Annotated in this window: 50 protein-coding genes (2 of these 50 cut by a window edge); 17 read left to right on the top strand and 33 right to left on the bottom strand. The window is 71.3% G+C overall.

Annotation, left to right across the window (positions count from 1 at the left end):
- The 5 genes in view from Microterr_RS02920 to Microterr_RS02900 are tightly spaced (each overlapping or abutting the next) and all read left to right on the top strand, a layout consistent with a single transcriptional unit that may run on beyond the window.
- On the top strand, nt 1-1,090 hold the end of the coding sequence (locus tag Microterr_RS02920) for a glycoside hydrolase family 2 protein (protein ID WP_263796233.1). It extends 1,424 nt beyond the left edge of the window; the window shows 1,090 of its 2,514 coding nt (coding positions 1,425-2,514); the start codon falls outside the window, past its left edge; it ends in the stop codon at nt 1,088-1,090.
- On the top strand, nt 1,087-2,043 hold the full coding sequence (locus Microterr_RS02915; protein ID WP_404810169.1) for a glycoside hydrolase family 113: 957 nt from the start codon (nt 1,087-1,089) through the stop codon (nt 2,041-2,043). Before Microterr_RS02920 ends, Microterr_RS02915 begins: the two co-directional genes overlap by 4 nt.
- Nucleotides 2,040-2,960, top strand: coding sequence for an N-acetylglucosamine kinase (locus tag Microterr_RS02910; protein WP_263796234.1), 921 nt, complete (start codon nt 2,040-2,042; stop codon nt 2,958-2,960). The genes Microterr_RS02915 and Microterr_RS02910 overlap by 4 nt, the downstream gene beginning before the upstream one ends.
- Complete coding sequence (locus Microterr_RS02905) at nt 2,957-4,951, top strand: beta-galactosidase (RefSeq protein ID WP_263796235.1); 1,995 nt, start codon at nt 2,957-2,959, stop codon at nt 4,949-4,951. The genes Microterr_RS02910 and Microterr_RS02905 overlap by 4 nt, the downstream gene beginning before the upstream one ends.
- Nucleotides 4,948-6,747, top strand: a complete 1,800-nt coding sequence (locus Microterr_RS02900) for an ABC transporter ATP-binding protein (protein ID WP_263796236.1) — start codon at nt 4,948-4,950, stop codon at nt 6,745-6,747. Before Microterr_RS02905 ends, Microterr_RS02900 begins: the two co-directional genes overlap by 4 nt.
- Nucleotides 6,748-6,802: 55 nt before the next feature.
- Here Microterr_RS02900 and Microterr_RS02895 read toward each other — a convergent pair whose 3' ends face one another.
- The 13 genes from Microterr_RS02895 to Microterr_RS02835 all read right to left on the bottom strand — a co-directional run bounded on the left by Microterr_RS02895 (nt 6,803) and on the right by Microterr_RS02835 (nt 24,076).
- Nucleotides 6,803-8,620 (bottom strand): ABC transporter ATP-binding protein, encoded by a 1,818-nt coding sequence (locus Microterr_RS02895; protein WP_263796237.1) that lies wholly within the window; start codon nt 8,618-8,620, stop codon nt 6,803-6,805.
- On the bottom strand, nt 8,617-10,440 hold the full coding sequence (locus Microterr_RS02890; protein WP_263796238.1) for an ABC transporter ATP-binding protein: 1,824 nt from the start codon (nt 10,438-10,440) through the stop codon (nt 8,617-8,619). Before Microterr_RS02890 ends, Microterr_RS02895 begins: the two co-directional genes overlap by 4 nt.
- Nucleotides 10,441-10,736: 296 nt before the next feature.
- Nucleotides 10,737-11,228, bottom strand: a complete 492-nt coding sequence (locus Microterr_RS02885; RefSeq protein WP_263796239.1) for a methylated-DNA--[protein]-cysteine S-methyltransferase — start codon at nt 11,226-11,228, stop codon at nt 10,737-10,739.
- On the bottom strand, nt 11,225-12,760 hold the full coding sequence (locus Microterr_RS02880; RefSeq protein WP_263796240.1) for an AlkA N-terminal domain-containing protein: 1,536 nt from the start codon (nt 12,758-12,760) through the stop codon (nt 11,225-11,227). The genes Microterr_RS02885 and Microterr_RS02880 overlap by 4 nt, the downstream gene beginning before the upstream one ends.
- Nucleotides 12,761-12,876: 116 nt before the next feature.
- Complete coding sequence (locus Microterr_RS02875) at nt 12,877-14,925, bottom strand: hypothetical protein (RefSeq protein WP_263796241.1); 2,049 nt, start codon at nt 14,923-14,925, stop codon at nt 12,877-12,879.
- 23 nt (nt 14,926-14,948) lie between these two features.
- Nucleotides 14,949-16,022 carry a glycoside hydrolase family 130 protein gene (locus Microterr_RS02870; RefSeq protein ID WP_263796242.1) on the bottom strand — a complete coding sequence of 358 codons (1,074 nt, stop codon included), beginning with the start codon at nt 16,020-16,022 and terminating at the stop codon, nt 14,949-14,951.
- Between the two features lie 2 nt (nt 16,023-16,024).
- Nucleotides 16,025-16,864: a carbohydrate ABC transporter permease gene (locus Microterr_RS02865; protein WP_263796243.1), complete on the bottom strand. Its 840-nt coding sequence runs from the start codon at nt 16,862-16,864 to the stop codon at nt 16,025-16,027.
- The gene (locus Microterr_RS02860) at nt 16,861-17,844 is read right to left on the bottom strand and encodes a carbohydrate ABC transporter permease (RefSeq protein ID WP_263796244.1); all 984 of its coding nucleotides are present in this window, start codon (nt 17,842-17,844) and stop codon (nt 16,861-16,863) included. Before Microterr_RS02860 ends, Microterr_RS02865 begins: the two co-directional genes overlap by 4 nt.
- A gap of 1 nt (nt 17,845) precedes the next feature.
- On the bottom strand, nt 17,846-19,132 hold the full coding sequence (locus Microterr_RS02855) for an extracellular solute-binding protein (protein WP_263796245.1): 1,287 nt from the start codon (nt 19,130-19,132) through the stop codon (nt 17,846-17,848).
- Nucleotides 19,133-19,145: 13 nt separating this feature from the next.
- A complete protein-coding gene (locus Microterr_RS02850) occupies nt 19,146-20,195 on the bottom strand; it encodes a LacI family DNA-binding transcriptional regulator (RefSeq protein ID WP_263796246.1) in 1,050 nt (349 codons plus the stop codon).
- A 169-nt stretch (nt 20,196-20,364) separates the two neighbouring features.
- Nucleotides 20,365-21,972: a bifunctional phosphoribosylaminoimidazolecarboxamide formyltransferase/IMP cyclohydrolase gene (gene purH / locus Microterr_RS02845; RefSeq protein WP_263796247.1), complete on the bottom strand. Its 1,608-nt coding sequence runs from the start codon at nt 21,970-21,972 to the stop codon at nt 20,365-20,367.
- Nucleotides 21,973-22,002: 30 nt separating this feature from the next.
- Complete coding sequence (gene purN, locus Microterr_RS02840; RefSeq protein ID WP_263796248.1) at nt 22,003-22,596, bottom strand: phosphoribosylglycinamide formyltransferase; 594 nt, start codon at nt 22,594-22,596, stop codon at nt 22,003-22,005.
- Between the two features lie 4 nt (nt 22,597-22,600).
- A complete protein-coding gene (locus tag Microterr_RS02835; protein ID WP_263796249.1) occupies nt 22,601-24,076 on the bottom strand; it encodes a cell division protein PerM in 1,476 nt (491 codons plus the stop codon).
- 92 nt (nt 24,077-24,168) lie between these two features.
- Here Microterr_RS02835 and Microterr_RS02830 point away from each other — a divergent pair, with 92 nt between their 5' ends.
- The gene (locus tag Microterr_RS02830) at nt 24,169-25,620 is read left to right on the top strand and encodes an NCS2 family permease (protein ID WP_263796250.1); all 1,452 of its coding nucleotides are present in this window, start codon (nt 24,169-24,171) and stop codon (nt 25,618-25,620) included.
- A 3-nt stretch (nt 25,621-25,623) separates the two neighbouring features.
- On the opposite strand, the gene Microterr_RS02825 is transcribed toward Microterr_RS02830, so the two are convergent.
- The 11 genes from Microterr_RS02825 to Microterr_RS02775 are packed head-to-tail and all read right to left on the bottom strand — an operon-like array spanning nt 25,624 to nt 37,067.
- Nucleotides 25,624-26,064: a nitroreductase family deazaflavin-dependent oxidoreductase gene (locus Microterr_RS02825; RefSeq protein WP_263796251.1), complete on the bottom strand. Its 441-nt coding sequence runs from the start codon at nt 26,062-26,064 to the stop codon at nt 25,624-25,626.
- A 20-nt stretch (nt 26,065-26,084) separates the two neighbouring features.
- Complete coding sequence (locus Microterr_RS02820; protein WP_263796252.1) at nt 26,085-27,656, bottom strand: cellulase family glycosylhydrolase; 1,572 nt, start codon at nt 27,654-27,656, stop codon at nt 26,085-26,087.
- 41 nt (nt 27,657-27,697) lie between these two features.
- Nucleotides 27,698-29,182: an aldehyde dehydrogenase family protein gene (locus tag Microterr_RS02815; RefSeq protein ID WP_263796253.1), complete on the bottom strand. Its 1,485-nt coding sequence runs from the start codon at nt 29,180-29,182 to the stop codon at nt 27,698-27,700.
- A gap of 50 nt (nt 29,183-29,232) precedes the next feature.
- Entirely contained in the window at nt 29,233-30,234 is a 1,002-nt protein-coding gene (locus tag Microterr_RS02810) for an ABC transporter permease (RefSeq protein ID WP_263796254.1), read from the bottom strand.
- On the bottom strand, nt 30,234-31,763 hold the full coding sequence (locus Microterr_RS02805; protein WP_263796255.1) for a sugar ABC transporter ATP-binding protein: 1,530 nt from the start codon (nt 31,761-31,763) through the stop codon (nt 30,234-30,236). The genes Microterr_RS02810 and Microterr_RS02805 overlap by 1 nt, the downstream gene beginning before the upstream one ends.
- Entirely contained in the window at nt 31,760-32,779 is a 1,020-nt protein-coding gene (locus Microterr_RS02800; RefSeq protein ID WP_263796256.1) for an ABC transporter permease, read from the bottom strand. Before Microterr_RS02800 ends, Microterr_RS02805 begins: the two co-directional genes overlap by 4 nt.
- On the bottom strand, nt 32,779-33,879 hold the full coding sequence (locus tag Microterr_RS02795; RefSeq protein WP_263796257.1) for a sugar ABC transporter substrate-binding protein: 1,101 nt from the start codon (nt 33,877-33,879) through the stop codon (nt 32,779-32,781). Before Microterr_RS02795 ends, Microterr_RS02800 begins: the two co-directional genes overlap by 1 nt.
- Nucleotides 33,880-33,929: 50 nt before the next feature.
- Nucleotides 33,930-34,691, bottom strand: a complete 762-nt coding sequence (locus Microterr_RS02790; protein ID WP_263796258.1) for an SDR family oxidoreductase — start codon at nt 34,689-34,691, stop codon at nt 33,930-33,932.
- Complete coding sequence (kduI, locus tag Microterr_RS02785; protein ID WP_263796259.1) at nt 34,688-35,506, bottom strand: 5-dehydro-4-deoxy-D-glucuronate isomerase; 819 nt, start codon at nt 35,504-35,506, stop codon at nt 34,688-34,690. The genes Microterr_RS02790 and kduI overlap by 4 nt, the downstream gene beginning before the upstream one ends.
- Nucleotides 35,503-36,138 (bottom strand): bifunctional 4-hydroxy-2-oxoglutarate aldolase/2-dehydro-3-deoxy-phosphogluconate aldolase, encoded by a 636-nt coding sequence (locus tag Microterr_RS02780; protein ID WP_263796260.1) that lies wholly within the window; start codon nt 36,136-36,138, stop codon nt 35,503-35,505. Before Microterr_RS02780 ends, kduI begins: the two co-directional genes overlap by 4 nt.
- Complete coding sequence (locus Microterr_RS02775; protein ID WP_263796261.1) at nt 36,135-37,067, bottom strand: sugar kinase; 933 nt, start codon at nt 37,065-37,067, stop codon at nt 36,135-36,137. The genes Microterr_RS02780 and Microterr_RS02775 overlap by 4 nt, the downstream gene beginning before the upstream one ends.
- A gap of 90 nt (nt 37,068-37,157) precedes the next feature.
- Here Microterr_RS02775 and Microterr_RS02770 point away from each other — a divergent pair, with 90 nt between their 5' ends.
- Both Microterr_RS02770 and Microterr_RS02765 read left to right on the top strand, forming a co-directional pair.
- Nucleotides 37,158-37,970 carry an IclR family transcriptional regulator gene (locus Microterr_RS02770; protein ID WP_263796262.1) on the top strand — a complete coding sequence of 271 codons (813 nt, stop codon included), beginning with the start codon at nt 37,158-37,160 and terminating at the stop codon, nt 37,968-37,970.
- Nucleotides 37,971-37,980: 10 nt separating this feature from the next.
- Nucleotides 37,981-38,205 carry a tautomerase family protein gene (locus Microterr_RS02765; RefSeq protein ID WP_263796264.1) on the top strand — a complete coding sequence of 75 codons (225 nt, stop codon included), beginning with the start codon at nt 37,981-37,983 and terminating at the stop codon, nt 38,203-38,205.
- A 63-nt stretch (nt 38,206-38,268) separates the two neighbouring features.
- Here the strand turns inward: Microterr_RS02765 and sucD are convergent, their stop codons facing one another.
- On the bottom strand, nt 38,269-39,171 hold the full coding sequence (gene sucD, locus Microterr_RS02760) for a succinate--CoA ligase subunit alpha (RefSeq protein WP_263796265.1): 903 nt from the start codon (nt 39,169-39,171) through the stop codon (nt 38,269-38,271).
- Nucleotides 39,172-39,196: 25 nt separating this feature from the next.
- Entirely contained in the window at nt 39,197-40,360 is a 1,164-nt protein-coding gene (gene sucC, locus Microterr_RS02755; protein ID WP_263796266.1) for an ADP-forming succinate--CoA ligase subunit beta, read from the bottom strand.
- A 326-nt stretch (nt 40,361-40,686) separates the two neighbouring features.
- Here sucC and Microterr_RS02750 point away from each other — a divergent pair, with 326 nt between their 5' ends.
- On the top strand, nt 40,687-41,373 hold the full coding sequence (locus tag Microterr_RS02750) for a TetR/AcrR family transcriptional regulator (protein WP_263796267.1): 687 nt from the start codon (nt 40,687-40,689) through the stop codon (nt 41,371-41,373).
- An 8-nt stretch (nt 41,374-41,381) separates the two neighbouring features.
- Here the strand turns inward: Microterr_RS02750 and Microterr_RS02745 are convergent, their stop codons facing one another.
- Nucleotides 41,382-42,602 (bottom strand): serine hydrolase domain-containing protein, encoded by a 1,221-nt coding sequence (locus Microterr_RS02745; RefSeq protein WP_263796268.1) that lies wholly within the window; start codon nt 42,600-42,602, stop codon nt 41,382-41,384.
- A gap of 52 nt (nt 42,603-42,654) precedes the next feature.
- Here Microterr_RS02745 and Microterr_RS02740 point away from each other — a divergent pair, with 52 nt between their 5' ends.
- The 3 genes from Microterr_RS02740 to Microterr_RS02730 are packed head-to-tail and all read left to right on the top strand — an operon-like array spanning nt 42,655 to nt 44,980.
- A complete protein-coding gene (locus tag Microterr_RS02740; protein ID WP_263796269.1) occupies nt 42,655-43,761 on the top strand; it encodes an alcohol dehydrogenase catalytic domain-containing protein in 1,107 nt (368 codons plus the stop codon).
- A 17-nt stretch (nt 43,762-43,778) separates the two neighbouring features.
- Entirely contained in the window at nt 43,779-44,528 is a 750-nt protein-coding gene (locus Microterr_RS02735; RefSeq protein WP_263796270.1) for an SDR family oxidoreductase, read from the top strand.
- A complete protein-coding gene (locus Microterr_RS02730) occupies nt 44,525-44,980 on the top strand; it encodes a MaoC family dehydratase (protein WP_263796271.1) in 456 nt (151 codons plus the stop codon). The genes Microterr_RS02735 and Microterr_RS02730 overlap by 4 nt, the downstream gene beginning before the upstream one ends.
- A gap of 12 nt (nt 44,981-44,992) precedes the next feature.
- Here the strand turns inward: Microterr_RS02730 and Microterr_RS02725 are convergent, their stop codons facing one another.
- Both Microterr_RS02725 and Microterr_RS02720 read right to left on the bottom strand, forming a co-directional pair.
- A complete protein-coding gene (locus tag Microterr_RS02725) occupies nt 44,993-46,216 on the bottom strand; it encodes an acetyl-CoA C-acetyltransferase (protein WP_263796272.1) in 1,224 nt (407 codons plus the stop codon).
- Nucleotides 46,217-46,251: 35 nt separating this feature from the next.
- Nucleotides 46,252-47,520, bottom strand: coding sequence for an acyl-CoA dehydrogenase family protein (locus Microterr_RS02720; protein ID WP_263796273.1), 1,269 nt, complete (start codon nt 47,518-47,520; stop codon nt 46,252-46,254).
- Nucleotides 47,521-47,623: 103 nt separating this feature from the next.
- Between Microterr_RS02720 and Microterr_RS02715 the strand changes: the two genes are divergently transcribed.
- From Microterr_RS02715 to Microterr_RS02695, 5 genes are all read left to right on the top strand, one after another.
- On the top strand, nt 47,624-48,271 hold the full coding sequence (locus tag Microterr_RS02715) for a QsdR family transcriptional regulator (protein ID WP_263796274.1): 648 nt from the start codon (nt 47,624-47,626) through the stop codon (nt 48,269-48,271).
- Nucleotides 48,271-48,681, top strand: a complete 411-nt coding sequence (locus Microterr_RS02710) for an acyl-CoA thioesterase (RefSeq protein ID WP_263796275.1) — start codon at nt 48,271-48,273, stop codon at nt 48,679-48,681. Before Microterr_RS02715 ends, Microterr_RS02710 begins: the two co-directional genes overlap by 1 nt.
- Before the next feature lie 172 nt (nt 48,682-48,853).
- Nucleotides 48,854-49,891 (top strand): phosphotransferase family protein, encoded by a 1,038-nt coding sequence (locus Microterr_RS02705; protein ID WP_263796276.1) that lies wholly within the window; start codon nt 48,854-48,856, stop codon nt 49,889-49,891.
- Nucleotides 49,891-51,093 (top strand): acyl-CoA dehydrogenase family protein, encoded by a 1,203-nt coding sequence (locus Microterr_RS02700; RefSeq protein ID WP_263796278.1) that lies wholly within the window; start codon nt 49,891-49,893, stop codon nt 51,091-51,093. Before Microterr_RS02705 ends, Microterr_RS02700 begins: the two co-directional genes overlap by 1 nt.
- 35 nt (nt 51,094-51,128) lie before the next feature.
- Entirely contained in the window at nt 51,129-52,709 is a 1,581-nt protein-coding gene (locus tag Microterr_RS02695) for an AMP-binding protein (RefSeq protein ID WP_263796279.1), read from the top strand.
- Between the two features lie 158 nt (nt 52,710-52,867).
- Here the strand turns inward: Microterr_RS02695 and Microterr_RS02690 are convergent, their stop codons facing one another.
- The 4 genes in view from Microterr_RS02690 to Microterr_RS02675 are tightly spaced (at most 2 nt apart) and all read right to left on the bottom strand, a layout consistent with a single transcriptional unit that may run on beyond the window.
- The gene (locus tag Microterr_RS02690) at nt 52,868-54,151 is read right to left on the bottom strand and encodes an ABC transporter substrate-binding protein (RefSeq protein ID WP_263796280.1); all 1,284 of its coding nucleotides are present in this window, start codon (nt 54,149-54,151) and stop codon (nt 52,868-52,870) included.
- A gap of 2 nt (nt 54,152-54,153) precedes the next feature.
- A complete protein-coding gene (locus Microterr_RS02685) occupies nt 54,154-55,239 on the bottom strand; it encodes a branched-chain amino acid ABC transporter permease (RefSeq protein ID WP_263796281.1) in 1,086 nt (361 codons plus the stop codon).
- Complete coding sequence (locus tag Microterr_RS02680) at nt 55,236-56,114, bottom strand: branched-chain amino acid ABC transporter permease (RefSeq protein WP_263796282.1); 879 nt, start codon at nt 56,112-56,114, stop codon at nt 55,236-55,238. Before Microterr_RS02680 ends, Microterr_RS02685 begins: the two co-directional genes overlap by 4 nt.
- Nucleotides 56,114-56,499: the 3' portion of an ABC transporter ATP-binding protein gene (locus Microterr_RS02675; RefSeq protein WP_263796283.1), read on the bottom strand. The gene runs 385 nt beyond the window's last position; 386 of the gene's 771 nt are visible here — the last part of the coding sequence; the start codon falls outside the window, past its right edge — the gene reads right to left on this strand; the stop codon is at nt 56,114-56,116. The genes Microterr_RS02680 and Microterr_RS02675 overlap by 1 nt, the downstream gene beginning before the upstream one ends.

The following is a 56,499-nucleotide window of genomic DNA, read 5'->3' as shown; positions in this document are numbered from 1 at the left end:
GAGCCCGTTCAGCAGCGGCATGGGCTGGGATCCGGCGCCGACGGCTGATTCGCCCAGCGGCACGCAGACCGGACCCCACCCGCTCGACCCCGGGTCGGGCACCGTGCACCTGTGGCGTCAGTGGAACGATCGCGACTGGACGACGTACCGCGAGCACACCCCTCGCTTCGTGGCGGAGTTCGGGTGGCAGGGGCCGCCGTCGTGGACCACGCTCACCGGATCGCTCGACGACGCACCCCTCACGCCCGAGTCCCCGGGGATGATCGTGCACCAGAAGGCCATGGAGGGGAACGTCAAGCTCACGAACGGGCTGCTTCCGCACTTCCGCGTGCCCGACGACATGGAGACCTGGCACTGGGCGATGCAGCTCAACCAGGCGCTCGCGGTCGGCGCGGCGCTCGATCATTTCCGCTCGTGGGCACCGCACACGATGGGGGCGATCGTCTGGCAGCTCAACGACTGCTGGCCCGTCACCTCGTGGGCCGCGATCGACGGCGGCGAGCGGCCCAAGCCGCTCTTCCATGCCCTGCGGAACTCGTTCGCCGCGCGCGTGGTCACGATCCAACCGCGTGACGGCGCCCTCGCGGTCGTGCTCGGCAACGACACCGATGAGGAGTGGACGGGCCCCGTGCAGGTGCGCAGGCTCTCGTTCGCCGGAGAGGCGCTCGCAGGGATCACCGTCCAGGCGACGGTGCCGGCCCGCGGCTCGCTCGTGGTGCCGATCGATCGCGGCGTGGCCACGAGCACAGGCGACGAGTCCCAGCTCCTCGTCGCGGAGGCACCGGGCGCGCGCGGCCTGTGGTTCTTCGCGGAGCCCCGGGATTCCGCGCTCCCCGCGCAGGACCTCGTGCTCGAGGCACGACGCGTCGACGGGGGCACCGAGGTGACCGTGACGGCGCGCTCGCTCGCCCGCGACGTCACCCTGCTGGTCGACAAGGTGCACCCGTCGGCACACGCGGAGGACGGGCTGATCACTCTGCTCCCCGGAGAGAGCGCCCGCATCCTGGTCCGCCACGACGGGGAGCTGGACGCCCGCGCGCTCGCCGATCCGCGGGTGCTGCGGAGCGCGAACCAGCTGGTGCGCGCGTGAGCGTGCTCGAGGGGCCGGTCTGCGGAATGACCTGGGGCTGGACCGGCGTGCGCGGCACGTGGGCCGTCCCCGAGGCCGCAGCATCCATGCAGGCGATGGCCGAGCACGCGGTCACCTGGACCGCGATCTCGTACGCCGCCCTGCAGGCCACCCCCTTCTCCACCGAGATCGGCTACGACAGTGAGCCGACGGTCACCGACGACGAGATCGTGTGGGCGATCCGCGAGGCGCGCGCCCTCGGCATGAAGGTGTGCCTGAAGCCCGTGGTCAACGTCGCCGACGGCACTTGGCGAGCGCACATCGGCTTCTTCGACTGGGATGTGCCGGGCGAGCCGAGCTGGACGGAGTGGTTCGCGTCGTATCGCGCGTTCCTCCTCCACGCGGCCCGGATCGCCGAGGCCGAGCAGTGCGAGATGCTCTGCATCGGGTGCGAGATGGTGCGCGCCGACGGTCAGGAGCAGCACTGGCGCGCGCTCATCCGCGACATCAGGGAGATCTACTCGGGCCTGATCACCTACAACTGCGACAAGTACCAGGAGGACCGCGTCACGTGGTGGGATGCGGTCGACGTCGTGTCCTCCAGCGGCTACTACCCGATCGACGCCTGGGAGGAGAACCTCGACCGCATCGAGCGGGTGGTGACGGCATCCGGTCGCCCGTTCGTCTTCCTCGAGGCGGGGTGCCCGTCGCGCGTCGGATCGCCCGCGCGCCCGAACGACTGGACGCTCGCCGGCGCACCGTCCGGCGAGGCGCAGCTCGCCTACTACCGGGCGATGTTCGATGCGTGCGCGCGACGCCCGTGGGTGGAAGGCTTCTTCCTGTGGGATTGGCCGCCGCGCCTGTACGACGAGATCGACGCCTTCTCGAACGACGACTACTGCCCCTATGGAAAACCCGCGGGCCGGTACCTGCGTGAGACGTACGCCGCCATGAGCCGGAAGGAACGCGCGTGAGCCCCAGGAGCGTCCTCGCCATCGATGCAGGACAGACGGCCATCAAGGTCCGACTCGACACCCCCGGTCATCGCGACGACCTCCTCTTCCGGGGGATCGACACGCACGAGCCGCTCCTCCCCCAGCTCGCCGACGTCGTGCGCGAGGCCGTCGAGCGCACGCACGGCTCTCCCACGCTCCTGACCGCAGGCATCTCGGGGCTGACCGAGCGCGATTCGGACGCGGGCGCACTCCTGTCGCTCCTGAGCGGCACCGGCATCCGCGGCGCACGGCTCGCGCACGACTCGACCACGTCGTTCCTCGGGGCGCTCGGCAGCCGCAGCGGCGCCGTCGTCGCCGCCGGAACCGGCGTCGTCACCCTCGCCGTCGGACTCCACTCGGTGGCACGCGTCGACGGGTGGGGCTACATCATGGGCGACGCCGGAAGCGGCTACTGGATCGGCCGCGCGGCACTCGACGCGAGCATGCGGGCGTACGACGGACGCGGCCCCGCCACGGGCCTCGTCGACGTCGTGCGAGAGCGCTGGCCTGACCTCGCCCAGGCCTACATCGCCCTCCAGTCGGACGACGACCGCGTGCGGATCGTCGCGGCCTTCGCCGCCGATGTCGCCGCGCTCGCGAGCGACGGCGACGAGGTCGCCCTGCGGATCACCGCGGAGGCGGCGCACGAGCTCGCGACGAGCGTCAGCACGGCGATCGGCCGCGTGCGCGACCGCGACGAGACGTTCGCGGTGTGCGCCGTCGGCGGAGTGTTCGGCTCCGCACTCCTGCGCGACGCGTTCGCGGAGGAGCTGAGCGGTCCCGGCATCGAGCTCGTCACGCCCCTGGGCACGGCGATCGACGGCGCCGTCGCCCTGGCCGAGCTCGCACCCACCCACCCCCTGACCGCCGACGTCCGGCACGCGGGCACCGTATGACGGCTCGGCGCCTGCTCTTCGGCGGCGACTACAACCCCGAGCAATGGGACGAGGACACCTGGCGGGAGGACATCCGCCTCATGCAGGAGGCCCGCGTCACCACGGTCACCCTCGGCGTCTTCGCGTGGGGGTTCCTGGAGGTCGACGACGACGTCTGGGAGTGGGACTGGTTCGACCACGTCATCGGGATGCTGTCGCACGCCGGCATCGGCATCGCCCTGGCGACCCCCACCGCTGCTCCCCCCACCTGGCTGCACCGGCGGCATCCTGAGATCATCCCCGTGGATCGCCAGGGCGTCCGGTTCCACCAGGGTGGCCGGCTCGGCTGGTGCGCGAGCCATCCGGTCTGGCACGGATACTCGACGCGGGTGGCCCGCAGGCTCGGCGAGCGCTACGGCCGTCACCCCGCGGTGGAGATGTGGCACGTGGGCAACGAGTTCGGCGGAGGCAATCGGCACTGCTACTGCGAGGAGTCCAGCACCGCGTTCCGCGCGTGGCTGCGGGCCCGGTACGGCACGATCGACGCGCTCAACCGCGCATGGGGCACGGCCGTCTGGGGGCTCCGCTACCGCGACTTCGACGATGTCATCGCGCCGCTCGCGAGCGAGTCGGGGCAGAGTCCCTCGCTTCTGCTCGCCTTCGACCGGTTCAGCTCCGATGCGCTCCTCGCGCAGTACCGCCGGGAGCGCGGCACCCTGCGCGACGCCGGCGTCCGCACGCCGATCACCACGAACCTGATGCTCACCGTCGGCGGGAGCGTCGCGGACTACGTCGACTGGGTGCCCGAGCTCGACGTCGTCGCGATCGACCACTACACACAGGCCGCCGACCCGCACAGGGAGCGCGAGCTCGCCTTCGTCGCGTCGCGCGCACGCGGGCTCGACCGCTCGAAGCCCTGGCTGCTGATGGAGCACGCGCCGAGCGCGGTCAACTGGCAGTCGCGCAACCGTCCGAAGGAACCGGGCGAGATGACGCGTCACAGCATCCAGCACATCGCGCACGGCTCGGACGGCGCGCTGTTCTTCCAGTGGCGCGCGTCGCCATCGGGCGTCGAGCAGTACCATTCCGGCCTCGTGCCGCACGCCGGGACCCGCACGCGGCAGTGGGGCGAGGTCGTCGCACTCGGCGGCATCCTCGAGCGGATCTCCGAGACGGCGGGGAGCCTCGTCACGCCGTCGGCGGTGGCGGTCGTCGCCGACATCCCGGCCAAATGGGCATGGGAGGAGGGCCAGAAGCCGCTCAACGGGTATCCGCTGGAGCGCGCGGGCAGGCGCTGGCATGAGGCCCTCGCCGCCCGAGGCCTGGTGCCGGACGTCGTCTCCCCCACCGCCGATCTCTCCGGGTACCGCCTGCTCGTCGTGCCGGGGATGTACGCCGTCGACGACGATGCGGCCGACCGGATCGCGGGCGCCGCCGCCGCCGGCGCGACGATCGTCGTGGGGCATCTGTCCGGCATCGTCGATGCGGAGAACCGCGTGCGCACGGGCGGCTACCCCGGCGCGTTCCGCACGCTGCTCGGCGTGTTCGGCGAGGAGCTGCACCCGCTGCTCGACGGCGAGCGCATGGCTCTGGCGTCCGGCGCGGTCGCCGCCGACTGGGCCGAGCGCCTGCGCGCCGTCGACGCGGACGTGATCGACACCTACCGCGGCGGGCCGCTCGACGGACTGCCCGCGGTGACCAGGCGCCGGGTCGGCGCCGGGTCGGCGTGGTACATCTCCGCAGACCTCGACGCAGGACTCGGCGACCTGGTCGACGCCGTCGTGGCCGACGCCGGCGTGCGCGCCGACGTGCCGGTCGTGCCCGGGGTGGAGGCGGTGCGCCGCGAGCGCGACGGAGCGACCTGGCTGTTCCTCGTCAACCACGGCGGCACCGACGCGACCGTCGATGCCACGGGCGTCGAACTCGTCCACGGCCAGGAGGTGCGCACCTCCCTCACGGTCGCGGCAGGGGGCGTCGCGGTGATCCGCGAGACGGCGGCGGCAGCGCGATGACCGGCCCCCGGACCGGCCGCATCCTGCTCGTCGACTCCGAGGCGCTCCTCACGAGCAGCGTCCGCCGCGCGCAGCCGCTGCGCTCGCTGCTGCGGATGCTGCGCCCGCATCGCGTCGGCATGGTCCTGGCGGTCGGCGCGTTCGTGGTGAAGGACAGCGCGGTGTGGGTGATGCCGCCGGTCACGGCCGCGATCATCGACCTCGTCGTCGCGGGCGGACCCGTCTCGCAGCTGGGATGGTGGGCACTCGTGGCGGTCGCGGTGCTCGCCCTCAACTATCCGTTCAACATGATCGTGGTGCATCTGACGAGCACGGCGAACCGCGCGCTCGCGTACACGGTCCGTGCCGGGCTGGCCGCGCGGCTGCAGCGACTGTCGCTCGGCTTCCACAACCGGCAGAGCGCCTCCGTGGTGCAGACCAAGATCGTCCGCGACGTCGAGAACCTGGAGCTCATGCTGGCCCAGGTCTTCCCGACGGTCGTCTCGGCGTTGTCGACCCTCGTCGGGGCGCTGCTGGTGACGGCGTTCACGGTGCCGCTGTTCGTCGGGGTGTTCGCCGTGGCGATCCCCGTCGCAGCCTCCCTCATCGTCTACATCCGGCGTCGCGCATCGACGCGCAACGAGGTGTTCCGGCTGGAGGTCGAGCGCCTGTCGGCGGGCGTGAGCGAGATGGCGGCGCTGATGCCGATCACCCGTGGCCACGGGCTCGAGGATGTCGCGACCGCACGGGTCGCCGAGCGTGCCGATTCCGTGCGCCGCGCGGGCAGAGACCTCGACGTGCTCAACGGACGGTTCGGCGCGCTGTCGTGGATCTCGTACCAGGTGCTCGGGCTCCTCTGCCTCGTCGGAGCCGCCACCCTGTCGATCACGGGGCTCGTCCCGATCACGCCGGGCGAGGTCGTGCTGCTCAGCACGTACTTCGGCATGCTGACCAACGCGATCGTGATGCTGATGAATGCGGCGCCGATCTTCACGCGCGGGATGGACGCGATGCGGTCGATCGCTGAGGTCGCGGAGGAGCTCGACATCGAGGACAGCCGCGGCAAGGACGAGGTGACGAGGCTCCGGGGCGACGTGAGCCTCGACGGCGTCGTCGTGACGTACGCCGACGATGAGCACCCCGCCCTCGACGGCATCGACCTCGAGATCACGGCAGGGCAGACCGTCGCGTTCGTCGGACCGTCCGGCTCGGGCAAGTCGACGATCCTGAACGCCGTGCTGGGATTCGTCCGACCGGCATCAGGCGTCGTGCGCGTCGACGGGCGCGACCTCGCCGGACTCGATCTGCGGTCGCTGCGCAGATTCGTCTCGATCGTCCCGCAGGAGACCGTGCTGCTGGCTGGATCGGTGCGCGAGAACGTCGCGTACGGCACCACCGACGTCACCGATGTCGACGTCTTCGCGGCCCTCGCCGAGGCGAACGCCCTCGACATCGTCTCGGGTTCGCCTGACGGCCTGGACACCCTGGTCGGGGAGCGCGGGTCGCGGCTCTCCGGCGGACAGCGCCAGCGCCTCGCGATCGCGCGCGCTCTCATCCGCGATCCCCGCATCCTGGTGCTGGACGAGGCCACCAGCGCCCTGGACGCCGAGTCGGAGGCGCGGATCACCGAGGCGCTCGACCGTGCTCGCCGCGGACGCACGACGCTGATCGTCGCGCATCGCCTGTCCACGGTGCGCGGGGCGGATCTCATCGTCGTGGTCGAGCGTGGGCGTGTCGTGCAGACCGGCACGCACGCCGAGCTGATGGCCGCGGGCGGGCTCTACGCGCGTCTCGCGTCTGCCCAGCTCGGAGCGTGACGCCCGCGTGAGACACCCCGCCGACGCGAGACGCGTCGGCGGGGTGTCTCAGGGGTCAGACCAGCGACGCGCGCCAGGCGGCGTGCAGCTGGGCGAACTTGCCCGTACCCGCGATGAGGGCCTCCGGGGTGTCGTCCTCGATGATGCGGCCGTGCTCCATCACCAGCACGCGGTCGGCGATCGCGACCGTCGAGAGGCGGTGCGCGATGATGATCGCCGTGCGGTCGGCCAGCAGCGTCTGCAGGGCGTCCTGGATCTGCCGCTCGCTCGGGATGTCGAGGGAGGCGGTGGCCTCGTCGAGGATCAGCACGGCGGGGTCGGCGAGGAACGCCCGCGCGAAGGAGATCAGCTGGCGCTGACCTGCCGACACCCGGCCGCCGCGCTTGTTCACGTCGGTGCCATAGCCGTCGGGCAGCGCCTCGATGAACTCGTGCGCTCCGACCGCGCGCGCAGCGGCGATGATCTCGTCGAGCGTCGCGTCCGGCTTGCCGAAGGCGATGTTGTCGGCGACCGTGCCGCTGAACAGGTAGGCCTCCTGCGTCACCATCACGATCGCGCGGCGCAGGTCCTTCGGGTGCAGCGAGCGCAGGTCGACGTCGTCGAGGGTGACGCGGCCCTTCGTGGGGTCGTAGAAGCGCGAGACCAGCTTCGCCAGCGTCGACTTCCCGGCGCCCGTGGTGCCGACCAGTGCGATCGTCTGGCCGGCGGGGATGTCGAGCGAGAAGTCCGGCAGGATGATCCGGTCGTCCGAGTACCCGAAGCGCACGTCCTCGAACCTGACGTGACCGCGCGCGGTCCACAGGTCGACCGGCTTCGCGGGGTCGGGAACCGTCAGCTCCTCCTCCAGCACGCCCGACACCTTCTCGAGCGCCGCCGTCGCGGACTGGTACGAGTTCAGGAAGAACGCGACCTCCTGCAGCGGCGAGAAGAAGTTGCGCACGTAGATCACGGCGGCGAGGAGCGTTCCGATGAGCAGCGCTCCGTCCACGACCCGGATCGCGCCCCACAGGAGGACCAGCGAGACGGCCACGGCGGAGATCGCGATGAGCCCCGGTTCGAACGTGCCGAAGAGCCGGATCGTCCGCATGTTGACGTCGCGATAGTCGCTGGCCACACCGCCGAACTCGTCATCGTTGCGGACTTCCTTGCGGAACGCCTTGACCGCGCGGATGCCCGTCATCGTCTCGACGAACTTCACGATGACCTTGGCGCTGATGACCCGCGACTCCCGGTAGGCGACCTGCGAGCGGACGTAGAACCAGCGCATGAGCAGCGCCAGCGGGATGCCCATGAACACGACGATCAGGCCGGACTGCCAGTCGATGAGGAATAGGGCGACGAGCGTGAACGCGCCGTACAGGATGCCGGAGACGAGCTCGTTCAGGCCCCCGTCGAGCAGCTCGCGGATCGTGTCGAGATCGCTCGTCTGGCGCGAGATGATCCGGCCGGACGTGTAGGACTCATGGAACTCGAGGCTCAGCCGCTGCGTGTGCAGGAAGATGCGCTTGCGCAGGTCGAGCATCACCATCTGCGTCAGGCGCGCGGCGACCACGACGTACCAGCCGATGAGCGCCGCGCCGGCGATCCCGGTGATCAGGTAGACGGCCACCACCAGGATGGTCGGCATCCAGTTCATGTCGTCGATGACGGCGGGAAGCGCGGTGTTGAGCCCGTAGGCGATCAGCGCGGGGCCCGCCACCCGGAAGGCCGTCGAGACGACGATGACCACGGCGGCGAGCACCAGCTGGGAGCGCACGGGCGTGATGAGCGAGCCGAGCAGGCGCAGCGAGCGCTTGCGGATGGCCTTGCTCTCGAGGCGCGTGTAGTCGGAGCGGTCTTCTCCGCTGGTTCCGGTGACGGTGGTGGTGCTCACAGGTTCACCTCCCTCTCCCGCAGGCGGGCTTCTTCGACCTCGAGGCTCGAGATCACGTGTCGGTAGTGGTCGCTCTCGTGCAGCAGGTCGGAGTGGCGTCCGACCGCCGTGATGCGGCCCGCTTCGAGCAGCGCCACGCGGTCGGCGAGCATCACGGTCGACGGGCGGTGCGCGACGACGAGGGCCGTCGTCTCGTGCAGCACCTCGCGCAGCGCGTCCTCGACGAGGGCCTCGGTGTCCACGTCGAGCGCGGACAGGGGGTCATCGAGCACCAGCACGGCGGGCCTCGCCGCCACGGCGCGGGCGAGCGCGAGACGCTGGCGCTGGCCGCCGGAGAGGCTGAGCCCCTCCTCGCCGATCACGGTGTCGACGCCGTCGGGCAGCTCGTCCACGAAGGCGGCCTGCGCCACCTGGAGCGCCTCACGGAGGACGGCCTCCGCCTCGGCGCTTCCCGGCTCGAGGTCCTCGCGGCCGAGCAGGACGTTGTCGCGCACCGTCTGGGAGAACAGCGTGGCATCCTCGAACGCCATGCCGACGTGCCTGCGCAGTTCGGACAGCTCCAGATCGCGGATGTCGATGCCGTCCACCGTGACGCGCCCCTCGGTCACGTCGTAGAGGCGTGCGGGGAGCGTGGTGAGCGTGGTCTTGCCCGATCCGGTGAGACCGACGAGCGCCATGGTCTCGCCCGGGCGCAGCACGAGGTCGATGCCGTCGAGCAGATCGCGCTCCTTGGCTGCGGCGTCCGGGTAGCGGAAGTGCACGCCTTCGAAGGCGAGCTCGCCACGGGGCCGGACGATGGTCTCGGGGCTGTCGGGATCGACGATCGTGTTCTCCTCGTCGAACACCTCGAAGATGCGGTCCGTCGCGGTGCGGGCGTCGAGCATGAACGAGAACAGGAAGCCGATCGACTCCATCGGCCAGCGCAGGACCGTGGCCATCGCGAAGAAGGCGATCAGCTCCGCGGTCTGCAGCTGCCCGAGCTGGACGAGGTAGATGCCGGCGCCGAGGCACAGCGCGAACGCGATGTCGGGGAGCAGCACGAGCCAGAACCAGATCAGGCCGACCGCGCCGGCCTTGCGCAGCTCCGTCTGCCGGAGCGTCTCCGCCTGACGGGTGAACTTCTGGAGCGCGTGCTTGCCGCGACCGAACGCCTTGAGGACGCGGATGCCGTGCACGCTCTCCTCGACGGAGGTGGCGAGGTCTCCGGCCTGGTCCTGGCTCTGGCGCGCGAGCGTGCCGTACGTCTTCTCGAAGCGGTAGCCGGCGTACCAGAGCGGAGCGGAGGTCGCCAGGAAGATCGCGCCGAGCAGCCAGTGCCACTGGAAGAGCAGGGCGGAGCCGACGACGATCGTGATCACGTTGACGACGAGCAGCACGATGCCGAAGGCCATCCAGCGGCGCAGCATGCTGATGTCCTGCATCATCCGGCTGAGCAGCTGTCCGGACTGCCACTTGTCGTGGAACGAGACCGGCAGCCTCTGCAGGCGCGCATAGAAGGTCGTGCGCAGGTCGTACTCGACCTTGGTGGCCGGTCCGAGGACGAACCAGCGGCGCAGGTACACCATGAGCGCCTCGCCGAGGCCCAGGGCCAGCACGAGGGCAGAGCCCCAGATGATCTGGCGGATGTCGCCGGAGGCGATCGGGCCCGCGACGATGCCCTCGAGGATCAGCGGGATCGTGAGGGCGAGCAGGCTCGCGAACAGGGCGCTGACCGCGCCGAGGATGAGGCGCGGCAGCACAGGGCGCGCGAACGGCAGCAGCCGCCCCAGCGCGCGGAGGGTCGAGAGGTCGGACCGTGGATGTTCTGCGGTGGAGGTCATGATCCTTGGGGGTGTGTCGAGGCGACGGAGAGCGTGGGGGCGCGCGAACGCGTAGGGGCCTCACGAGAGGGGAACGTGCGAGGCGGCGTGGATATGCCGCGGCGGAGGAGTGCTCCGCGGGTCAGTTCCCTCGGCTCGGCAGGCCGGGTCCGAAAGCGGGGAGGACGGCAGCCTGTTCGGCGATGACGTTGGCCTTGTACATGGCGTCCTCCTCGGATCGGTGAATGGGGTGCCGCCGCGCGGCGGCAGCCCTCCAGAATATGCCTGAGTGTTTGCTGAGTGCAAATGCCCCGTGATCAGACGGCGGCGCGCTCCCGGGCGAGCAGGCTCTGCTTGACCTCGACGCCCCACGCGAACCCGCCGAGCGAGCCGTCGCCGCGCAGGACGCGGTGGCACGGCACGAACAGGGCGGGCGCGTTGCGGGCGCAGATGGATGCTGCGGCCCGCACGGCCCGCGGCTGCCCGAGGGCTGCGGCGAACTCGGAGTAGGTCAGCGGTCGACCGGGTCCGATGCGCCGCAGCGCGGCCCACCCGGCCTGCTGCATCGGCGTCCCGGGCTGCGCGACGGCGACGGCGTCGATGGCGCCGAGGTCTCCGGCGTAGTAGGCGAGGGCGGCGGCGGCAGCATCCGTCTCCCCTTCGCGGACGTCGTCCGGCCGGGTGCGGATGCGGGCCAGGATCGCGTCGGGGTCGGCGGTCCAGCCGGACGCGAGCACGCGTCCCGCGTCGTCGGCGAGGATCGTGAACGGGCCGTCGGGGGTGCCGATGGTCTGGATGGTGGCGGTCATGTCGTGGTCTCCCTCGAATCGGGTGCGAGCGGTCGGTCGGCGGCGCGGCTCGGCCGCACAGGCGCCGCGCGCCACAGGTGGGCGGTGAGGTAGGAGCGCCACGGGGCGGTGCGGGCGGCCCACGCGTCGAACGACCGGGGCTCGGCGGGGATGCCGGCAGCAGCCGCGCCGGCTCGCACGGCGACATCGCCGGGGAGCGTGACGTCGGGGTCGCCGAGCACGCGCATGCGGACGTAGTCGGCGGTCCAGGGGCCGATGCCGGGCATCTGCAGCAGAGCGGCGCGCTGCTCGACGCCGTCGTCGCCGCTGGTGAGGGTCAGCGAGCCGTCGGCGAGCGCGGCGGCGGCGCCGGTGATGGCGCGGATGCGCGCGGCGGGTCCGCGCAGCACCTCGTGCCCGCGTTCGGCGATGGCGGACATGGTCGGGAACAGCCGGGTGTCTCCCCCGAACCCGTCGACCTCGTCGCCGAGGGCGTCGGCCAGCCGCGTGAGCGCCGTGCGCGCGGCGACGACCGTGATCTGCTGCCCGACCATCCCGCGGATGAGCATCTCGTGCGGGTCGGCCGCGCCCGGGACGCGGATGCCGGGCACCACGGCGACGAGCGGAGCGAGCTCGGGCTGCCGCGTCAGCGCCTCGTCGACGGCGATCGGGTCGGCATCCAGGTCGAAGAGCCGGCGGGAACGCGCCACGAGCGAGGGAAGGTCGCCGAGGTGGGTCAGGCGCGCGCGCATGCGCACGCGGCCGGTCACGTCGAGGCGCAGCTCGAACCACGCGGGGCCGCCCGCCAGGCGCAGCGCCCGGGAGAACGAGGTGGGAGTCGCCGTCTCGACGCCGGGCAGGGCTCGGGCGGCCATCCAGGCGAAGAGCCCGTCCGCGTCCAGCGGACCGCGGTGGGGCAGCACGAGGTCGATGAGCCCGGAGGGGGCGCCGACGCCGGCTCCCCCGCTCCCGGCCGCTGCCGACGGGCGTCGTGCGCGCAGCGCGAGCGGCGTCATCCCGAACACCTCGCGGACGGTGTCGTTGAACTGCCGGATGCTGGCGAAGCCGGCCGAGAAGGCGACGTCGGCAGCGGGCAGGTCGGTGCCCACGAGCAGCATCCTGGCGGTGTGCGCGCGCTGCGCCCGGCTGAGGGCGAGCGGTCCTGCACCGAGCTCAGCGGTGAGCAGGCGGGTGAGGTGGCGAGGCGAGTACCCCAGGTGCGCAGCGAGCCCCGGTACGCCCTCGCGCTCGACCACCCCGTCGGCGATCAGCCGCATCGCGCGTCCTGCGGTGTCGCCGCGCATATTCCACTCGGGCGATCCGGGCGCCGCCTCGGGCAGGCAGCGCTTGCACGCGCGGTAGCCCGCCTCGTGCGCCGCTGCCGATGTCGCGTAGAACGTGACGTTGGCCGGCTTGGGCGTGCGCGCGGGGCAGCTCGGGCGGCAGTAGATGCCCGTCGAGCGCACCGCGGTGACGAACTGCCCGTCGAAGCGGGAATCGCGCGAGTCGATCGCGCGGTAGCGCTCGTCGAAGGTCATCGCGGTGGTGCTCATGACCTCAAGCCTGGCACGCGCGACGGCGTGCGGCTCGCGGAAATCGGACACGACCGTGAGCCTCGCCGACACGTGTGTCACCCCGCCGCGCCCTCGTGGGCGCGGCGGGGAGTGGCTCAGCCGGTCGCGATCGCGAATCCTCCGGCCGGAAGCACGATGGTGCCCGCTCCGCGGCGCGGCATTTCGCGGACGAGCGTGCCTTCGACGTCGTAGATGCGGATCGTCGTCGACCGGTCTCCACCCACCCGGACGGAGGTGGGCTTCGCCGATGCGGAGTGCACGAGCTCTGTGCGCGTCTCCCCGCCGAGGACCAGGCGCGAGACCTTCGGGCGGATCAGCAGCGCGTCGAGTTCGAGCGAACCGCGCGTCACGGTCACCGCGACCGTGCGACGGTTCGCCGGGACGAGCCGGTCGAGCTCATGGGGCAGGAGGACCCCCGGGACCGGTGAGATGCCCTGCGGCGGCGCGTCCTCGGCGAGTCGGCCGATCCACCCCCGGTCGGCCGTCCACGTCGATCTGCTCGCCGTTCCGGGCGCCGACCAGACGACCGGCTCGACCGTGCGCGCCGTGCGGGCGCGGCCGATGTCGAACACCGCCCTGTCGCCGGCCTCCAGCAGCAGGCCGCCGCCCGACCACAGCGATTCGCCCGTCCAGGGGGTCGGAGCAGTCACCGTGCCCCTGGTGCGCACCGCGGACTCCGCTTCGACCACCCGGAGCCCGTCGCGGTCGACGACCTCGGTGCTCGCGAGCGTGCGTGCGGCGACAGCCGGGCGCGCGTCGAGCGCGAGCATCGTGAGCAGCGCGTGGATCGTGCTCTCGGCACCGCTGTTCGGGTTGACGTCGCCGTTCGGCTGGAGGCCGTCGAAGGCGATCCCGGTCGCGGGGTCGTACATCGCGGCACCGGCGTGGTTGGCCCCGAAGAACCAGGCAGCCTGCATGGCCGCGAGCTGCGCGAACCCTCTCGAGCCGGTCGCGTCTGCCACCGCCAGCAGCGACTGCACCCGCGCGTCCGCGCCGTAGGCGATCTGCACGCGGTCGGCGGGCGTCGGGAACCAGCCGTTGTCGGGGCCGCCCGCGGTGAGCAGAGTCGGCGTGAAGACGGCCGCATCGCGCACGGCGGGCTCCGCCAGCGACGGATCGTCGAGCACGACGGATGCCTCGGCGAGCGCCGCCGGCATCTGGGAGCCCCAGGCGTGCCACATGCTCCGCGACTCCGCCCACGGCAGCACCGCACCGTAGGGCCAGGAGCCGGGACCGCCGGCGCTCATCGCCGCGATGCCCTCGGCGAGCTGCCGGAGGGCGGCCGTGGCGTCGGCATCGGTCGGAACGGCGCGCACGCGCGCCGCGAGTCCGAGCACTGCCTCGGCCGAGGCATCCGCTCCGTTCACGATGAGCCATGCCGGAACGCGCATGCCGTCGGATTCGGCCCATTCGCCGTAGCGGACGAGCACCTGACGCTCCACGGCGTCGATCGCGAGAGCGAGCCGGTCCTCGAGGAAGGCGGCGAAGGCGGGGTCGTCGTCCTCGAAGGCCGCGTAGCCCTCGCCGAGCGCCCAGATCGTGCGGGCCAGCCAGTAGCTGGGGCCCGAGTCCGACGGATCCGGCAGCTCGGCCGGCACGGCCGAGGGAGTCAGCGTTCCGTCCGGCTGCATCCAGAGGACGACATTGCCGGCGTTGTCACCCTCGGTCGTCTGCAGGTAGGTAATCGACCGCAGCATCTCGTACGCCGAGGCGCGGCTCGAATCCGCCCCCGTCTGGTGCCAGTGCCGCAGATAGACCACGGCGGCGCGTGCGATGTCGTCGGCGTTGTACGCGCCCTGGTTCCAGTAGCCGGTCTCCTCGTTGAACCCTCCCCCGCCCACGCGCTCGAACGTGCCGCCCGGTCGGGCGTCGGCGTACGTCCACGGCATCACGAGAGTCGGCTCGTCGGCCAGGCGATACGTCGTGTGCCCTGCGACATCCTCGGCGGGCGTCGCCTCGTCGAGCAGGAAGTCGAGGTGCGCCAGGTTGGTGAGCGGGTCCGGCGTCGGAGCCTGCACCTGCGTGGCGGCCGGGATCCCCGTGGACGCCTGAGCTGACGCGGGTGCGACCAGCGTCAGGACGAGCGTCGCGGCGGCGCCGAGTGCGGCGGCGGCGCGAACGCCCCGCCGTGCGGAAAGGTTCATCGTCGGTTCTCCGATCGTGCGGTTCAGGTGTCAGGCGGGTCTGTGCGTTCGAGCAGGGCGACGCCGATCTTCGAGTCGGCCATCCCGTAGAAGACGAAGAGCCGGCCTTCGACCTCCTCGATCGCGGTGGGGAAGACGACGTTCGGCACGATGCCGCTGCGCTCGTCGTCGGTTTCCGGTGCCAGCAGGGGCTCGGCGGTGCGTGCGACGACGCGGGAAGGGTCGTCGGCGTCGAGGATGAGGACCCCGGCGGCGTAGTTGACGCGCTGCTGCGGGGCGAACGCATCTTCGAGCACCCCGGTGACCCCGTGATGCATCACGAGCCACCCCTCCGGCACCCGCCGCGGCGGCGGACCGCCGCCGATCTTGAGCTCTTCGAACGCGAACTCCGGGCCGGCGACGAAACGGTGCTGGCCCCAGAGGGTCAGGGCGCCGAGGTCGGACTCGACCGCGTCGAGCGGCACGTAGCTGATCCAGATCGACTGACGCTGGTCGGTGACTCCGGCGGGCACGCGGATGCCCTGCCCTGCCTTGGTCTCGTCGAGGTCCCACATCGGCCGATGCAGCACCGCGAGCGACCGGGTGCCGTCCGGAGCTGTCACCGGCTCGGGGAAGAACGACGTGTCCTTGTTGTGGAAGAGGTTGAGGTCCATGTCGAGGGCGTCGTCGTACCGGAACAGCGCCGGCCCCAGACGCTGCCACTCGCGCAGGTCGGTCGACACCGCGACGGCGGTGCGCGGCCCGAGCGGACCGTAGGCGACGTAGGTCATGACGTGCAGCCCGAGCACGTCGATCCACGTCGTGCGCGGGTCTTCGACGCCGGCATTGCCGACACCGCGCTCCCAGCCGCGGTCGGGCTCGAGCACGACGCCCACGCGTTCGACGCCCACCGGGACGCCGTCGTCGACGAGCACCTTGGCGAGACCGACGCGCGACACGTTGCCGCCGGCGACGAGGCGCGGGAGCAGGTACAGCTCGCCGTCCGGTCCGCGGCCCGAACCAGGGTTGAGCACGCCTTCGGCTTCGTTCGGGTCCTCGGGGTCGGGCGTCATGATGACGCCCATGCGGGTGAGGCGGTAGGGGATGGAGTCGACCATGATCAGCCCTTCACCCCGGATCCGAGGTCGTTCGACTTGAAGTAGCGCTGGAACACGACGAACAGGGTGACCGCGGGGACCGCCAGCACGACAGCGCCCGCCATCATCGCTCCGAACGGGTTCGCCGTGGAGGCGGCCACGTTGGAGATGAAGTTCGCGAGGGAGACAGCCAGGGGCTGCATCGAGGCCTCCTTGGTGATGAGGAACGGCCAGAGGAACTCGTTCCACGGACCGATGAACGTGAGCAGCACCGCGGTCAGCAGCGCCGGTCGCACAAGCGGCAGCGCGACGCTCCACAGCAGCCGGAACTCCCCCGCGCCGTCGATGCGGGCGGCCGAGAAGAGGTCCTTGGGCAGCTGTAGGAAGTACTGCCGGAAGATCAGCACCGCGGTGGAGCTGATCAGGAAGGGCAGGATCATCCCCAGGTAGTTGTCCGAGAGGCCGAAGTCCCGCGCGATCATCACGTAGAGCGGGATCATCAGCATCTGGAACGGCACGATCTGGACGAGCAGGAGGATCGCGAACGTCGTTCCGCGGCCGCGCCATTCCAGCACCGCGAGCGCGTATCCGGCGAGGACGCCGAAGACGACCGTGCCCAGGAGCACACCGCCGGTGAAGATGCCGGAGTTCACGAGCCCCTGAACGAGATTGATCCGCTCATTGATGGCGACGTAGTTCTCGACCGTGATGTTGGCGGGGTTCGGGAACGCGCCCGCGAGCGTCGTGTCGACATCAGTCTGCAGCGAGCCGACGACCATGTAGTAGAAGGGGAAGAGGAAGGCGAGGGCACCGAGGCTCAGCACGACATAGAGCGCGGCGCTGCTTCCGAGTGCGCGCTTCATGACTCATCCCTTCCGACCAGGCGACGCTGGATCCAGGCGAGCAGGAGCACCCCGATGATGAGGATCACTCCGATGGCCGCAGCCACCCCGGGGTTCTGCTGCTCGATCCCCCGCTGGTACATCAGCAGCACGGGCGAGGTGGACGCGCCGTTGGGACCGCCGCCTCCGGTGAGCAGATACGGCTCGGTGAAGAGGTTCGCGCCGGTGATCGTCGACAGCAGCAGGACGAGGAACGTCGCGGTGCGCACACCTGGCACGGTCACGGAGAAGAACTGACGCACGCGCCCGCCGCCGTCCATCGCCGCCGACTCGTAGAGCTCCTTCGGCACGTTCTGAAGTGCGGCCAGGTAGAGCAGGATGTAGAAGCCCAGGCCCTTCCAGGTGACGAAGAAGGCGATCGTCGGCATCGCGAGCAGGGGGTTGACGAGCCAGGACGGATCCGGAGCGAGCGGCCCGAGCACGGTGTTGACCAGCCCGTCCCGTGAGAAGAGGAAGAGCCAGACGGCGACCACGGCGACGGATGCTGTGACGAACGGCACGTAGTAGCTCACCCGGAAGAACGTGCGGGCATGCACCACCCGGTCGAGCGCCGTCGCCAGGACGATCGACAGGACCACCGTCAGCGGCACGTTGATGATGAGGAAGACCGCCACGTTGCGGAACGACTGCCAGACGTCGGAGTCCGTGAGCACGTCGACGTAGTTGTCGAACCCGACGAACGGGCGGTCCACGACCGCTCCCGGGGCCGCGAAGAAGTAGTCGTGGAACGAGATCCACACCGCGAACACGACGGGATACGCGAACACCACGAGCACGAACACGATGTAGGGCGCTGCGAGCAGGAGCCCGAGCGGGTGCCTGCCGAGGAGACGGCGCCGCTTCCTCGCCGGGGGCGCCTCGCCTGCGGGGGGAGCGGGCGTGGGGGCCGGACCGGGGTCGCCCCCGGTCCGCCCCGCCGTGCCCGCGAGATCCGTGGTCATGTCACTCGCCCGCGAGCTCGTCGATCTCGGCGGCGGTGTCGGTGAGGAAGGCGTCGACATCCTTCTCATCGAAGATCACCGACTCGGAGTAGCCGTCGCGGAACTTCTGCCAGATCTCGACCGAGTTCTGGACGTTCGGCACTTCGACGGTGCGCGAGGCCTGATCGCCGAACTGCTCGTAGGCGGGGTTCGCCTCGAAGTAGTCCGGGTAGGTCTCGGTCAGGTTCTGCCGCAGCGGCATCTGTCCGGTCTCTTCGAGCCAGATCCCGTCCTGCTCCTCGCTGGTGGCGAACTTGAGGACGTCCCACGCCGTCGCCTTGTTCTCGCAGGCGGTGAAGAGGCCGACGTTCTTGGCGTCGCTGAAGGTCCAGGTGTCCTCTGCTGCGGTGCCGTCCTGCGTCGGCACGGGAACCGCGCCCCACTCGACGGCGTCGCCGTATACCGAGATCGCCCACGGGCCGACGATCGCCATCGCGGAGTACCCGTCGGCGAAGGCGTCGCCCTGGTACTGCTCCTGGCCCGCGAGCTCTTCGTCGTACAGGGTGCGCCAGAAGTCGGCGACGGCCTTGCCGTCCTCCGAGTCGAAGGTCGCCTTGCCGTCCTCGACGAGCAGCGTCCCACCGGTCTGCGCCGCGTACAGCGGGTAGAAGTCGAACCACGACTGGAAGAACTCGCTCGTCGGCGCCGGGTTGATCGCGAAGGTCGCCGCGCCCGACTCCTTGATCGCCCGAGCGGACTCGAGGAATTCGTCATACGTCGACAGGGACGGGTTCTCCGGGTCGAGGCCGGCTTCCTTGAACATCGCCTTGTTGTAGAAGATCATGACGGGGTTCGACTTCCACGGCATCTGATAGAGGCCGCCGTCTTCCGAGCGGTACTGCTCGGCGAGGTCGCCGCTGCGCTCGGTGATGTAGTCGTCGCCATCCTCGAACTCGGACAGGTTCACCAGTCCGCCCTGCTTCTGGAAGCCGGGTACGGCTGCCGGCGACGTGTTGAAGACGAGGCACGGTGCGTTGCCGGCGGTGATCGCGGCACCGATGACCTCTTCGCTCGATGCGCCGGCCGGGATCTCCTGAGCCTTGATCTGCTCGTCGGGGTTCTCCGCGTTCCAGGCTTCGACCATCTGCTTGCCCCAGGCGATCTCCGCCTCGTTGTTCGAGTACCAGATGGTGATGTCGCCACGCTTGTCCAAGCCGGCGGCGGTGCTTCCGCCCCCGCCGCCCCCGCAGGCGGTGAGGGCCAGGGCGGCAGCGGCCGCTGTCGTCGCGATGAGTATGCGTCGTCGCATGTTCGCTCCTTGTTCAGTCGCGGCTTCCGCCGCGGGGGTGTGGGTGGGGTGCGGGTCCGGTGGACTCGCGGACGATGAGAGCGGGCTCGGAGAGCTCGACATGGATGGGGTCGGCGCCGGCGAGCGCGTCGAGCAGGGTGCGGGCGGTGACCGTTCCCCACTCCCTCGCGTCGGTCGCGACCGAGGTGAGTGCCGGGTGGAGGTGACGGCCCAGTTCGGTGTCGTCGAAGCCGGTGATCGACAGGTCGAGCGGAACGCGGATCCCGAGGCGCTGTGCGACGCCGAGGCCGGCCATCGCCATGTGGTCGTTGGAGTAGACGATCGCCGTCGGCGGCTCGTCGGATGCGAGGAGGGTCCTGGTCGCCTCCGCCCCTTCGGCCGCGCTGAAGTCGGTGGTCACGACGACGTGCTCGACGGACGCGGCGGCGGCGGCCTGCGTGAAGGCGTCGGCGCGGCGGCGCGCATGCAGCATCGTCTGCGGACCGGCGACGTGGGCGATCCGCCGATGCCCGAGCTCCGCGAGGTGCGCGACGGCACTCCGGATGCCCGCTCCGTCCTCGACGGACACCGATGAGAACGGGCTCTCGATGTCGGGATGGCCGAGGGTGACCGCCGTCAGCCGGAGCGACTCCACGAGGGCGATCCGCTCGTCGTCCGCGCGCAGGTCGGTGATGACGAACCCGTCGACCCGCCGGTCCGAGGCGAGTCCGCGATAGGTCTCGGTCTCGTGGCGCCCGGGCGTCGCCGCGGCGAGCACGAGGATCTGCCCCGACGTCGAGAAGACGTCCTCGAGGCCGGCGATGAACGAGTGGAAGAACGGGTCGGCGGCGATGACGTCAGGGCTGCGGCCGATGACCAGACCGCAGGCGAACGATCGTCCTGTGCTCAGCGAACGCCCGCGCAGACTCGGCGTCCAGCCCAGTTCTCGGGCGGCCTCGAGGATGCGCTCCCGGCTGTCCGGCGAGACCCCGGGTCGATCGTTCAGGGCGAACGACACCAGGCCCTTGCTGACGCCCGCTCGCCGAGCGACGTCGGCGATCGTCGGGCGGGGCGCGTCGGACATGGGAGCTCTTTCGTCCCCGGTGGACTAAACCGGTTCAGAATCACCCTGACCCCGATGCGCGCGGATGCCCACCCGCTTGCATCTGCCGCGGAACGGGTGTATTCGCGCACGAGGCGTTCACTCTGCCTCCCGCAGACCGTGCACGGGAGACAGCCGGATCAGCCTCCGGTCAGTGGAAGAAGTGGCGCTCGCCGGTGAAGTACATCGTCACGCCCGCGGCGCGGGCGGCGTCGATGACCTCCTGGTCGCGCACCGATCCACCGGGCTGGATGATCGTGGTGATGCCCGCGTCGAGCAGCACCTGCGGTCCGTCGGCGAACGGGAAGAACGCGTCGGAGGCCGCCACCGAGCCCTTGGCCCGGTCGCCGGCGCGCTCGACCGCGAGGCGGCACGAGTCGACGCGGTTGACCTGGCCCATGCCGATACCGACGGTCGCCGAGCCCTTGGCGAGCACGATCGCGTTCGACTTCACCGCACGGCAGGTCTTCCACGCGAACGACAGGTTCGACAGCTCCTCGTCGGCGGGACGCTCGCCCGTGACCAGCTGCCAGGAGTCGACGAGCGACTCGATCTCGCTCGGGAAACGGTCGGCGTCCTGCAGGAGCAGGCCGCCGGACACGAGGCGCACGTCCATGCCCTCCTGCTGCCAGTCCGTGGGCAGCTTGAGCACGCGGAGGTTCTTCTTCAGCGCGAACACCTCGAGAGCGGCCGGCTCGAAGTCGGGCGCGACGATCACCTCGGTGAAGATGTCGCGCAGGTTCTCGGCCATCTTCAGCGTGACGGTCCGGTTGGCGGCGATCACGCCGCCGAAGGCGGACACCGGGTCGCACTCGTGCGCGCGCAGGTGCGCGGAGGCGATCGGGTCGAGCGCCTGCGGGGCGCCGACCGCGATGCCGCACGGGTTCGCGTGCTTGATGATCGCGACGGCCGGCTTGACCAGGTCGAACGCGGCGCGGAGGGCAGCGTCGGCGTCGACGTAGTTGTTGTACGACATCTCCTTGCCCTGCAGCTGGGTGGCCTGGGCGATGCCGTGCCCGCCGGTGCGCGTGTAGATCGCGGCGCGCTGGTGCGAGTTCTCGCCGTAGCGGAGGGTCGCGAGGCGCTCGGCCTTGATCGTCAGGTGCTGGGGAAGGTCCTCCTGTGAGGCGAGCGTCGCCTCGCTGAACCACTCGGCGACGGCGCGGTCGTACGCGGCGGTGTGCGCGAACGCGCGCGCGGCGAGCTCGCGGCGCTGCGAGAGCGAGGTGCCGCCGGCGGCGACCGCGGCGATCACCGCGGGGTATGACTCGGGCGAGACGACGATCGCGACGTTCGCGTGGTTCTTGGCCGACGCGCGCACCATGGCAGGGCCGCCGATGTCGATCTGCTCGACCACGTCGTCGCCTTCGGCGCCGGAGGCCACGGTCTCGACGAACGGGTAGAGGTTGACGACGACGAGCTCGAACGGCCGGATGTCGAGGGCGGCGAGCTGCCGCTCGTGGTCCTCGAGGCGCAGATCGGCGAGCAGGCCGGCGTGCACCCCGGGGTGCAGGGTCTTCACGCGCCCGTCGAGCGACTCCGGGAACCCGGTGACGGCCGATACGTCGCTGACCGCGTAGCCGGCGTCGCGCAGCAGGGCGGCGGAGCCGCCGGTGGAGACGATCTCGACCCCCGCATCGGCGAGCGCGGCCGCCAGCGTGAGCAGGTCGGTCTTGTCACTGACCGAGACGAGAGCGCGACGGATCGGGACGATGTCGCGTTCGCGGTAGAGGGACGGGTCGTGGCTCGGACCGGCCATGGCGATTCTCCTGTGTGGGATGGGGCGGGATCAGGATGCTGCGGCCGCAGCGAGATCGAGCTCGCCGGTCGCGATGCGGCGGACGACGTCGATCAGCAGACGGCGCTCGACGGGCTTGATGCGCTCGTGCAGGGTGTGCTCGGTGTCGCCGCCGAGCACGGGCACGCGCTCCTGGGCGAGGATCGGACCGGAGTCCACGCCGTTGTCGACGACGATGACGCTCGCGCCGGACTCGGTCGCACCGGCGGCGAGCGCGTCGCGCACGCCGTGTGCGCCGGGGAACTCGGGCAGGTAGGCGGGGTGGGTGTTGATGAGGTGCGGCGCCCACGCATCGACGAGCGCCGACGGCAGGAGCCGCATCAGCCCGCTCAGGACGACGAGGTCGGGCTGCCAGATGCGCAGCTGCGCGGCGAGCTCCTCGCCCCATTCCTCGCGACTGGCGAATCGGGTGAACGGGACCGTGAACGACGGGATGCCGAACTCCTCGGCGTGGGCGAGGCCATCGGCCTCCCGGTCGGCACCGACGACGACGACGCGCGCGGGGAAGTCGGGCGCGGATGCCGCGTCGAGCAGAGCGCGCAGGTTCGACCCCGTGCCCGAGATGAGGACGGCGACCGTGAGCACGCGGCTAGTCTACCGGCGGTCGGGGCGGGTCCCCGCGGGGGCCCAGATCGAGCGTCCGGTCGGGGTCGTCCTCGGGCGGGAAGCCGAGCTCGGCGGACAGGTCGACTGTCGCGTCGGGGTCGGCCGCAGCATCCGTCGAATCCTGCGGGTCGGGCGCCGGAACGCGATCGTCGTCGTCGGCGATGAGGAAGTAGTCCTCGATGCGACGCTCGCCGGCCCCGGTCTCGCCGTCGGCCTCCACCTGGGGCACGGGGTCGGCGGTGAGCGGCACGAGGTCGTCGCCCGAGTGCGAGCGCGGGGACAGCAGCAGGATGCCTGCGCCGATCGCGACCTCGACGCCGACGGCGAGCGCCACCGCGCCGGCGTCGGGGCCGACCTGCGCGAGGTTTCCCGGTCCGATCGACCCGGAGGCCAGCAGCGAGAGCAGGGCTGCGGCAGCGGCGGCGGTGAGCGCGATGCCCGCGGCGATCACGACGCGGGGCGCGACGGCCTCGCCTCCGGCAGCCCGCGCCGTGCGCGACCGGGCGATCCAGCCGGCGAACGCGCCGAGGGCGACCGGCACGAGCGCCAGCAGCAGCAGCCAGGTGGAGGTGGACTCCGGGATGGCGCCCAGCAGCGGCACGCCCGGCACGACGCCGACCTGCGTGCCCGCGGGCGAGACCGCGGTGCCGGGGCCGACGGCGAATCCAGGTCCTGCGGCGAACGCGAGCCCCCAGATCACGAGCGTCGGCAGATAGGCGAGCTGAGCGAGCGTGAGCAGGATCGCTCCGAGCGCGTCCACGTTCCCCGCCTCGAAGAGCGTGACGACCTGGTCGGCGCGCAGCACGAGCCCGATGGCGACGACGGCGGCGCCCAGGCCGATCAGGCCGACGATCGCGACGGCCGCCCCCCGGGCGACGAGACCGGGCAACGCACCCCAGCCCCCGGCCGAGGACTCGATGCGGTCGCGCAGGGCGGCGACGGGTCCGGCGCCGGCCTCACGCCACTCGGTGATGATCGCCGCACCGAGCGAGGGCAGCGCGAACACGAGGGCGGGCAGCAGCACCGCCTGCCAGGGCACCACGGTCGCGAGGTCGTTGGCACTCGTCGCCCCCACGAGCCAGGCGAGCACGGCGAAGACGCCGCCGCCCACGACGACGCCGGTGAGCCACGCCTCCGCGCGCGAGGCCCGCACACCGGAGCGGGCGGCGAAGATCGCGGTGAAGGCCGTGAGCGCGAGCGGCGCCAGCGAGAGGACGAAGGATGCCGCCTTCGCGTCGATGCCTGTCGCCGCCAGGTACGCGTCGGGCAGAGTGACCGTCAGGGGCACGAGGTGGGCGAACTGCCACAGCGTGCCGGCGGTCGGCCAGAGATCCCCCGGGTCGGCGCCGAGGACGAAGACCCACAGCAGGGTGAGCGGCGCGAGGAACACCGCGAGACCGACGGCCGCAGCGATGGCGGCGTCGATGGCGACGAGGAGGGCGACGGTCAGGCGATGCATGCGCCATCGACCCTACCCAGCGCGGCGGCACGATCCTTCCCGGCGCGCGCGCGAGGGCGCGGTTGGCCGCTAACGTCGTCTGCGGAGGAATCATGACCAGCACCGAGACAACCGTCGCCCCGCCGAAGAACGGCCTTGACCGCTTCTTCGAGATCAGCAGGAGAGGATCGACGGTCGGAGCCGAGGTGCGCGGCGGTGTCGTGACCTTCGTCGCGATGGCCTACATCGTGATCCTCAACCCGATCATCCTCTCCAGCGGCACCGACGTCGCGGGGAACACCCTCGGGTTCGCGCAGGTCGCCGCCGTCACGGCGCTCACCGCCGGTGCGATGACGATCCTCTTCGGCGTGGTCACGCGGCTGCCGTTCGCCTTCGCGGCCGGGCTCGGCATCAACTCGTTCCTCGCGGTCTCGGTCGTCGGGCAGGTGACCTGGCCGGAGGCGATGGGCCTCGTCGTCATCAACGGCCTCATCATCGTGCTGCTGGCGGCCACCGGTCTGCGCCGCATGATCTTCGACGCGGTGCCGCTGCAGCTGAAGACCGCGATCACCGTCGGCATCGGCCTGTTCATCGCCTTCATCGGGTTCGTCGACAGCGGCTTCGTCACCGCGACCGGTGCGAGCTCTCCCCCGGTCGGCCTCGGCATCTCCGGCTCGATCGCCACCGTGCCGACCCTGCTGTTCGTGGTCACCCTGCTGCTCACCGGCGTCCTGATGGCCCGCAAGGTCAAGGGCGCGCTGCTGATCGGCCTGGTGACGGGCACGCTCATCGCGATCATCGTCGAGGCGATCTGGCACCTCGGCCCCAAGTTCTCCGGAGACACCGTCAACCCGAACGGCTGGTCGCTCGCCGTGCCCGCGCTGCCGTCGAGCTGGGTCAGCATCCCCGACCTCAGCCTGGTCGGTCAGGTCGATCTGATCGGCAGCTTCGGCCGCATCGGCGCCCTCGCCGCACTGATGCTCATCTTCACCCTCGTGTTCACGAACTTCTTCGACGCCATGGGCACCATGACCGGCCTGTCGCGCGAGGCGGGGCTGGCCGACGCCAAGGGCGACTTCCCGCGACTGCGCTCCGCGCTCATCGTCGAGGGCATCGGCGCCGTCGCAGGCGGCGCGACGTCCTCGTCGTCGAACACCGTCTTCATCGAATCGGGTGCCGGCATCGGCGAGGGCGCTCGCACGGGACTGGCGAACATCGTCACCGGTGGACTGTTCCTGCTCGCGATGTTCTTCACCCCGCTCACCTCGATCGTCCCGACCGAGATCGCTGCGGCCGCGCTCGTGATCGTCGGTGCGCTGATGATGGCGCAGATCCGCCACATCGACCTCACCGAGATGTCGGCGCTGATCCCGGTGTTCCTCACCATCACGGTGATGCCGCTGACCTACTCGATCGCGAACGGCATCGGCGCAGGGTTCATCTCCTGGGCCGTGATCCGCTCACTCTCGGGCAAGGCGCGGCAGATCAGCCCGCTGCTCTGGATCGTGGCCGCGGGCTTCGTGGTCTACTTCGCCCGCGGCCCGATCGAGACGATGCTCGGCTGAGCCTCAGCCGGCGACGGGTTCGAGGAGGAAGACCGCGATGAGACGGTCGGTCTTGGTCTGGTAGTTGGCGTAGTCGGGCCAGACCGCGACGGCGCGCTCCCACCACAGCTCGCGCTCGTCGCCGGACAGCTCGCGCGCCTGGTAGTCGCGCTTGTCGGCGCCGTCCTGCAGCTCGACGTGCGGGTGCCGGCGGATGTTGCCGCCCCAGGCCGGCTCGTCGGGGGCGCCGCCCTTCGACGCGACGACGAGGTAGCTGCCGTCGTGCTCGACCCGCATCAGCGCCGTCTTGCGCAGTGCCCCGCTCTTGGCCCCGACGGTGGTCAGGACGATGATCGGCACGCCGCGGAGCAGATTCGCCTCCGCCCCGCCCGTCGCCTCGTACTTCTCGGCCTGCGTGCGCGCCCACTCCGAGGTGGACGGCTTGTACTCTCCGGTCAATGGCATGAGCCCACGCTACCGCCGCGTCAGGAGGCGAGCTTCGACCGGACCGTGATCACCGGGTTCGCGGGTGCGCTGGACGCGGCGGCCTGCAGGCCCACGTTCACGGTCTGACCGGCGGCGACCAGCGCAGCCCAGTCCGATCCCCTGCACGTCACCACGGACGACGCGATCGAGCACGAGAGTCCCCAGCTGTTCACGATCCCGGTGATGCCGGGCGACCGCCAGCTGACGCTCCACGACTTCGCCGCCTTCTTGACGCCCGTCACGGCGATCTGGGCGACATAGCCGTCGGCCCACGCGCTCTGCGTCACGTACGTCACCCGCAGGCCGGCCGCATTGGCGGAGGATGCGGATGGGGAGGGCGCGGGCGTCGGCGTCGAGCTCTTCGTCGGGGTGGGCTTCGGCGTGGAACTGGCGGTGGGAGCGGGCTTCGGCGTCGCCGACTCTCCGAGGATCGGGGCGAGCACGGCGAGCTTGCTCTTCTGCGGCGTGACCCAGTCGTCCTTGACGAGGCCCCCGGTGTCGCCGCTGTTCGGGTTGAACGACCAGTACATGAATCCCATGCGCCGCGCGTCCAGGTAGCGCACGAGGGTCTTCAGCCACTTCCTGTCGCTGCTGGTCTCGTACTTCGTGCCGAACTCGCCGAGGAGCACCGGCGCGATGCCCTTCGTCTGGATGTAGCCCCAGTTCCTCTCCCAGATCGCGGGCAGATTGGCGGGGTAGTTCGATGCGCTGAACCACGACTGCGGGTAGACGGTGGCCGGGTAGTCGTGCGGTGAGTAGACGACCCGGTTGTTCACCGCGAGGGTGACGGGCTTCGTGCGGACGCCGCGGAGGCCCCCGCCCCACCAGGTGCTCGTGCCGTCGGATTCGCGCTCGACGCCCTCGACGATGATGAGCAGCCTCGGGTTCACGGCGAGCACCGCGTTGCCCGCCCTGGTGGCTGCGGCACGCCAGTCGCGCTTCGCGTCGCCGCAGCCCCAGCAGGCGGCGCCGTGCGGCTCGTTGTGCAGGTCGAACCCGATCACGGTGGAGTTCGTCCGGTAGCGCTTGGCGAGCATGGTCCAGTCGCTGATCCACCGCTTCTCGCTGTACCTGTCGGTGTACCAGAGCTCGGACTGCGAGCCGGAGTCCGGGCGGTGCCGGTCGAGGATGACGTTGAGCCCGTGCGCCTTGGCCCGCGCGATCACCGTATCCATGAGCTTCAGCGGGGTCAGCGACACCAGCTTCGGATTGACCTGCGCGTTGATCGAGTTCGAGCTCTTCGCCGCCAGGCACTCGTTGGAGAACGGGAGCCGGATCGTGTTGAAGCCCATCGCTGCGATCCGGGCGAGCCCCGAATCGAGCGAGATCGACCAGAGCCCGTGCGGGGTGCAGTTCGGGGTCTCCATCCCGAACCAGGCCGTCGCCTTGATCGTGTACGCGGACCCGGACGAGGTGACCACCCGCGACCCCGAGGTCGACAGCCAGCCGGAGGTCGCCGCCTGGGCGGGGGCGGCGGTGCCGACGACCCCCGCCACGACGATCAGGGCCGCCGTGACGGTCGCGGCGAGTGCTCGTCGGAGGCGGGCACGCCGAAGAATCGCAGGGGGCATGGGGACATTCTGGCGGACGATCGGCGGAAGCCGCGGACGCGTCAGAGCTCGGCGATGATCGTCTTCAGCTCCGTGTAGTCCTCGACCCCGAACGAACCGAGCTCGCGACCCCAGCCGGACTCCTTGTAGCCGCCGCGGGGCAGCGTGACATCGTCCGCGTGCCACGAGTTCAGCCACACGGTGCCTGCACGCAGCCGCCCGCCGACCCGGTGGGCGGTGCCGATGTCGCGCGACCACACGCCGGCAGCGAGGCCGTATCGGGTGTTGTTCGCCGCCTGGATCGCCTGCTCCTCGGTGTCGAACGGCACGGCGGTCACCACCGGGCCGAAGATCTCGTCGGTCTGGATCGACATCTGCTCGCTCACGTCGGTGAACACGGTGGGCCGCACGAAGTAGCCGCGGTCTCCGACGCGCACGCCGCCCTCGGCGACCGTCGCGCCCTCGGCGACACCGGCCGCGAGATAGCCGGTCACCTTCTCGAACTGCTCGTCCGAGATGAGCGGGCCCATGTCGGTGCTCTCGTCGAAGGCGCTGCCGACGCGGATGCCCTTGGCGATCTCGGCGATGCCGGCGACGACCTCGTCGAACACGCCGCGCTGCACGTAGAGGCGGGAGCCGTTCACGCAGCACTGGCCCTGGTTGAAGAACGCCGCGTGCGCGGACCCGGGGATGGCCTTGGCGAGATCGGCGTCGTCGAAGACGATGTTCGGCGCCTTGCCGCCGAGCTCGAGCGAGACCTTCTTGAGGTTGCGGCTGGCGGCGGCCGCGATCTTCTTGCCCACCGCCGTGGAGCCGGTGAAGGCCACCTTGTCGACGTCGGGGTGGTCGACCAGCGCCGCGCCCGTGTCGCCGAAGCCGGGGAGCACGTTGACGACTCCGCCGGGCAGGCCGGCCTCCAGCATCAGCTCGCCCAGGCGCAGCGCGCTCAGCGGCGTCTGCTCGGCCGGCTTGAGGACCACGGTGTTGCCGACCGTGATCGCGGGGATGATCTTGAACGCGGCCATGGTCAGGGGGAAGTTCCACGGGACGATGCCCGCCACCACGCCGATCGGCTCGCGGACGGTGTACGCGTGGAACTGCGCCGTCTCGCTGGACATCGGGATCGTCGTGCCCTCGATCTTGTTCGTCCAGCCGGCGAAGTAGCGGAACAGCTCGGCGGCCGTGGCCACGTCGCCGTCACGGGCGCCGGCGAAGGGCTTGCCGCCGTCGAGCGCCTCCAGCTGCGCGAACTCGTCGGCGTTCTCCTCGAGCAGGTCGGCGATCTTCCACAGGAGCCGTCCGCGCTGACGCGGCGTGAACCGGCTCCAGGCCGACCCGTGCTCGAATGCCCGACGGGCCGCGGCGACCGCGCGGTTCACGTCTTCGGCCCCGGCCTGCGCGACCTGGGTGATCGTCTCCTCGGTGGCGGGGTCGATCGTCGCGAACGTGCGCCCGTCGGCGGCATCCCGCCACTCCCCGTCGATGAGGAGCCTCTGGGGCGAGCCGATGAATGCGGCGACGCTGGGCAGGAGGGCGGCGGTGGTCATGGTGGTCCTTTCACGTGAGGGCGTCGTACGACGAGCCTCACTGGCGAGCTTCATTTGACGAACGGGAGTTTCGATCGGTCGATGGTGAGGGCGACCGCGGCGATGACGAGCACGCCGTAGAAGATCTGCTCATACGACGGGTCCACACCTGCGACGGAGAGCCCGACGCGCAGCACGGTGATGATGAGCACTCCTACGACGGTACGGCCGATGCCGCCGAATCCGCCGGTGATCGCCGTTCCACCCACCACGATGGCGGCGACCACCGGCAGAAGAAGGGAATCAGCGAGGCTGGGCGCCCCGCTGAAGGTGCGGCCCACGAGCATGACGCCCGCGAAGCCGGCGCACGCGCCCGAGATCGTGAACACCGCGACCTTGGCCTGCACGGCGGGGACGCCGGCCAGCAGCGCGGCGGGCTCCGAGCTGCCGATCGCGATGAGCCAGCGGCGCGCGGGCGTGAACTGCAGCACGAGAGCGAAGGCGGTGACGAGCACGGCCGCGATGATCACGGCGCTGGGGATGCGCAGGTCGCCGATCCGGGTGAACGTCCAGTCCAGAGTGGTGCCCTGCACGCCGATCGTCGCGGCACCGGACGCCACCAGCGCGATGCCCGACCAGACGGCCAGGCCGCCGAGCGTGACGAGGAACGACGGCACCTGCGCGATCACGTGGATCGCTCCCTGCAGGGCGCCGGCGAGCGCGCAGACCACCACGACGGCGGGCACAGCCCAGCCGCCGAGTCCGGGAATCCACAGCGCGACCAGCACGGACGCCATCGAGGCGAGGGCGGCGATGGACAGGTCGATGCCGCCGCAGAGGATCACCAGCATCGCTCCGGAGGCGAGGATCATCAGCGGCACGGCGGAATCCAGCGCCGTCCACACGCTCGCGGGGCGCAGGAAGTTGGGGTTCGCGATCGAGATGGCAGCCACGAGGGCCGCCAGCACCACGATCGGCATGATGGTCAGCAGCATCCGCCGACGTGTCGCACTCGTGGTGCGAGTGGCGTTCGCGACGAGCGCCCATGACCCGGTCTTCTCGGTAATGGTCATCAGATCATCCGCTCCAGCACTTCGACCGGCGCGGGCTTCGCGCCGAGGGGTGCGTCGAGCACGTCGACCACCCGCCCGTCGCGCATCACCAGCACGCGGTGACTCATCGCGATCAGCTCTTCGAGACTGTCTGCCATCAGGACGACCGCCACACCGGCGGCGGTCAGCTCGCGGATCAGCCGGTAGACCTCGCCCTTCGCGCCGACGTCGAGTCCGCGGGTCGGGTGGTCGAGGATCAGCAGTCGCAGCGAGTCCGAGACCATCCAGCGCGCGAGGACCGCCTTCTGCTGATTGCCGCCGGAGAGCGACCCGAGCGGCGCAGACGAACCGGGGGTGCGGATGCTGAGACGCTCGATCCACTCGTCGGCGATCGCCCGCTCGCGCCCCCGCAGCAGGACAGGGCCGGCGCAGACCTTCTCGATGTGCGGCAGCGTGATGTTCTCGGCGACCGACATGGAGGCGACCATGCCCTCCTTGCGGCGCTCAGCCGGCACGAACCCCACCTCGGCGGCGATCGCCGCCCTGGGCGAGCGCAGCCGGGCCCGCGCGCCGTTGATCGTGACGCGTCCGGTGCGGGTGGCCAGCGCGCCGAAGAGGCTCCGGCAGAGCTCTTCGCGGCCTGACCCCTGCACCCCTGCGATGCCGAGCACCTCGCCCGCGTGCACGTCGAAGCCGACCTGCTCGCAGACTCCGCGCACCGACAGGTCGCGGACCGACAGCAGCACCTCCTCGCGCGCAGGCGCCTGCAGCTCCTCGCTGTAGTGGCTTCCCTCGAGGTCGCGGCCGATCATGAGCCTGCGCAGGGTCTCCTCGTCCACCTCTCCGGGGATGCACTCCGCGACGGTCTGGCCGTTGCGCAGCACGAAGACGCGGTCGGACACCCGCAGCACCTCGTCGAGGCGGTGCGACACGAACACGACGGAGGCCCGTGCGCGCAGTCGCTCGATCTGCGCGAACAGCACCTCGGTCTCGTCGCGGTCGAGCACCGAGGTCGGCTCGTCCAGCAGGACGACGGGCTCGGCGTTCGTGCGCTCCTCGGTGGCCAGCACCTTGGCGATCTCGACCATCTGGCGGTCGGCGAAGCTGAGCTCCTCTGTGATTGTCTCGGGCCGGATCTTGGAGCCGATCTTGTCGAGCTGCACCTGCGCGCGGCGGTTCAGCTCGCGCCACCGGTACAGGCCGCCCACGACCGCAGGTCCCTCGGCAGCGAGCAGGATGTTCTCGGCGACCGTGAGGTTCGGGATGAGCGACTGCTCCTGGAAGACCATGCCGATGCCGGCGGCGCCCGCCTGGGCGATGCCGCGCATCCGAACAGGCTCTCCGCGCATCTCGATCGAGCCGGAGTCCGGCTGCACCAGGCCGATGAGGGTCTTCAGCAGGGTCGACTTGCCTGCACCGTTCTCGCCGATGAGCCCGACGACCTCGTGAGCCCTGACGTCGAAGCTGACGCCGTCGAGGGCGCGGGTCTCGGCGAACCGCTTGCGCAGCTCGCGGACGGCGAGGACGGGGACGGAGGATGCTGTGGTCATTTCACGACTCGCAGACGCTCGCGCAGCGGCCATGCCGTGATGACGACCGCGACGACGACGATCACGCCCTGGACGGCGCGCTGGACATAGGGGCTGACGCCGATGAGCACGAGGCCGTTGGCGAGCACCGTGACGATGAGGACCCCGACGACGGACTGCAGCACACCGCCGCGGCCGCCGGAGAGGAGGGTGCCGCCGACGACGGCCGCGGTGATGGCGGCGAAGTTCAGGCCGACCCCGGCCTGCACGATGCCCGAGCCGAGCTGCACGGTCACCATGACGCCGGCGAGGCCGTAGACGGCGCCCGCGAATGTGAAGGCCAGCGTCTTGTAGCGACGCACCGGCATCCCCGACAGGACCGCGAGCTCTTCGGCCCCGCCGATCGCCCTGGCGTACCGGCCCAGCCGGGTGTACCGCTGGATGAGGAGCCCGATCACGATCACCGCGACGGCGACGAACGTGAGCCGGGTCAGCCCGAACCACTGGCCGGACGCCCACTCCGCCACCACCGGGTCGGTGACGGTCGGCTGCACGCCGGCGAAGAGGACCGTCGCCACGCCGATGCCGATGGCCGAGATGCCCAGGGTGGTCATGAAGGAGGGGATCTTCAGGCCGGTCGAGAGCAGACCGCTGGCGAGCCCGAAGCAGGCGCCGAGGGCCACGGCTGCGACGATCCCCAGGAAGCCGAGATCGATGTCGTTGCGGGTGTTGGCCACCAGAAGCGCTGTACTGATCGCCGCGGTCGCCATCACCCCCTCGATGGAGAGGTCGATCGCACCGAGCAGCAGCACGAACGTGAGACCGACCGCGATGACGGCGAGGACCGCCGCGGAGTCGAGCACGTTGCGGAGGTTGCCCCAGGTGCGGAACTGCGGGCTCAGCACCGAGAAGACGATGCAGAGGAGGACGAGCGCGCTGAGCGGGCCGAAGTCGGCGAGCAGCGTGCTGTGGCGGCGGCGAGGGGTCGCCCGCCCGGTCTCGAGCGGTGCGGGCCCGATCCGGGCGGGCGCACTCATCAGCTCACCGGTCCGGTGACGCGGTCGAAGAGGTTGTCGCAGGCGAAGTCGTCGAGGTTCGCCGTCGGGGTGAGGTTCTCTTCTGCGTTGTCGGCGTTGATGAGCGTCTGCTTCGCGAAGAAGGCGCGCTGCTCGTTGCTGAGCTCGGCGACGTCGAGCTCGCCGGTCAGTGCGCAGTAGCCCATCGCGAGGCCGATGCCGCCCTGCCACGGGCCGTCGACCGAGACCGTCGCGGTCATCGTGCCGTCTGCGACAGCCTGGACCGCCTCGGGAACCGCGTCGATGCCGACCACGGCGACGCCGTCCATGCCGGCCGCCTCCAGAGCCTGGAGCGCTCCGAGCGCCATGTCGTCGTTCGCCGCCCACACGCCCTTGATCGCGTCACCGTGCTTGGTGATCAGCGTCTTGGTGATGTTGAACGCGGTGGTGCGGTCGAAGTCGGCAGCCTGCTCGTCGAGCAGCTCGACGTCCGGGTTCTCGGCGAGCGCGTCCTGCAGACCGATGAAGCGGTCCTTGGCCGCGGCCGTGTCCAGGATGCCCTGCAGCGCGATGATGCCGCCCGAGCCGCCCATCGCCTCGAACATCGCGTCGGCGATCTGGCGCCCGGCATCCTTGCCGTCGAACGTGATGTGGGAGATCCAGGTGTCGTGCCCGTCCCACGGGTTCAGGTCGGCCGGCTTGTTCCAGTGCGTCACGAGGTACGCGCCGGCGTTGTCGACCTCCTTGACGATCGGCGTCGTGTCCGAGTCGCCGTTGGGCAGCACGTTGAGCACCATGCACTCGGGGTTGCCGGTGCTCAGCGCCTGGCGGAGCTGCTCCTGCTGCTTGGGCGACTCGCCGTCGTAGGTGAGGCGGGTCTGGGTGAGGCCGACCGACTCAGCGAACGCGTCGCCGCCGTCGAGCCAGGCCTTCTCGTACGGGTTGGTCTCGTTGCGGACCTGGCCGATGAGCTGGATGTCCTCGGGGGCGCAGGTGCCGCCCTCGGCGGCGGGTGCTTCCCCGGGGGTCTCGCTCTGTCCGGCGCAGCCGGAGAGTGCGAGCGCGGCGATGCCGGCGATGGCGAGCGCGACGATGCGCCCGCGTGCAGCTGTGTTGCTCATGGTGCGGTAACTCCTGTTCTTGGTCGGGATCCGTGGTGGGTGGTCGTGGGTCACCGCGACATCCATCCCCCGTCGACGACGAGGGTGTGTCCGGTGACGTAGTCGGAGGCGGGTGAGGCCAGGAAGATCGCGGCGCCCGCGAGGTCGCTCGGCGTGCCCCAGCGACCCGCCGGGATGCGCGAGAGGATCTCGGCGTCGCGGGTGGGATCGCTGCGGAGCGCGGCGGTGTTGTCGGTGGCGATGTAGCCGGGGGCGATCGCGTTGACCTGGACGCCGCGGCCCGCCCATTCGTTCGCGAGCGCGTGGGTGAGGCCGACGAGCGCGTGCTTGCTCGCCGTGTATCCGGCGACCTCCTTGCCACCCTGGAACGACAGCAGGCTCGCGATGTTGATGATCTTGCCGCGCCCGCGTTCCAGCATCCCGGCGGCGAACGCGCGGCTCAGGATGCGGGGGGCCTCGAGGTTCACGGTGAGGACCTCGTGCCAGTCGGCGTCGGGTGCGTCGAGGAAGGCGCCGCGGCGGATGATGCCGGCGCAGTTGACCAGGATGTCGACGGCGTGCGACCCGGCGACCTCGTCCATCCGGGCCGGCAGCGCAGCGGCGTCGCCGAGATCGGCGGTCACGACGTCGACCCGCCGGCCGGTGGCCGCGAGCTCGTCCGCGGCGGATGCGAGCGACTCCGCCCGCCCCACGAGCACCAGGTCGGCGCCCGCGTCGGCGAGCGCACGCGCGATCTCACGGCCGATGCCGCGCCCGGCGCCCGTGACGAGCGCGGTGCGCCCGCTGAGCGAGAAAAGATCTGCGGCGCTCATCGGAGCTGCTCGACGGGGACGGGAGCGAGGTCGCCGTAGTCGCGGTTGTCGCCGGCCATCGCCCACACGAACGAGTAGCGGCCGGTGCCGGCTCCGGAGTGGATCGACCACCGGGGGGCGATCACGGCCTCCTCGTTGCGGACGATGAGGTGGCGGGTGTGCTCGGGCTCGCCCATCAGGTGCACGACGCGGGCGGCTTCGTCGAGCTCGAAGTACAGGTAGATCTCGGTGCGCCGCTCGTGCAGGTGCGGCGGGAACGTGTTCCACACGGCGCCGGGGTGCAGCACGGTGACGCCGAACTGCAGCTGGCACGACGCCACGTCGCCGTCACCCCAGACGTACCGGTGCAGCGCGCGGCGGCCGCCGCCGTCCTCGGTGCCGAGCTCGAGCGGCGCGGAGGCGGCGAACGGGATGTGCACCGTCGGGTGGGTCGTGTGCGCGAGCGCGGTGACGACGTAGAAGCGCGCGCCGCGGCCGCGGAAGGCGAGGCGGCTGCCGCGGCCGGCGTACAGGCCGTCGCGGTGGTCGAGGGCGTACGGCTCGCCGTCGACGAGCACCTCGCCCGGTGTGCCGAGGTTGATGACGCCGAACTCGCGGCGGTCGAGGCCGCCGTCGCCGAGCGCCGCGATGTCGCCGAGCACCAGGTCGTCGTCGCCCGGCACGACCCCGGCGACCAGCATCCGGTCCTCCGCGGTGTGCACGGTGCGCACCTCGCCGTCGGCGAACAGCTCGTCGATCAGGTAGCGGTCGCGCAGCTCCTGGGTGGTTGCGGTGCGGGCCGAGGCCGGGTCGGTCGCGTGTCGGTCGCGGTTCATCGGGTACTCCTGATCGGTGCGGAAGCGGTGACGGCGGTGGCAGCAGCGGCACGGACGCCGTCGGCGCCGCCCTCCTGCCATGCCGAGGTGAGCGAGCCGGCGATGCCGACGGCGGTCGCCCCGGCGGAGAGCCAGGCGCCGACATCGGCGGGACGGATGCCGCCGGTGGGGATGAGGGGGACGCCGGGGAGGACGTCGCGGACCGCGGAGACGAAACCGGGGCCGAGGGTCGCGGCGGGGAAGATCTTGACGGCCTGGGCTCCCCCGCGCCAGGCGGCGGCGACCTCGGTCGGTGTGGCCGCTCCGGCGATGAAGCGGATGCTGCGGGCCGCGGCCGCGCGCATCACCTCCGCATCGGCGATCGGCGAGACGAGGAAGTCGGCGCCTGCGGCCGTCGCGGCGTCGACATCGGCGGCGGTGAGCACGGTGCCGGCGCCGATCACGATGCCGGGCAGCTCCTGGCGCAGCCGCGCGATGAGCTGCGGCGCCGACGGGACGGTGAAGGTGATCTCGATGATCCCGATGCCCCCGTCGACGGCGGCGCGGGCGATGCGCTCGGCGATCACGTCGTCGCTGTGGCGCACCACGCCGATGATCGGGCTTGCGGCGATCGCGGCATCCCACGCGGTCATCGGGTCACCCCCGCGGTGGTGTGCGCATCGAGGTCCTCGGGGAACGGGAGCCCGTGATAGTCGCCGCGCCGGCCGATGACTTTTGCCGACACCCGGCCGCCCATCTCGAGGGCGTCGCGCAGTGAGCCTCCGTGCAGGAGCGCGTGCAGGTAGCCGACGGCGAACCCGTCGCCCGCTCCGACCGGGTCGACGACGGTCGTCGGCAGAGCCGTCGATTCGACCACCGTGCCGCCGGCGTAGGCGCGTGCGCCGCCCTGACGTCCCTTGACGACGACCGTCTCCACCCCGAGTCCTCGCGCGAACGCCTCGACGGCGGCGTCGTCGTCCGACCCTGCGCACAGGGCGGCCTCGGCGCGGCCGAGGAGCACGTCATCGGCGAGGGCGGCAGCCTCGGCGAACGCGCCGGCGAGTTCGTCGCGCGTCGCGAGCTTGCGGCGGAAGTTGGCGTCGAGGCTGACCCGGCATCCCGCCGCCTGCGCCCGGCGCATCGCCTCGAGCACGGCGGCGCGCGCGGCGGCGCTCAGGTGGAGGGTGATGCCGGTGACGTGCAGCCGACGCACGCCCGCGAAGTCGGCGGGCAGGTCGTCGACGGAGAGCCCGGAGCCTGCGGAGCCGGCCCGGTGGTACGTGATCTCCGTGCGGCCGTTGCGCAGGCGCTCCTTGAGGAGGATGCCGGTGGCCGCGCCGGCGTGCCGGGTGATGTGGGTCACATCGACACCCTCGCCGCGCAGGGTGCGAGCGATCTCGGTGCCCAGCGAATCGCGGCCCACCCGTCCGACGTAGGCGGAGGAGTGCCCGAGGCGGGCGAGGCCGATCGCGACGTTGCTCTCTGCGCCCACGACGTACTTGCGCACGACGCCGGTCGCGTCGAGCGTGTCGTCGCCGCTGTCGAAGCAGATCAGTGCTTCGCCGAGAGTGAGGAGATCCATCTACATCCTTGAACGGTGTTCTCTGACTTGTACGGATGACGCTAGGGTATGGTCAACAGCGAGTCAAGTATGAGAATCTCGTTCGAGTACATGAACGTGAGAGGGGTGCAGATGGTCGAGCCGATTCCAGAGGACGAGGTCGACTTCGTGCCGGTGAAGTCCGCGGACCGCACGCTGGAGATCCTGGAGAGCCTGGCCTCGGGAGGAGCGGGTCTTGCCGAGATGGCGACGCGCCTGGGCATCCCGAAGAGCAGCCTGCACAGCATCCTGCGCACCCTCGAGCATCGCGGCTGGGTGGAGGCCGACGCCAGCCGATCCCACTACCGCCTCGGGATGAGCGCGCTGCTGATCGGCTCGTCCTACGTCGACCAGGACCCGGTGGTGATCCGCACCTCCGACACGATGGACTCCCTCGCCGCGGCGACGGGAGAGACCGTGCACCTCGCGCGGCTCGAGGCGCCTGATGTGGTCTATATGGCCAAGCGCGAGTCGGTGCACCCGCTGCGCATGTTCTCGGCGATCGGCCGCCGACTGCCGGCGCACGCCACCGCGCTCGGCAAGGCGATGCTCGCCGAGCTGCCGGATGACACCGTGCGCAGCCTGCTGCCCGCCACGCTCGCGGGAACCACGCCGTTCACCATCACGACCCGCGACGAGCTGATCGACCATCTCGCCGAGGTGCGCGAGCAGGGGTACGCGATCGACGCGCAGGAGGCCGGGATCGGGATGCGGTGCTTCGCCGTCACGCTGCCGTTCCAGTCGCCCGCGAAGGACGCGATCAGCTGCTCGGTGCCCGTCGCCCGCCTCGACGAGGAGAAGGAGCAGACGATCGTCGACCTGCTGCTCACCGCCCGTGACACCCTGAGCCGCCAGTTCGGCGGCCGACGTTCCCACGCGATCTAGGAGGACCGCCATGCCCAACATCCGAGTCGAACTGCTGCCAGGACGCACCGTCGACCAGCGCCGTGACTTCGCCGCCCAGGTGACGCAGGCCGCCGTCGAGGCGCTCGGCGCCCGTCAGCAGGACGTGCGCATCATGTTCGAGGAGGTCGCGGCCGACTTCGTCGCCAACGGCGGAGTGCTCGCGAGCGAGGACGACTCGCGCTCGGCGGTGGTGTCGCGGTTCGGCGGCGCCTGACGCGTGAAACGACGAAGGGGCGGATGCTGCAGCATCCGCCCCTTCGTTCGTGTCTCCGGCCGCTTACAGCCCGGCGATGATCTCGCGCATCAGGTCGGCGGTCTCGGACGGCGTCTTGCCGACCTTCACGCCTGCGGCCTCGAGGGCCTCCTTCTTCGCCTGAGCCGTGCCCGCCGAGCCGGAGACGATGGCGCCGGCGTGGCCCATGGTCTTGCCCTCGGGCGCGGTGAAGCCCGCGACGTAGCCGACGACCGGCTTGGTGACGTTGGCCTTGATGAAGTCGGCGGCGCGCTCTTCGGCGTCGCCGCCGATCTCGCCGATCATCACGATCGCCTTGGTCTCGGGGTCGGCCTCGAACGCGGCGAGCGCGTCGATGTGCGTGGTCCCGATGATCGGGTCGCCGCCGATGCCGATGGCGGTCGAGAAGCCGATCTCGCGCAGCTCGAACATCATCTGGTACGTGAGGGTGCCCGACTTGGAGACGAGGCCGATCGGGCCCTTGCCCGCGATGTTGGCGGGGGTGATGCCCACGAGCGACTCGCCGGGCGTGATGATGCCGGGGCAGTTCGGCCCGATGATGCGGGTCGTGTTGCCCTTGCTCTGCGCGTATGCCCACGCCTCGGCGGTGTCGCCGACGGGGACGCCCTCGGTGATCACGACGAGCAGCGGGATCTCGGCGTCGATGGCCTCGACCATCGCGTCCTTCGTGAAGGCCGGGGGCACGAACGCGATGGACACGTCGGCGCCGGTCTTCTCGATCGCCTCGGCGACGGATGCGAACACCGGGAGTTCGACGGGGTTGCCCTCGGCGTCGTGGTGCAGCACGGTCGTGCCGGCCTTGCGGGCGTTCACGCCGCCGACGACCTGGGTGCCGGCCTTCAGCATGAGGGCGGTGTGCTTGGTGCCCTCACCGCCGGTGATGCCCTGGACGATGACCTTGGAGTCCTTGTTGAGGAAGATCGACATTTCTCTTGTTCCTTGTCCGGGTGTCTCAGGCGTTCGCGAGCTCGGCGGCCTTGTCGGCGCCTTCGTCCATGGTCGACGCGAGCGTCACGAGGGGGTGGTTCGCGTCGCGGAGGATCGCGCGGCCCTCCTCGACCTTGTTGCCGTCGAGGCGCACGACGAGCGGCTTGGACGCGCTCGAGCCGAGCTCGGCGAGCGCGCCGACGATGCCCTTGGCCACCGCGTCGCACGCGGTGATGCCGCCGAAGACGTTCACGAAGACGCTCTTCACCTGCGGGTCGCCGAGGATGACGTCCAGGCCCGCGGCCATGACCTCGGCCGAGGCGCCGCCGCCGATGTCGAGGAAGTTGGCGGGCTTCACGCCGCCGTGGTTCTCACCGGCGTACGCCACGACGTCGAGGGTCGACATGACCAGGCCCGCGCCGTTGCCGATGACGCCGACCTCGCCGTCGAGCTTGACGTAGTTGAGGTCGTTGGCCTTGGCCTTCGCCTCGAGCGGGTCGGCAGCATCCTTGTCCTCGAGCAGCGCGTGGCCGGAGTGGCGGAAGTCGGCGTTCTCGTCGAGCGACACCTTGCCGTCGAGGGCGATGATCTCACCGTCCTCCGAGAGGATCAGCGGGTTGACTTCGACCAGCGTCGCGTCCTCGCCCTTGTAGACGTTGAAGAGCTTGACGAAGACGTCGCTCACCTTGTCGACGAGGTCGGCGTCGAAGCCCGCGGCCTCGGCGATCTCGACGGCCTTCGCCTTGTCGATGCCCGTGCCGGGGTCGACCTCCACGCGCGCGAGCGCCTCGGGGCGCTCGACGGCGAGCTCTTCGATCTCCATGCCGCCCTCGACGCTCGCGAGCGCCAGGTACGAGCGGTTGGCGCGGTCGAGCAGCACCGAGAAGTAGTACTCCTTGTCGATGCGGGCGCCCTGTGCGACCATCACGCGCTTGACGACGTGGCCCTTGATGTCGAGGCCGAAGATGGCCTTCGACAGCTCGTACGCCTCGTCGGGGGTCTTGGCGACCTTGACGCCGCCGGCCTTGCCGCGGCCGCCGGCCTTCACCTGCGCCTTGACGACGACGACACCGCCGATCTTCTCGGCAGCCGCGCGCACCTCTTCCGGGGTGTCGGCGACGATGCCGGCGAGAACCGGCACCTCGTACTTCTCGAAAAGGTCTCGTGCCTGGTACTCGTACAGATCCACAGTTCGCAGTCCTCCGCTGGGGCGATGAGGTGGGATGACGTGAAAAACGTCTTGATGTCGAGATATCTCGACCAGTCTGAAAGCCTACTACCCGAGTCTGTGAGCCCATGACCGCAGGATGGTTCCGGTCAGGATGCGCGGCCCTCGCCCGCCAGCCACCGCCGACCCCACCCGGAATTGCCGAGCCGGCTGCGTCGGCACCGTGCGCAGGCGGTGGGCTCGGCAGCACAGGGTGTGGTCGGCGATCGGGCTCGACGATGCGCGCTGTCGAACACGGCGGCGGGCGCGGTGACCTGGGCCGACCCGACCACTAGGCTCTCCCCGAGATGTCCGACACCGCTGCCAGCCTCACCTCCCCGGCCGCATCCCGCGCGGCCGTGATCGGTGCCGCCCTCGAGCTGTTCGCGACGCAGGGGTTCGAGGCGACGTCGGTCGATCAGATCGCACGGGCCGCGGGCATCTCGCGCTCGACGTTCTTCCGCCAGTTCGGCGGCAAGGACGACGTGGTGTTCGCCGATCATGAGGTGCAGCTCGAGCGCCTCCGCGACTACCTCGCCCAGTCGCACGCCGACCCGTGGGCCGCCGTGTGCGAGGCGTCCGAGCTGGTCTACACCCACTTCGCCGCCGACCCGGAGCTCGCCCGCCGTCGCTACGCCGTCGTGCGTGAGGTGCCGGTGCTGCGCGAGCGCGAGATCGTCACCGTGTTCCGCTACGAGCGGCTGTTCGACGACTATCTGCGGGGGTCGCTGCCCGGCATCGATCCGCTCGACGCCGTCGGGTTCGCCGCGCTGGTGACCGCGGTGCACAACCACGTGCTGCGCCAGCTGCTCCGCGGTCAGCGGAAGGTGCCGGTCTCGGTGCTCCGCGCCGCCCTCGACGACGTGCGGCGACGCTTCGGCGTCCTGCCCGACGACGGCACCACCGCACCGGACGATGTCGTGGTGGCGGTGTTCCCGCGCCGGATGCCCGTCGCGGAGGTCGCCCGCCGCGTGCAGGCCCGCCTCGACGACTGACGGCACCCTCAGAGCGCGGCGTAGACCGCCTCGGCGTAGGCGCGCGACCGGTCCGACCCGATGATGCCCGACGACATCTTGTTCATGACGTAGGCGATGGTGAGCCCGCGGTCTGCGTCGGCGACGACGAGCGACCCGCCCCATCCGCCCCAGAACGCGACGGCGCCCTCCGGCAGGTACGGTGTGCTGGCCGGGTGCGGGACGGCATAGCCGAGCCCGAACCGCAGGGGCATGCCGAGGACCAGATCGATGCCGTCGGTGTGCTCTGCGAAGACCCGCCCGACGGTGTCCGGAGAGAGCAGACGGACGCCGTCCACCTCGCCGCGACCCGCGATGAGCGCGTTCAGCCGCGCGACCGAGCGGGCGTTGCCCTGGCCGCCCGCCCCGCCGATCCCGGCGGCCCGCCACGGCCTGGTCCAGGTGAGCTCCGCCTCGAGCGGGGGCCCGGTGAACGTCTTGAAGGCGGGCGAATCGGGAGGAAGCGCCGACAGGTCGATCTGCGACGGCGGCGGCGGGACGACATCGCTGACGCGGTGCTCCTCGCTGTCGGGCAGTCCCAGCCAGAAGTCCGCGCCGAGCGGGCCGGTCAGCTCGTCGGCCACGAACGCGCCGAGCGACCTGCCGCTGACCCTGCGCACGATCTCGCCGACGAGGTGGCCGTAGTCGAGGAGGTGATAGCCGGATGCTGCGCCCGCCGGCCACCAGGCGGGCTGCGCCGCGAGGCGGGCCGCGGCACCCTCCACGTCGAGGATGTCGGCGGCGGTCACGGGCTGCGCCCACCCCGACACCCCGGACGTGTGCATCAGGACGTGCTTGACGAGCACGCCCTCCTTGCCGGCGGCGGCGAACTCCGGCCAGTAATCGGCGACCGGTCGCTCAGGATCGAGCTGCCCCCGATCGATCAGCACGAGCGCGGCCAGGGTCGAGACCGTCTTGGAGATCGACCAGACGTTCGTGAGCGTGTCGCGCTCCCATGGGCGCGTCCGATCCTGGTCGCTCCAGCCGCCCCACAGGTCGACCGCCGGCCGGCCGTCGACGAGCACGACGAGCGAGGCGCCGAGCTCCTCCCCTGTGGCGAACCGACGTGCGAACTCCTCGCGCACGCCCGCGAAGCGATCCTCGGCACTGCCGTCGAGGGGGATCTCAGTGGTCGGGATGCTCGTCATCGAGTGCTCCTCTGCGGGGTCGCGCGCCTCATCGTCGAGGCTCGATTCGAGAGCATACCGCACAGTCGGTATGCTGGTCACTGCCGGTGCGACGACGCCCGACGAAGGAGGCCGGATGCGCATCATCGGAGCCGTGCTCGAGCGCACGGGCGCCAGCGCGCCCTACGCGCAGTCGCGTCCGTTCACGGTCGGTCCGCTCGATCTCGACCCGCCGGGCGCCGGCGAAGTGCTGGTCCGGATCGAGTCTGCCGGCGTCTGCCATTCCGACCTCAGCGTCGTCGACGGCAACCGCGAGCGACCCACCCCGATGCTGCTCGGGCATGAGGCGGCCGGGATCGTGGAAGCGGTCGGGCCCGACGTCGCCGACCTCGACGTGGGCACCCGCGTCGTGATGACCTTCCTGCCGCGGTGCGGCACGTGCGACGGGTGCCGCACCGACGGCCGGCTGCCCTGCGTACCCGGGAGCGCGGCCAACGGCGCCGGCACGCTCGTCGGCGGCGGAATCCGCCTGCACCGCGGCGAAGCCGGGCAGGACGTGCACCACCATCTGGGCGTGAGCGCGTTCGCCACCCACGCCGTGGTGAGCCGCACCTCGGTGGTCCCGGTGCCGGCGGATGTGCCCGCGGAGATCGCCGCGCTCCTCGGCTGCGCGGTGCTGACCGGCGGCGGTGCCGTCATCAACGCCGGACGCCCCGCACCCGGTGATCCGGTCGTCGTCGTCGGACTCGGCGGCGTCGGCATGGCGGCGCTGCTCGTCGCCGCAGCGCTCGGGCACGAGGTCGTGGGCGTCGACGCGCTCGACGCCAAGCTCGACCTCGCCCGCAGCCTCGGCGCCGCGGAGGCGCTGAGCCCCGCGGAGGCGGTGGAGCGCAGCATCCGCGCTCCCCTGGTGATCGAGGCGGCGGGTGCCGCCCGCGCCTTCGAGACCGCGCTCGCACTGACCGCGCCGGGGGGCACCACGGTCACGGTCGGGCTGCCCGCGCCCGACGCCCGCGCGGCGGTGTCACCGCTCACCCTCACCGCCGAGGCGCGCACGATCGTCGGCAGCTATCTGGGCTCCGCCGTGCCCAGCCGCGACATCCCCCGCTACGTCGACCTGTGGCGCGCGGGCCGGCTGCCGCTGGAGCGCCTGGTGTCATCGCGCATCCGGCTCGACGACATCGACGCCGCGATGGACCGTCTCGCCGCCGGCGGCGAGCTGCGCCAGCTCATCACCTTCTGACCACCGAGAGGAACCCCATGACCAGGACCGCCATCGTCACCGGAGCGGGCCGCGGCATCGGCGCCGCGACCGCCCGCAGGCTCGCGGCCGACGGCCACGCCGTCGCCGTGCTCGACCTCGACGCCGCGCACTGCGCCGACACCGTCGCCGCGATCGCCGATGCGGGCGGCACCGCGATCGCCGTCGGTGCCGACGTCTCCGACGCGTCGGCCGTCGAGGCCGCCGTCCAGCGCGTCGTGGACGAGCTCGGCGCCCCGACGATCCTCGTCAACAACGCCGGCATCCTCCGCGACAACCTGCTGTTCAAGATGACCGAGGACGACTGGGATGCCGTGATGAACGTGCATCTGCGCGGCGCATTCCTGATGAGCCGCGCGGTGCAGGCGCATCAAGTCGCCGCGGGCTGGGGGCGGATCGTCAACCTCTCCAGCACCTCGGCCCTCGGCAATCGCGGGCAGGCGAACTACTCCGCCGCCAAGGCCGGCATGCAGGGCCTGACGAAGACGCTCGCGATCGAGCTGGGCCGGTACGGCGTCACCGCAAACGCGATCGCCCCTGGTTTCATCGTCACCGACATGACCCGGGCGACGGCAGAGCGCATCGGTGTCGGGTTCGACGACTTCGTCGCCCACGCCGCGAAGGAGATCCCGGTCGCTCGTGCCGGTCAGCCGGACGACATCGCCGCCGCCGCGTCGTTCTTCTGCTCGGAGGAGGCCGGCTTCGTCTCCGGACAGGTGCTCTACGTGGCCGGAGGACCCCGCGCATGAGCATCGTGATCGCCTCTCCTGCCGCCCTCGCCGATGCGATCGGACAGTCTGCGACCGGCGACTGGCTCGAGGTCGGGCAGGAGCGCATCACGGCGTTCGCCGAGACCACCGAGGACCGCCAGTGGATCCACGTCGACGCCGAACGGGCCGCTGCCGGTCCGTTCGGCGCGACCATCGCGCACGGGTACCTCACCCTGTCGCTGCTGCCGCACCTGACGGCGGGGCTGCTCGAGGTCGACGGCACCGCGATGGTGGTCAACTACGGCCTCGACAAGGTCCGGTTCCTCCAGCCCGTGCCCGCCGGCTCGCGCGTGCGGGCGCACACCGAGATCGCGTCGGTCGAGGAGACCGCGCAGGGGTACCGGGTCGGGATGACCACCACGGTCGAGCTCGAGGGCGCCTCGCGACCCGCGCTCGTCGCGGAGACCCTGGCCCTGTTCTTCCCCGCCTGATCCGCAGGTGGGTCAGACCCGCTCCAGCACCATGGCCATCCCCTGGCCGCCCCCCACGCACATCGTCTCCAGGCCGTAGCGGCCCCCGGCCGCATCCAGGCCGTTGATGAGGGTCGAGGTGATGCGCGCGCCGGTCATGCCGAACGGATGCCCGACGGCGATCGCCCCGCCGTGCACGTTGAGTCGGTCGTCGTCGATGCCGAGGTCGCGTGCCGAGGGGATGACCTGCGCCGCGAACGCCTCGTTGATCTCGACCAGGTCGATGTCGTCGATGCCGAGCCCTGCGCGGTGCAGCGCGTCGCGCGACGCGGCGACCGGCCCGAGACCCATCGTCTCGGGCGACAACCCGCTGACCGCGGTCGACACGATGCGCGCGAGCGGGCTGAGCCCGAGCTCGTCCACGACGGCGCCCGACACGATCACCAGCGCGGCGGCGCCGTCGTTCAGCGGGCAGCAGTTGCCGGCCGTGACCGTGCCGTCTGGCCGGAAGACCGGGTCGAGCCCGGCCAGCGCCTCCACCGTCACGCCCGGCCGCGGGCCGTCGTCGGCCGAGACCACCGTGCCGTCGCCGAGCGTCACGGGTGTGATGTCGCGCGCCCAGAATCCGGACGCGATGGCCGCTTCGGCACGCTGCTGCGAGCGGGCGGCGAACGCGTCCTGCTGCTCGCGCGTCACGCCGCGGACAGCCGCGACGTTCTCGGCCGTCTGCCCCATCGCGATGTAGGGGTCGGGGAGCGCTCCGTCCTCGCGGGGGTCGGCCCATCCGGCCGCCCCCTGCTCCGCGCGCCGCGCCGTGCGGGCGATCGCCCCGGCGAAACGGGGGTTCTCGTTCGAGATGCCCGGCATGACGTCCGCCGAGCCCTGCGTGTACCGCGACACCGACTCGACGCCCGCCGACACGAAGATGTCGCCCTCGCCCGCCTTGATCGCGTGGAACGCCATCCGCGTGGTCTGGAGCGAGGACGAGCAGTACCGGTTGACGGTCGTACCCGGCACACCGTCGAGGCCCAGCAGCACCGCGACGATCCGAGCGATGTTCATGCCCTGCTCGCCGGCGGGCTGACCGCATCCCATCAGCAGATCGTCGATGCGCGCCGGGTCGAGCCCCGGCACCCGATCGAGGGCGGCCTGCACCATCTGGGCCGCGAGGTCGTCGGGGCGGATCCCCGCGAGCGTCCCCTTGCGGGCGCGTCCGATCGGCGAGCGGGCGGTGGCGACGATGTACGCCTCGGTCATGGTGGTCCTCCGTCGTATCGAGGGGATGCTGGCGCTCAGACGAACGCCGCGATGCCGGTGATCGCGCGGCCGACGATCAGCGAGTTCATGTCGAAGGTGCCCTCGAACGTGAACACCGCCTCGGCGTCCGCGAAGTAGCGGGCCACGCTGTAGCCGGGCACGATCTGCCCGTCGTACTGCGCTTCGCTGCCGAGCTGGATGCCGTTGCCTCCGCAGATCTCGCGGCACAGCGCCACGGTCTCGCGCATGCGGGCGCTCACGAACGCCTTCGCCATCGCGGAGTGATGGTCGCGCTGCGTGCCCTCGTCCTGCATCTGCGAGACGCGCATGCACAGGGCGATCGAGGCCGTGATGCCGGCCAGCGCGTCGGCGAGCTTCTGCTGCACGAGCTGGAACGACGCGATCGGCTTGCCGAACTGCACCCGCGCTTTCGCGTACGCGAGCGCGGCCTCATACGCGCCGACCCCAACGCCGAGCGCCTGCCAGGCGACGTCCGCCCTGGTCAGGCGGAGCACGACCGCGACATCGCGGAAGCCGTGGATCTTCGGCAGCCGGTCGCTCTCGGGCACCACGACGTCCTGCAGCACGATGTCGGCGTTCTCGACGGCCCGCAGTGACTGCTTGCGCTCGATCTTCGTGCCGACGAACCCGGGCGTCGGCGTACGCACGAGGAAGCCCTTGACCTGGTCATCGGCGACGTCGCGCGCCCAGATCACCACGAGGTCGGCGAAGGCGCCGTTGCCGATCCAGCGCTTCGACCCGTTGAGCACCCATTCGTCCGTGCCGTCTTGGCGGATGCGGCGCTCCGCCGTCGTCTCGAGTCCGCGCGCGGTGTCGGAGCCGTGGCCTGGTTCGGTGAGCCCGAACGCGGCGACCAGCTCGCCGGCAGCGAGCCGCGGCATCCACTCCGCCTTCTGCGCGGGCGACCCGCCCACGGCGATCGAGGTCATCGCGAGTCCGGAGTGCACGCCGATGAAGGTCGCGGTCGACGGGTCCGCACGCGAGATCTCCATCGCCACCCACCCGCGGAAGACGCTGCTGTTCTCGAACAGCGCGGTCTCCGGGAACGCATTGCCGAACAGCCCGAGCTCTGCGAAGCGGGGGAAGAGGTGCCTGGGACTCTCCGCGCGTTCCCAGTGGTCGTCGGCGAACGGCCGCACCTCTGTATCGAGGAAGCGCCGGATGCCGGCGAGCGCACGCTGCTCGGTCGCGGTGAGTTGGTGCTGGAACGCGTAGAAGTCCGCGTCGAGCAGCTCGGCCGGCGCGGTCTCGACCCGGTCGGGGGCACTGAGGGTGAACGTCATCGTCTCTCCTTCGTCGATCCGAGTATGCATCACTTTTCAGAACGTTGCACAACATTCTGCAGAATGTTGCACGATGGCGAACGCCGCCGAGTAGAGTTCCGGCATGACCACCACCGCGGCCCCGCCGCAGTCGATCGCGACCGTCGGCCTGACGACTGCCCCCTCATGGCTGTCCGAGCGACTCGCCGACGGCGCGCACCCCGACGCCGCGCGCGCCTTCGACCTCGCCCGCGAGGCCTTCATCGCGGGCAGGCGCATCGACATGGGGAGCCTGGCCGGCACGCTCGGAGTCGACCGCACGTCGCTCTTCCGCTGGGTCGGCAACCGCGACGCGCTGCTGAGCGAGGTGCTCTGGTCGCTCGCCGTGCCCACGCTGGTGCAGGCCGAGCACGCGACGGCCGACGGCTCGGGCGGCGCGCGGGTCGCCGGCATCCTCACCCACTTCGTCGACGACCTCATCACCGCCGACTACTTCCGACAGTTCCTGCGCCGCGAGCCGGCGCGCGCGCTGCGACTGCTCACGACCAAGGAGAGCCCGATCCAGCGGCGCTACGTCGCGACCGCGGACTGGCTCGTGCGCCGCGAGCTGGGCGCTACGCCCCTCGGCGGGGCGATCGATCCGCCGGGGCTCGCGTACCTGCTCGTGCGGATGTCGGAGTCGTTCACCTACGCCGACCTGATCTCCGGCGACACGCCCAGCGCCGAGCGCGCCCGCGTCGCGTTCCGGCTCCTGCTGCGCGTGGACGGCTGATGACGGCGTATCGGGTGCGGGAGCCGTTCGCGACGCGGTGGAACGACAACGACCAGTACGGCCACCTCAACAACACGGTGTACTACGCGGCCATGGACACCGCGGTGAACGCCTGGATGATCCGCACGGGCGGCCTCGATCCGCTCTCAAGCCCGGCGATCGCGCTGTGCGCGGCGTCATCATGCGAGTTCGCGGCGTCAGCCGGCTTCCCCGAGGCGCTCGAGGTGGGCATCGGCGTGGCGCGGCTCGGGAGCACCAGCGTCACGTGGAGCCTCGGCATCCTGCGCGCCGGCGAGCCTGAGCCGATCGCGACGGGCCGGTTCGTGCATGTGTTCGTGGATGCGGTGACCCGCCGCCCGACGCCCGTGCCGGACGGCATCCGCTCCGCGATCGAGTCCGATCTGCTCTGAGGTCCGCCCCGTCCGCCCCCGCCCCCGCTCCATCCCGTTTACGGACGGGACACGCCGCGTGCGGCGCGGACGAAGCGGCGTGTCGTGACCGTAAACGGGTGGGGCGCGACAAACCGACCATCCGGTATGCTGTCGGGAGAGGCCGCAGTGCAGCGGCCGGGAAGGCGGGGCCATGGCGGATGTGCCGGGACTGGATGTCGCGGGCCTGCAACGGTGGCTGGAGGCGACGCATCCCGATCTCGCCGCGGGACCACTGTCCGCGACCGTGATCGCCGGAGGGCGCAGCAACCTCACCTACGCCGTCGAAGGCGCGCGCCTGCCGCTGATCCTGCGCCGCCCTCCGCTCGGCCACGTGCTCTCGAGCGCACATGACATGCGGCGCGAGCATCGGGTGATCTCCGCCCTCGCCGGCAGTGCCGTGCCCGTGCCCGCCGCCGTCGACGTGGTCGATGACACCGCCGACTCGGCGATCACCGGCACGACCTTCTTCCTGATGGAGCGCGCCCCCGGTCGGGTGCTCGCCCGGCCGGCCCAGAACGCCGCGTACACGCCCGCGGGCCTGCGCGCTCTCGGGTTCGAGCTCGTGCGGCATCTGGCCGAGCTCCACGCGGTCGACCCCGATGCGGTCGGCCTGAGCGACTTCGGGCGGCCGGACGGGTACCTCACCCGGCAGCTGTCGACCTGGCGCCGCCAGCTCGACGCGTCGCGTTCGCGCGAGACGCCCGCCCTCGACGCGCTGCAGGCCTCCCTCTCCGCGGGCACCCCCGACACCGCGCGCACCGGCATCGTGCACGGCGACTATCGGCTCGACAACGCCCTCGTCGTCGGCGACGCCGATGAGCCGCACATCTCGGCGATCCTCGACTGGGAGATGGCGACGCTCGGCGACCCCCTCGTCGACCTGGGGATCTTCGCGCTCTACTGGGACATCGCCGAGCTGCCGGGCGGATTCGCGGGGGCCGTGCCGAGCGCGGTCGATCCCGCCGCGGGCTATCCGCGCTTCGCGGAGCTCGTCGACGCGTACGCCGAGCACGCGCGCATCGCCGTGCCCGACCTGCGCTGGTACCGCGCCTTCGCGGCGTACAAGCTCGCGGTGATCCTCGAGGGGATCCACTTCCGCTTCCAGGCCGGCGACACCGTCGGCGAGGGATTCGACCGGATGGGCGCTCTCGTCGAGCCGCTCGCCCAGAAGGGACTGCAGGTGCACTGATGGACTTCGCCCCCGACGACACCGCCCGTGAGATCACGGCGCGCGCACGCGTATTCCTCGACGAGCATGTACTGCCCGCCGAGCCCGTCCTCGAGGAGCAGCTCGCCGCCGCGCCGGGCGAGTGGAGCCCTCGCCCGATCGTGCGAGAACTGCAGGAGCGGGCCAGAGCGCAGGGCCTGTGGAACCTGTTCCTGCCAGGCGACCAGGGCGCGGGTCTCAGCAACCTGCAGTACGCGCCGGTCGCCGAGGTCACCGGCTGGAGCCCCCGGCTCGCGCCGGCCGCGTTCAACTGCGCCGCCCCCGACACCGGGAACATGGAGGTGCTGAACGATTTCGGCACACCCGAGCAGAAGGAGCAGTGGCTCGGACCCCTGCTGCGCGCCGACATCCGCTCGGCGTTCTGCATGACCGAGCCCGACGCGGCGTCCTCCGACGCCACGAACATCGGCACCCGCATCCGGCGCGACGGCGACGACTACGTCATCACCGGCCGCAAGTGGTGGTCGACCGGAGCGATGAACCCGGATGCGGCGATCTTCATCCTGATGGGCAAGACCGACCCTGACGCCGACCGGCACCGGCAGCAGTCGATGGTCCTGGTGCCGCGCGACACACCCGGCGTCCGGATCGTCCGCCCCCTCACCGTGTTCGGCTACGACGACCGCGACCACGGCGGTCACGCCGAGATCGCGTTCGAGGACGTGCGGGTGCCCGCGACCAACCTCATCGGCGCGGAAGGCGCGGGCTTCGCGATCGCGCAGGCGCGGCTCGGACCCGGCCGCATCCACCACTGCATGCGAGCCATCGGCATGGGCGAGCGCGCCCTCGCGCTGACGGTCGCACGGGCCAACCAGCGGCACGGCTTCGGACGGTCGCTCGCCGAGCAGCCGGTGATCCGCGAGTGGGCGGCCGAAGCGCGCATCCAACTCGAGGCGCTGCGGCTGCTGGTGCTGAAGACCGCCTGGCTGATGGACACCGTCGGCAACCGGCAGGCGATGACCGAGATCCAGGCGATCAAGATCGCCGTGCCGCGCGCGGTGCAGACCATCATCGACCGCGCGATCCAGGTGCACGGCGGAGCCGGGGTCTCGTCGGACACCCCGCTGGCCGAGCTCTACGCCGGCATCCGGTCGCTGCGCATCGCCGACGGTCCCGACGAGGTGCACCTGTCCAGCCTCGGCCGATCGGTCCTGCGCGCCTGACCCGAACGCCCCGCCCGATGTCGAAGGAGACACCGATGCCCCACCAGCCAGACCCCGCCGTCGACGGCGCCGGCTTCGCGACACTTTCGGTCGCCGGCATCCTGAGCGAGGCCGCCACGCGGCACCCCGACCGAGCCGCGCTGCACTTCATGGGCGGCGCGACCAGCTACCGCGACCTCTGGGACCAGACCCGCGCGTATGCCGGCGCGCTGCGCGACCGTGGCATCGGCCGCGGGGACCGGGTCGCGATGCTGGTGCCCAACGTGCCCGACTTCGCCCGCGTGTACTACGCGGCGCTGTCGCTCGGAGCCGTCGTCGTGCCGGTGCACCTGCTGTTCAAGGCCGACGAGATCGCCTACGTGCTGGACGATTCGGGCGCCGACCTGCTCGTCGTCGCGGCTCCCCTCCTCGGCGAGGCCGTTCCCGCGGCCGCGCGCGCGGGCGTCCCGATCGTGACGGTGCTGCTCCCGGCCGATGCCGGCGTCGACCTGCCGCGGCTCGAGGCGGAGGCCGCAGCATCCGTCCCGCTCGTCCGGCACACGCCGGTCGGGCCGCTGGATGCCGCCACGATCCTGTACACGAGCGGCACGACCGGCACGCCGAAGGGCGCGGTCGGCAGCCACCTGTCGATCGTCGAGCAGGTGCACTGCACGCTCATCGACGCGTTCGACCTGCGCTCCGACGACGTCGTGTTCGGCGGGCTTCCGCTGTTCCACACGTTCGGGCAGACCGCGGTGATGAACATCGCGTTCCGGGTGGGCGCCTCCGTGATACTGCTCCCCCGGTTCGACCCGGACGAGGCGCTCGCGCTGATGGTCGCGCAGCGGGCGACGGTGTTCACGGCGGTGCCGACGATGTACGTCGGGATGCTGGAGGCCGCCCGCCGCTCGGAGGCCCGGCCGCCGCTGCGGTACGCGGTGTCGGGCGGCGCCGCGCTGCCGGTCGCGGTGCTCGAGGCGTTCTCGGCCGCCTACGGCGCCGAGGTGCACGAAGGGTACGGGCTGACCGAGACCGCGCCGACGGTGTCGTCGAACCCGCTGGGCGAGCCGATCCGGCCGGGGAGCGTCGGGCGCACCCTCTGGGGCGTCGACGTGGCGATCGCCGATCCCGAGGTCGAGGAGGCGATCGCGCTGATCGAGCCGGGCGACGGGCTCGGCGAGATCGTGGTGCGCGGCCACAACCTCTTCAAGGGGTACCTCGGGCGGCCGGAGGCCTCCGCCGCGGCCGTGGTGGAAGGGTGGTTCCGCACCGGCGACCTCGGCACGTACGTCGACGGCGTGCTGACGATCGTGGACCGCAAGAAGGACATGATCGTCCGCGGCGGCTACAACGTGTACCCGACCGAGGTAGAGGCGGTGCTCGCCCGGCACCCCGGCATCGCGGTGGCCGCGGTCTTCGGCGTACCGGACGAAGTGAAGGGGCAGGAGGTCTGCGCCGCCGTGGTGGCGCACGACGGGGTCGTCCTCGACCCGGACGAGGTGATCGCGTTCGCGAAGGAGCGCATCGCGGCGTACAAGTACCCGCGCGTGGTGCACGTCGTCCCGGATCTGCCGCTCGGCGGCAGCGGCAAGGTGCTCAAGCGCGAGCTGGTAGCTCGTTTCGCGCCCGTTCCCTGACGCCTCGCGCGCCGGTCCCGCGCCCGCGCCCGTTCACAACTCAGGCAGAACGGGCCGTCGGGGCGCTCCGGGCGCGCCGGAGACCGGTTGAGCCTGAGTTGCGAACGGCAAAGAGGGCCGGACCCCCACCAGGGTCCGGCCCTCTCCAAAACCGGCAGCTACGCGCCGGGGACGCCCTCACCCTCGAGCGGCACCGGCGCCGGCTCGACCTCGACGACCGCGCCGTCCTCGACCGCGTAGGTCGGGCCGGTGTAGTCCTGCACGCCCTGGTCGACGACCGTGATGCCGACGCCCGTGTACGCGGCGTGGCTGTCGGCCGAGAACGACAGGGGCAGGATGCCGTTGCCGGCCAGGTCACCCGAGGTCACCGCGTCCAGCAGCGACTCCCTGGTCGGGTCCTCCCCCGCGGCGTAGAGGGCCTCGGCGAACAGGTGCGCCACGCTCATGCCGTAGATGGTGTTGCCGTCGAAGGCCGCGCCCTCGCCGTACTCGTCGTTGATCGCCCGGAACAGCGTCACCCACTCGTCGTCGCCGCCGAGCGCCGGCAGGTAGTTGGTGCCGGTGAAGCCCTGCAGCAGCTGCGGGCCGACCTCCTCGCCGAGGTATCCGACCAGGGTGGGGTAGTCCGCGCCGGACGACGACGAGAACCACTGCGGGAACCACCCGAGCTGCGCGGCGGTGCCGAGGGCGAGCGCCGTGAACCCGTTGATGGTGGCGAGGATGTTGATCTCGCAGCCGGCTGCCTTGAGCGCGCCGATCTGCGCGGTGACGTCCTGGTTGGAGGTCGAGTACCGCTCGATGTGCGCGAGCCCGTCGGCACCGAGCGCCAGCTCGGCGCCCTCGATCATCTCGTCGCCGAAGTCGTCGTCCTGGCCGAGGAGGCATACCGCCTTGCCGGGGTGCTCCGCCTTCGCGTGTGCGGCGAGGGCGGCGCCCTCCACGACGTAGTCGGCGTTGAACCCGAACGTGTACGGGTACTCCTCGGGCTGGTTCCAGCTGGTCGAGCCGGAGGCCACGAACAGGTCGGGCACCTTGTTCTCGTTGAGGAAGTCGAGCACGGCGGTGTGCGTCGGGGTGCCTAGGCCGTTCAGGATCGCGAAGACGTCGTCCTCCTGCACGAGCTCGCGCACCACGGTGAGCGTGTTCGCGGGGTTGTAGCCGTCGTCCTTCACGATGTACTCGATCGAGCGGCCGTGCACGCCGCCCTTGTCGTTGAGGTACGCGAAGTACGCCGACGCGGCGGCTGAGATCGACGAGTACCCCGCCGCTGCAGGTCCGGTCAGCGGCGTGTGCGTGCCGATCGTCACCGTGTCGTCGGTGACTCCGGGCGGCGGCTCCTCGGCGGCAGGTGCCGCGGGCGTGGAGCATCCCGCGAGCGCGACGACGACGGCACCGGCTCCGACCGCCGCGACGATGCGGCGAATGGTGTGTTGCTGTGACATGGTCACCTCTCTGTTTCTGTTGTGGATTGCTGGACGGACGGAATCGGATGCTGCGGCCTCGCCGCGACGGCGGGCGCGCGCCTGCGCACCCCGGCGAGACCCGACGGCCAGGCGAGCATCACCACGATGAGGAGCGCGCCGAACACGAGCACGGAGAGGTTGCCGGACAGGCGCTGGGCGACCTCGGCGGGCACGGGCAGCTCCGCCGCGAGCGTGCCGATCAGCCAGGGCAGCAGCACGATGACCGCGGAGCCGATCGCGGCGCCCCCGATGCTGCCGAGCCCGCCGATGACGACCGCCACCACGAGCAGGAGCGAGAAGGCGAGGGTGTACGCACCGGGGCTGACCGACTGGGTGACGGCGCAGAGCACCGCGCCACCGGCCCCCGCGGACAGCGCAGACACCGTGAACGCGGTGACCTTCACGCGTCCCGCGCGCACGCCGTTCAGGCGCGCGGCCGTGTCATCGTCCCGCACCGCCCGCATGCGCAGCCCGAGCCGGCCGCGTCGCAGCACCGCCAGCGTCGTGACGACGACCCCGGCGACGAGGATCGCCACCCACGCCTGCCACTGCTCGATCGCGATGAGCAGTTCGAGGGCCTCGGGCACGCCTTCGTAGGCGACCTGCAGGCCCTGATCTCCGCCGAGCACACCCGCGAACGCCGCCGTCACAGCGGGCAGCGCGACCACGAGGGCCAAGGTCAGCCCCGCCAGGTACGGGCCGCGCAGGCGCGCCGCCGCGAGCCCGAGCAGCAGTCCGAGCAGACCGGAGACGAGCAGCGCAGCGAGCAGAGCCAGCGCGAACCGCGCCACCCCGTCGACGCCCCACCCGGCGAGCCCGTTCGCCGCGAGGGCGTAGCCGTAGCCTCCGGCGGCCATCAGGGCGGCATGGCCCAGCGAGAGCTGTCCGCTCAGGCCGATCAGCAGGGTCAGTCCGGCGGCCGCGCAGAAGGTCGCCGCGATCGTGGCGAGCTGGAAGTTGCGGTACGGGTCGAGCAGGAACGTCCCGCCGAGGGCGAGCACCGTCAGCACGGCGCCGAAAGTGACGGTGCGCGGCGCACCGGTCAGCGAGGGCAGGATCCGGGTCATGCGCTGCGCGCCTCTCGTATCGCGAAGATGCCGGTGGGCCGCACGAGGAGCACCGCGACGAGCAGCACCAGCACGCCGATGGGGGCGACCGTGGCGCCGAGGTACCCGGTCACGAGGGTCATCACGACGCCGACCACGAGACCGCCGAGCAGCGCACCGACGGGCGAGTCGAGTCCGCCCACGACGGCGACGGCGAACGCGTAGACGAAGAGCACATCGGTCGAGTGCGGGTTCAGGCCGAGCTCCGTCGGCACGAGCAGCAGCGCAGCGAGTGCGGCGACGGCGGCGGACAGCATCCATCCGATCGTCACCATGCGGGTCACGCGCACGCCGAGGATCCGCGAGACCTCGGGGGCGAACGCGGATGCCCGCAGCTGCAGCCCGAGCGAGGTCCGCGTGAACAGCACCGCCAGCCCCGCCATCACGGCGAGCGCGACGACCAGCACGAACAGGTCGTACGGCGAGAGCAGCGGCACGCCGGCGACGACGAGGGGGCTCTCGTCGAACGGCGCGCGCATCGGGCGGTACGCCTGGCCGAACAGGATGCCGAGCAGCGACTGCAGCACCATCACGAGCCCGATCGCGACGATCACGCCGGCGAGCGGGTTCTCGTGCCGCGCGAAGCGCATCACCCCGCGCTCGACGGCGAAGCCGACCACCGCGCCTGCGACGATTCCGGTCGCGAGCCCGGCCGCGTACGAGCCGGTGAATCCCGTCACGGCGAAGGCGATGTAGGTCGCGACGAGCGCCATGGCCCCCTGCGCGAAGTTGATGATGCGGGCGGCGCGCCAGATCAGCACGAGCGACAGCGCGAACAGGGCGAAGATCGCGCCGCGGGCGAGGCCGGTGGCGAGGAGGAAGGCGAGGCGGTCCATCAGAATCCCAGGTAGGCGTGGCGGAGGGCGGCGTCGGCCGCGAGATCGGATGCTGCGGCCGCCGCGACGACACGGCCGAGGTCCAGGACCACCCCGCGATCGGCGATCGACAGCGCGCTGGTGACGTTCTGCTCGGCGAGCAGCACGGTGAGCCCGCGGCGCGCGGCCGCGTCGCGGAGCGTCGCCATCAGCTGGGCCACGACGAGCGGAGCGAGCCCGAGCGACGGCTCGTCGAGGGCGAGGAGCGTCGGCTCGGCGATGAGCGCACGGCCGAGGGCGAGCATCTGCCGCTCGCCGCCCGAGAGCTGGTGGCCCGCGGCCGCGCGGCGGCGCGCGAGCGGCTCGAACAGCTCGTAGACGCCCGCGATGGCCTGTTCGCGGGCCC

It is taken from the genome of Microbacterium terricola (genome assembly GCF_027943945.1).
GTDB classification, from domain to species: Bacteria; Actinomycetota; Actinomycetes; order Actinomycetales; family Microbacteriaceae; genus Microbacterium; species Microbacterium terricola.
The sequence above is the reverse complement of the archived record's forward strand: the minus strand, read 5'-3'. Positions and strand labels throughout refer to the sequence as shown.

Excerpts from the sequence above, each read along its gene's own strand:
- Microterr_RS02765 (WP_263796264.1), top strand. The coding sequence starts at position 37,981 with ATGCCCAACATCCGAGTCGAACTGCTGCCAGGACGCACCGTCGACCAG.
- Microterr_RS02890 (WP_263796238.1), bottom strand. The coding sequence starts at position 10,440 with ATGACCTCCACCGCAGAACATCCACGGTCCGACCTCTCGACCCTCCGC.
- Microterr_RS02720 (WP_263796273.1), bottom strand. The coding sequence starts at position 47,520 with ATGACGTTCACCCTCAGTGCCCCCGACCGGGTCGAGACCGCGCCGGCC.
- Microterr_RS02810 (WP_263796254.1), bottom strand. The coding sequence starts at position 30,234 with ATGACCATTACCGAGAAGACCGGGTCATGGGCGCTCGTCGCGAACGCC.
- Microterr_RS02830 (WP_263796250.1), top strand. The coding sequence starts at position 24,169 with ATGACCAGCACCGAGACAACCGTCGCCCCGCCGAAGAACGGCCTTGAC.
- Microterr_RS02865 (WP_263796243.1), bottom strand. The coding sequence starts at position 16,864 with ATGAAGCGCGCACTCGGAAGCAGCGCCGCGCTCTATGTCGTGCTGAGC.
- Microterr_RS02750 (WP_263796267.1), top strand. The coding sequence starts at position 40,687 with ATGTCCGACACCGCTGCCAGCCTCACCTCCCCGGCCGCATCCCGCGCG.
- Microterr_RS02885 (WP_263796239.1), bottom strand. The coding sequence starts at position 11,228 with ATGACCGCCACCATCCAGACCATCGGCACCCCCGACGGCCCGTTCACG.
- Microterr_RS02775 (WP_263796261.1), bottom strand. The coding sequence starts at position 37,067 with ATGGATCTCCTCACTCTCGGCGAAGCACTGATCTGCTTCGACAGCGGC.
- Microterr_RS02735 (WP_263796270.1), top strand. The coding sequence starts at position 43,779 with ATGACCAGGACCGCCATCGTCACCGGAGCGGGCCGCGGCATCGGCGCC.
- Microterr_RS02715 (WP_263796274.1), top strand. The coding sequence starts at position 47,624 with ATGACCACCACCGCGGCCCCGCCGCAGTCGATCGCGACCGTCGGCCTG.
- kduI (WP_263796259.1), bottom strand. The coding sequence starts at position 35,506 with ATGAACCGCGACCGACACGCGACCGACCCGGCCTCGGCCCGCACCGCA.
- Microterr_RS02900 (WP_263796236.1), top strand. The coding sequence starts at position 4,948 with ATGACCGGCCCCCGGACCGGCCGCATCCTGCTCGTCGACTCCGAGGCG.
- Microterr_RS02870 (WP_263796242.1), bottom strand. The coding sequence starts at position 16,022 with ATGGTCGACTCCATCCCCTACCGCCTCACCCGCATGGGCGTCATCATG.
- Microterr_RS02705 (WP_263796276.1), top strand. The coding sequence starts at position 48,854 with ATGGCGGATGTGCCGGGACTGGATGTCGCGGGCCTGCAACGGTGGCTG.
- Microterr_RS02850 (WP_263796246.1), bottom strand. The coding sequence starts at position 20,195 with ATGTCCGACGCGCCCCGCCCGACGATCGCCGACGTCGCTCGGCGAGCG.
- Microterr_RS02730 (WP_263796271.1), top strand. The coding sequence starts at position 44,525 with ATGAGCATCGTGATCGCCTCTCCTGCCGCCCTCGCCGATGCGATCGGA.
- sucD (WP_263796265.1), bottom strand. The coding sequence starts at position 39,171 with ATGTCGATCTTCCTCAACAAGGACTCCAAGGTCATCGTCCAGGGCATC.
- Microterr_RS02710 (WP_263796275.1), top strand. The coding sequence starts at position 48,271 with ATGACGGCGTATCGGGTGCGGGAGCCGTTCGCGACGCGGTGGAACGAC.
- Microterr_RS02790 (WP_263796258.1), bottom strand. The coding sequence starts at position 34,691 with ATGAGCGCCGCAGATCTTTTCTCGCTCAGCGGGCGCACCGCGCTCGTC.
- Microterr_RS02905 (WP_263796235.1), top strand. The coding sequence starts at position 2,957 with ATGACGGCTCGGCGCCTGCTCTTCGGCGGCGACTACAACCCCGAGCAA.
- Microterr_RS02820 (WP_263796252.1), bottom strand. The coding sequence starts at position 27,656 with ATGCCCCCTGCGATTCTTCGGCGTGCCCGCCTCCGACGAGCACTCGCC.
- Microterr_RS02860 (WP_263796244.1), bottom strand. The coding sequence starts at position 17,844 with ATGACCACGGATCTCGCGGGCACGGCGGGGCGGACCGGGGGCGACCCC.
- Microterr_RS02800 (WP_263796256.1), bottom strand. The coding sequence starts at position 32,779 with ATGAGTGCGCCCGCCCGGATCGGGCCCGCACCGCTCGAGACCGGGCGG.
- Microterr_RS02725 (WP_263796272.1), bottom strand. The coding sequence starts at position 46,216 with ATGACCGAGGCGTACATCGTCGCCACCGCCCGCTCGCCGATCGGACGC.
- Microterr_RS02770 (WP_263796262.1), top strand. The coding sequence starts at position 37,158 with ATGAACGTGAGAGGGGTGCAGATGGTCGAGCCGATTCCAGAGGACGAG.
- Microterr_RS02680 (WP_263796282.1), bottom strand. The coding sequence starts at position 56,114 with ATGGACCGCCTCGCCTTCCTCCTCGCCACCGGCCTCGCCCGCGGCGCG.
- Microterr_RS02795 (WP_263796257.1), bottom strand. The coding sequence starts at position 33,879 with ATGAGCAACACAGCTGCACGCGGGCGCATCGTCGCGCTCGCCATCGCC.
- Microterr_RS02780 (WP_263796260.1), bottom strand. The coding sequence starts at position 36,138 with ATGACCGCGTGGGATGCCGCGATCGCCGCAAGCCCGATCATCGGCGTG.
- Microterr_RS02815 (WP_263796253.1), bottom strand. The coding sequence starts at position 29,182 with ATGACCACCGCCGCCCTCCTGCCCAGCGTCGCCGCATTCATCGGCTCG.
- Microterr_RS02690 (WP_263796280.1), bottom strand. The coding sequence starts at position 54,151 with ATGTCACAGCAACACACCATTCGCCGCATCGTCGCGGCGGTCGGAGCC.
- Microterr_RS02855 (WP_263796245.1), bottom strand. The coding sequence starts at position 19,132 with ATGCGACGACGCATACTCATCGCGACGACAGCGGCCGCTGCCGCCCTG.
- Microterr_RS02875 (WP_263796241.1), bottom strand. The coding sequence starts at position 14,925 with ATGAACCTTTCCGCACGGCGGGGCGTTCGCGCCGCCGCCGCACTCGGC.
- Microterr_RS02825 (WP_263796251.1), bottom strand. The coding sequence starts at position 26,064 with ATGCCATTGACCGGAGAGTACAAGCCGTCCACCTCGGAGTGGGCGCGC.
- Microterr_RS02700 (WP_263796278.1), top strand. The coding sequence starts at position 49,891 with ATGGACTTCGCCCCCGACGACACCGCCCGTGAGATCACGGCGCGCGCA.
- Microterr_RS02835 (WP_263796249.1), bottom strand. The coding sequence starts at position 24,076 with ATGCATCGCCTGACCGTCGCCCTCCTCGTCGCCATCGACGCCGCCATC.
- Microterr_RS02685 (WP_263796281.1), bottom strand. The coding sequence starts at position 55,239 with ATGACCCGGATCCTGCCCTCGCTGACCGGTGCGCCGCGCACCGTCACT.
- Microterr_RS02695 (WP_263796279.1), top strand. The coding sequence starts at position 51,129 with ATGCCCCACCAGCCAGACCCCGCCGTCGACGGCGCCGGCTTCGCGACA.
- Microterr_RS02740 (WP_263796269.1), top strand. The coding sequence starts at position 42,655 with ATGCGCATCATCGGAGCCGTGCTCGAGCGCACGGGCGCCAGCGCGCCC.
- Microterr_RS02880 (WP_263796240.1), bottom strand. The coding sequence starts at position 12,760 with ATGAGCACCACCGCGATGACCTTCGACGAGCGCTACCGCGCGATCGAC.
- purH (WP_263796247.1), bottom strand. The coding sequence starts at position 21,972 with ATGGCCGGTCCGAGCCACGACCCGTCCCTCTACCGCGAACGCGACATC.
- Microterr_RS02805 (WP_263796255.1), bottom strand. The coding sequence starts at position 31,763 with ATGACCACAGCATCCTCCGTCCCCGTCCTCGCCGTCCGCGAGCTGCGC.